Origin of the sequence: Cereibacter azotoformans (assembly GCF_021391315.1) — a bacterium.
GTDB classification, from domain to species: Bacteria; Pseudomonadota; Alphaproteobacteria; order Rhodobacterales; family Rhodobacteraceae; genus Cereibacter_A; species Cereibacter_A azotoformans.
On the sequence record NZ_CP090022.1, the window covers coordinates 382,501 to 437,966 of the forward strand.

Annotated in this window: 54 protein-coding genes, 1 tRNA gene and 10 pseudogenes (2 of these 65 only partly in view); 30 read left to right on the forward strand and 35 right to left on the reverse strand. The window is 66.5% G+C overall.

The genetic code is table 11. The features are described from left to right. Positions 1-172 carry the 5' end (the start) of an amidohydrolase gene (locus LV780_RS16900; RefSeq protein ID WP_108222620.1) on the reverse strand. It extends 1,481 nt beyond the left edge of the window, so the window shows 172 of its 1,653 coding nt (coding positions 1-172); its start codon is at positions 170-172; its stop codon lies beyond the left edge, outside the window. A gap of 255 nt (positions 173-427) precedes the next feature. Between LV780_RS16900 and LV780_RS16905 the strand changes: the two genes are divergently transcribed. Beyond that, complete coding sequence (locus tag LV780_RS16905) at positions 428-787, forward strand: bactofilin family protein (RefSeq protein WP_011910705.1); 360 nt, start codon at positions 428-430, stop codon at positions 785-787. A gap of 21 nt (positions 788-808) precedes the next feature. Here LV780_RS16905 and LV780_RS16910 read toward each other — a convergent pair whose 3' ends face one another. Then, positions 809-1,234 (reverse strand): PaaI family thioesterase, encoded by a 426-nt coding sequence (locus LV780_RS16910; protein ID WP_101341991.1) that lies wholly within the window; start codon positions 1,232-1,234, stop codon positions 809-811. A 56-nt stretch (positions 1,235-1,290) separates the two neighbouring features. Here LV780_RS16910 and LV780_RS16915 point away from each other — a divergent pair, with 56 nt between their 5' ends. Then, the gene (locus LV780_RS16915) at positions 1,291-2,076 is read left to right on the forward strand and encodes an enoyl-CoA hydratase (RefSeq protein ID WP_108222619.1); all 786 of its coding nucleotides are present in this window, start codon (positions 1,291-1,293) and stop codon (positions 2,074-2,076) included. 77 nt (positions 2,077-2,153) lie between these two features. Here the strand turns inward: LV780_RS16915 and LV780_RS16920 are convergent, their stop codons facing one another. From LV780_RS16920 to LV780_RS16945, 6 genes are all read right to left on the reverse strand, one after another. Next, positions 2,154-2,303: a hypothetical protein gene (locus LV780_RS16920; protein WP_108222621.1), complete on the reverse strand. Its 150-nt coding sequence runs from the start codon at positions 2,301-2,303 to the stop codon at positions 2,154-2,156. Positions 2,304-2,487: 184 nt separating this feature from the next. Then, positions 2,488-2,739 carry a hypothetical protein gene (locus tag LV780_RS16925; protein WP_108222618.1) on the reverse strand — a complete coding sequence of 84 codons (252 nt, stop codon included), beginning with the start codon at positions 2,737-2,739 and terminating at the stop codon, positions 2,488-2,490. 8 nt (positions 2,740-2,747) lie between these two features. Beyond that, a complete protein-coding gene (locus LV780_RS16930) occupies positions 2,748-4,229 on the reverse strand; it encodes a carboxypeptidase M32 (protein ID WP_108222617.1) in 1,482 nt (493 codons plus the stop codon). Next, positions 4,226-5,401 carry a heme A synthase gene (gene ctaA / locus LV780_RS16935; protein WP_108222616.1) on the reverse strand — a complete coding sequence of 392 codons (1,176 nt, stop codon included), beginning with the start codon at positions 5,399-5,401 and terminating at the stop codon, positions 4,226-4,228. The genes LV780_RS16930 and ctaA overlap by 4 nt, the downstream gene beginning before the upstream one ends. Positions 5,402-5,485: 84 nt before the next feature. Continuing rightward, on the reverse strand, positions 5,486-5,800 hold the full coding sequence (locus LV780_RS16940; protein WP_044249363.1) for an EthD family reductase: 315 nt from the start codon (positions 5,798-5,800) through the stop codon (positions 5,486-5,488). A gap of 73 nt (positions 5,801-5,873) precedes the next feature. Further along, complete coding sequence (locus LV780_RS16945) at positions 5,874-6,605, reverse strand: RNA methyltransferase (RefSeq protein WP_011910697.1); 732 nt, start codon at positions 6,603-6,605, stop codon at positions 5,874-5,876. Between the two features lie 111 nt (positions 6,606-6,716). Here LV780_RS16945 and LV780_RS16950 point away from each other — a divergent pair, with 111 nt between their 5' ends. After that, a complete protein-coding gene (locus LV780_RS16950) occupies positions 6,717-7,337 on the forward strand; it encodes a thiamine phosphate synthase (protein ID WP_101341996.1) in 621 nt (206 codons plus the stop codon). Here LV780_RS16950 and LV780_RS16955 read toward each other — a convergent pair. From LV780_RS16955 to LV780_RS16965, 3 genes are all read right to left on the reverse strand, one after another. Next, positions 7,321-8,184 carry a lysophospholipid acyltransferase family protein gene (locus LV780_RS16955; RefSeq protein WP_108222615.1) on the reverse strand — a complete coding sequence of 288 codons (864 nt, stop codon included), beginning with the start codon at positions 8,182-8,184 and terminating at the stop codon, positions 7,321-7,323. The two genes, LV780_RS16950 and LV780_RS16955, sit on opposite strands and share 17 nt — an antisense overlap. Beyond that, on the reverse strand, positions 8,181-8,966 hold the full coding sequence (locus LV780_RS16960; RefSeq protein ID WP_108222614.1) for a GNAT family N-acetyltransferase: 786 nt from the start codon (positions 8,964-8,966) through the stop codon (positions 8,181-8,183). Before LV780_RS16960 ends, LV780_RS16955 begins: the two co-directional genes overlap by 4 nt. A 147-nt stretch (positions 8,967-9,113) precedes the next feature. Continuing rightward, the gene (locus LV780_RS16965) at positions 9,114-9,293 is read right to left on the reverse strand and encodes a DUF3553 domain-containing protein (RefSeq protein WP_011910693.1); all 180 of its coding nucleotides are present in this window, start codon (positions 9,291-9,293) and stop codon (positions 9,114-9,116) included. 32 nt (positions 9,294-9,325) lie between these two features. Here LV780_RS16965 and LV780_RS16970 point away from each other — a divergent pair, with 32 nt between their 5' ends. Continuing rightward, a complete protein-coding gene (locus LV780_RS16970; RefSeq protein ID WP_011910692.1) occupies positions 9,326-9,922 on the forward strand; it encodes a histidine phosphotransferase family protein in 597 nt (198 codons plus the stop codon). 3 nt (positions 9,923-9,925) lie between these two features. Here the strand turns inward: LV780_RS16970 and LV780_RS16975 are convergent, their stop codons facing one another. The 7 genes from LV780_RS16975 to LV780_RS17005 all read right to left on the reverse strand — a co-directional run bounded on the left by LV780_RS16975 (position 9,926) and on the right by LV780_RS17005 (position 15,939). After that, on the reverse strand, positions 9,926-11,188 hold the full coding sequence (locus LV780_RS16975) for a glutamate-5-semialdehyde dehydrogenase (RefSeq protein WP_108222613.1): 1,263 nt from the start codon (positions 11,186-11,188) through the stop codon (positions 9,926-9,928). A 34-nt stretch (positions 11,189-11,222) separates the two neighbouring features. Continuing rightward, on the reverse strand, positions 11,223-12,335 hold the full coding sequence (proB, locus tag LV780_RS16980; protein WP_101342001.1) for a glutamate 5-kinase: 1,113 nt from the start codon (positions 12,333-12,335) through the stop codon (positions 11,223-11,225). Continuing rightward, positions 12,335-13,363: a GTPase ObgE gene (gene obgE / locus LV780_RS16985; RefSeq protein ID WP_101342002.1), complete on the reverse strand. Its 1,029-nt coding sequence runs from the start codon at positions 13,361-13,363 to the stop codon at positions 12,335-12,337. The genes proB and obgE overlap by 1 nt, the downstream gene beginning before the upstream one ends. Positions 13,364-13,462: 99 nt before the next feature. Further along, entirely contained in the window at positions 13,463-14,014 is a 552-nt protein-coding gene (locus LV780_RS16990) for a GNAT family N-acetyltransferase (protein ID WP_011910688.1), read from the reverse strand. 144 nt (positions 14,015-14,158) lie between these two features. Further along, positions 14,159-14,428: a 50S ribosomal protein L27 gene (gene rpmA, locus LV780_RS16995; RefSeq protein ID WP_011910687.1), complete on the reverse strand. Its 270-nt coding sequence runs from the start codon at positions 14,426-14,428 to the stop codon at positions 14,159-14,161. A 6-nt stretch (positions 14,429-14,434) separates the two neighbouring features. Continuing rightward, positions 14,435-14,830, reverse strand: a complete 396-nt coding sequence (gene rplU / locus LV780_RS17000; RefSeq protein ID WP_044249353.1) for a 50S ribosomal protein L21 — start codon at positions 14,828-14,830, stop codon at positions 14,435-14,437. Between the two features lie 221 nt (positions 14,831-15,051). After that, entirely contained in the window at positions 15,052-15,939 is an 888-nt protein-coding gene (locus LV780_RS17005; protein ID WP_101342004.1) for a DUF2059 domain-containing protein, read from the reverse strand. A 165-nt stretch (positions 15,940-16,104) separates the two neighbouring features. Between LV780_RS17005 and LV780_RS17010 the strand changes: the two genes are divergently transcribed. After that, positions 16,105-16,194, forward strand: a tRNA-Ser gene (locus LV780_RS17010). An 80-nt stretch (positions 16,195-16,274) separates the two neighbouring features. On the opposite strand, the gene LV780_RS17015 is transcribed toward LV780_RS17010, so the two are convergent. The 8 genes from LV780_RS17015 to LV780_RS17050 are packed head-to-tail and all read right to left on the reverse strand — an operon-like array spanning position 16,275 to position 21,994. Further along, positions 16,275-17,309, reverse strand: a complete 1,035-nt coding sequence (locus LV780_RS17015; RefSeq protein ID WP_146172341.1) for a tyrosine-type recombinase/integrase — start codon at positions 17,307-17,309, stop codon at positions 16,275-16,277. Next, positions 17,306-17,557 (reverse strand): helix-turn-helix transcriptional regulator, encoded by a 252-nt coding sequence (locus tag LV780_RS17020; protein WP_108222611.1) that lies wholly within the window; start codon positions 17,555-17,557, stop codon positions 17,306-17,308. Before LV780_RS17020 ends, LV780_RS17015 begins: the two co-directional genes overlap by 4 nt. A 4-nt stretch (positions 17,558-17,561) precedes the next feature. After that, complete coding sequence (locus LV780_RS17025) at positions 17,562-17,753, reverse strand: hypothetical protein (RefSeq protein ID WP_108222610.1); 192 nt, start codon at positions 17,751-17,753, stop codon at positions 17,562-17,564. Between the two features lie 14 nt (positions 17,754-17,767). Beyond that, a complete protein-coding gene (locus LV780_RS17030) occupies positions 17,768-18,094 on the reverse strand; it encodes a DUF2190 family protein (RefSeq protein ID WP_108222609.1) in 327 nt (108 codons plus the stop codon). Between the two features lie 2 nt (positions 18,095-18,096). Next, on the reverse strand, positions 18,097-18,312 hold the full coding sequence (locus tag LV780_RS17035; RefSeq protein ID WP_108222608.1) for a phage head-tail joining protein: 216 nt from the start codon (positions 18,310-18,312) through the stop codon (positions 18,097-18,099). 2 nt (positions 18,313-18,314) lie between these two features. After that, positions 18,315-20,114, reverse strand: coding sequence for a phage major capsid protein (locus tag LV780_RS17040; protein WP_108222607.1), 1,800 nt, complete (start codon positions 20,112-20,114; stop codon positions 18,315-18,317). Beyond that, positions 20,111-21,472 (reverse strand): phage portal protein, encoded by a 1,362-nt coding sequence (locus LV780_RS17045; RefSeq protein WP_108222606.1) that lies wholly within the window; start codon positions 21,470-21,472, stop codon positions 20,111-20,113. The genes LV780_RS17040 and LV780_RS17045 overlap by 4 nt, the downstream gene beginning before the upstream one ends. Positions 21,473-21,475: 3 nt before the next feature. Next, positions 21,476-21,994: a hypothetical protein gene (locus LV780_RS17050; RefSeq protein ID WP_146172340.1), complete on the reverse strand. Its 519-nt coding sequence runs from the start codon at positions 21,992-21,994 to the stop codon at positions 21,476-21,478. A gap of 537 nt (positions 21,995-22,531) precedes the next feature. On the opposite strand from LV780_RS17050, the gene LV780_RS17055 reads away from it, so the two are divergent. Next, entirely contained in the window at positions 22,532-22,705 is a 174-nt protein-coding gene (locus tag LV780_RS17055) for a hypothetical protein (RefSeq protein ID WP_181318583.1), read from the forward strand. Positions 22,706-23,077: 372 nt separating this feature from the next. On the opposite strand, the gene LV780_RS17060 is transcribed toward LV780_RS17055, so the two are convergent. Next, positions 23,078-24,601: a terminase gpA endonuclease subunit gene (locus LV780_RS17060; protein WP_181969643.1), complete on the reverse strand. Its 1,524-nt coding sequence runs from the start codon at positions 24,599-24,601 to the stop codon at positions 23,078-23,080. On the opposite strand from LV780_RS17060, the pseudogene LV780_RS17065 reads away from it, so the two are divergent. From LV780_RS17065 to LV780_RS17090, 7 genes and pseudogenes are all read left to right on the forward strand, one after another. After that, a pseudogene (locus LV780_RS17065) lies at positions 24,582-24,889 on the forward strand (transposase); the annotation flags it as partial. The gene LV780_RS17060 and the pseudogene LV780_RS17065 overlap by 20 nt on opposite strands. Positions 24,890-25,076: 187 nt before the next feature. Continuing rightward, positions 25,077-26,614, forward strand: a pseudogene (istA, locus tag LV780_RS17070) (IS21 family transposase). After that, positions 26,611-27,474 (forward strand): IS21-like element helper ATPase IstB, encoded by an 864-nt coding sequence (istB, locus tag LV780_RS17075; protein WP_101339570.1) that lies wholly within the window; start codon positions 26,611-26,613, stop codon positions 27,472-27,474. The pseudogene istA and the gene istB overlap by 4 nt, the downstream one beginning before the upstream one ends. A 73-nt stretch (positions 27,475-27,547) precedes the next feature. After that, positions 27,548-28,336: pseudogene (locus LV780_RS17080) on the forward strand (IS3 family transposase); the annotation flags it as partial. Positions 28,337-28,380: 44 nt separating this feature from the next. Continuing rightward, positions 28,381-28,587: pseudogene (locus tag LV780_RS22175) on the forward strand (IS481 family transposase); the annotation flags it as partial. 93 nt (positions 28,588-28,680) lie between these two features. Then, positions 28,681-29,766 (forward strand): annotated as a pseudogene (locus tag LV780_RS17085) (IS110 family RNA-guided transposase). 255 nt (positions 29,767-30,021) lie between these two features. Then, a pseudogene (locus tag LV780_RS17090) lies at positions 30,022-30,462 on the forward strand (integrase core domain-containing protein); the annotation flags it as partial. Here LV780_RS17090 and LV780_RS17095 read toward each other — a convergent pair. Next, complete coding sequence (locus LV780_RS17095; protein ID WP_181318599.1) at positions 30,459-31,367, reverse strand: PhnA-like protein; 909 nt, start codon at positions 31,365-31,367, stop codon at positions 30,459-30,461. The pseudogene LV780_RS17090 and the gene LV780_RS17095 sit on opposite strands and share 4 nt — an antisense overlap. A gap of 453 nt (positions 31,368-31,820) precedes the next feature. On the opposite strand from LV780_RS17095, the gene LV780_RS17100 reads away from it, so the two are divergent. Continuing rightward, complete coding sequence (locus tag LV780_RS17100; RefSeq protein WP_205025773.1) at positions 31,821-31,985, forward strand: hypothetical protein; 165 nt, start codon at positions 31,821-31,823, stop codon at positions 31,983-31,985. Positions 31,986-32,050: 65 nt separating this feature from the next. On the opposite strand, the gene LV780_RS17105 is transcribed toward LV780_RS17100, so the two are convergent. After that, a complete protein-coding gene (locus LV780_RS17105; RefSeq protein ID WP_011910666.1) occupies positions 32,051-32,392 on the reverse strand; it encodes a zinc ribbon domain-containing protein YjdM in 342 nt (113 codons plus the stop codon). A 44-nt stretch (positions 32,393-32,436) separates the two neighbouring features. Here LV780_RS17105 and LV780_RS17110 point away from each other — a divergent pair, with 44 nt between their 5' ends. Next, positions 32,437-32,667: a type I-E CRISPR-associated endoribonuclease Cas2 gene (locus tag LV780_RS17110; protein ID WP_108222781.1), complete on the forward strand. Its 231-nt coding sequence runs from the start codon at positions 32,437-32,439 to the stop codon at positions 32,665-32,667. Between the two features lie 86 nt (positions 32,668-32,753). Here the strand turns inward: LV780_RS17110 and LV780_RS17115 are convergent, their stop codons facing one another. Further along, positions 32,754-33,122: a DUF305 domain-containing protein gene (locus LV780_RS17115; RefSeq protein ID WP_108222780.1), complete on the reverse strand. Its 369-nt coding sequence runs from the start codon at positions 33,120-33,122 to the stop codon at positions 32,754-32,756. 353 nt (positions 33,123-33,475) lie between these two features. Here LV780_RS17115 and LV780_RS17120 point away from each other — a divergent pair. Then, positions 33,476-34,563, forward strand: a pseudogene (locus LV780_RS17120) (IS110 family RNA-guided transposase). Between the two features lie 156 nt (positions 34,564-34,719). Here LV780_RS17120 and LV780_RS17125 read toward each other — a convergent pair. Next, on the reverse strand, positions 34,720-35,154 hold the full coding sequence (locus LV780_RS17125) for a hypothetical protein (protein ID WP_205029387.1): 435 nt from the start codon (positions 35,152-35,154) through the stop codon (positions 34,720-34,722). Between the two features lie 202 nt (positions 35,155-35,356). Here LV780_RS17125 and LV780_RS17130 point away from each other — a divergent pair, with 202 nt between their 5' ends. Further along, a complete protein-coding gene (locus tag LV780_RS17130; RefSeq protein WP_205029386.1) occupies positions 35,357-35,731 on the forward strand; it encodes a hypothetical protein in 375 nt (124 codons plus the stop codon). Between the two features lie 39 nt (positions 35,732-35,770). Here the strand turns inward: LV780_RS17130 and LV780_RS22180 are convergent. Further along, positions 35,771-35,917, reverse strand: a pseudogene (locus LV780_RS22180) (IS5/IS1182 family transposase); the annotation flags it as partial. A gap of 7 nt (positions 35,918-35,924) precedes the next feature. Then, positions 35,925-36,269: pseudogene (locus LV780_RS22185) on the reverse strand (hypothetical protein); the annotation flags it as partial. A 445-nt stretch (positions 36,270-36,714) separates the two neighbouring features. Here LV780_RS22185 and LV780_RS17140 point away from each other — a divergent pair. Further along, positions 36,715-36,909 (forward strand): hypothetical protein, encoded by a 195-nt coding sequence (locus LV780_RS17140; protein ID WP_146172366.1) that lies wholly within the window; start codon positions 36,715-36,717, stop codon positions 36,907-36,909. Next, entirely contained in the window at positions 36,899-38,971 is a 2,073-nt protein-coding gene (locus LV780_RS17145) for a recombinase family protein (protein ID WP_108222794.1), read from the forward strand. Before LV780_RS17140 ends, LV780_RS17145 begins: the two co-directional genes overlap by 11 nt. A gap of 11 nt (positions 38,972-38,982) precedes the next feature. On the opposite strand, the gene LV780_RS17150 is transcribed toward LV780_RS17145, so the two are convergent. After that, entirely contained in the window at positions 38,983-39,105 is a 123-nt protein-coding gene (locus LV780_RS17150; RefSeq protein ID WP_205025765.1) for an integrase core domain-containing protein, read from the reverse strand. Positions 39,106-39,145: 40 nt separating this feature from the next. Continuing rightward, on the reverse strand, positions 39,146-39,751 hold the full coding sequence (locus tag LV780_RS17155) for a DDE-type integrase/transposase/recombinase (protein WP_233864191.1): 606 nt from the start codon (positions 39,749-39,751) through the stop codon (positions 39,146-39,148). Between the two features lie 249 nt (positions 39,752-40,000). On the opposite strand from LV780_RS17155, the pseudogene LV780_RS17160 reads away from it, so the two are divergent. The 11 genes and pseudogenes from LV780_RS17160 to LV780_RS17210 all read left to right on the forward strand — a co-directional run. After that, a pseudogene (locus LV780_RS17160) lies at positions 40,001-40,303 on the forward strand (transposase); the annotation flags it as partial. A 368-nt stretch (positions 40,304-40,671) separates the two neighbouring features. Then, positions 40,672-41,823 carry an efflux RND transporter periplasmic adaptor subunit gene (locus tag LV780_RS17165; protein WP_108222677.1) on the forward strand — a complete coding sequence of 384 codons (1,152 nt, stop codon included), beginning with the start codon at positions 40,672-40,674 and terminating at the stop codon, positions 41,821-41,823. 16 nt (positions 41,824-41,839) lie between these two features. Further along, entirely contained in the window at positions 41,840-44,965 is a 3,126-nt protein-coding gene (locus LV780_RS17170; protein WP_108222676.1) for a multidrug efflux RND transporter permease subunit, read from the forward strand. Next, positions 44,962-45,660 (forward strand): response regulator, encoded by a 699-nt coding sequence (locus LV780_RS17175; RefSeq protein WP_108222675.1) that lies wholly within the window; start codon positions 44,962-44,964, stop codon positions 45,658-45,660. The genes LV780_RS17170 and LV780_RS17175 overlap by 4 nt, the downstream gene beginning before the upstream one ends. Continuing rightward, the gene (locus LV780_RS17180) at positions 45,650-46,732 is read left to right on the forward strand and encodes an ATP-binding protein (protein ID WP_108222674.1); all 1,083 of its coding nucleotides are present in this window, start codon (positions 45,650-45,652) and stop codon (positions 46,730-46,732) included. The genes LV780_RS17175 and LV780_RS17180 overlap by 11 nt, the downstream gene beginning before the upstream one ends. A gap of 7 nt (positions 46,733-46,739) precedes the next feature. Then, positions 46,740-48,521, forward strand: a complete 1,782-nt coding sequence (locus tag LV780_RS17185) for an ABC transporter ATP-binding protein (protein ID WP_101342088.1) — start codon at positions 46,740-46,742, stop codon at positions 48,519-48,521. 183 nt (positions 48,522-48,704) lie between these two features. Continuing rightward, entirely contained in the window at positions 48,705-48,794 is a 90-nt protein-coding gene (gene kdpF / locus LV780_RS17190; protein ID WP_080517485.1) for a K(+)-transporting ATPase subunit F, read from the forward strand. A 9-nt stretch (positions 48,795-48,803) separates the two neighbouring features. Beyond that, a complete protein-coding gene (gene kdpB, locus LV780_RS17195; RefSeq protein WP_108222673.1) occupies positions 48,804-50,816 on the forward strand; it encodes a potassium-transporting ATPase subunit KdpB in 2,013 nt (670 codons plus the stop codon). Between the two features lie 97 nt (positions 50,817-50,913). Then, the gene (kdpA, locus tag LV780_RS17200) at positions 50,914-52,575 is read left to right on the forward strand and encodes a potassium-transporting ATPase subunit KdpA (RefSeq protein WP_117345100.1); all 1,662 of its coding nucleotides are present in this window, start codon (positions 50,914-50,916) and stop codon (positions 52,573-52,575) included. A gap of 24 nt (positions 52,576-52,599) precedes the next feature. Beyond that, positions 52,600-53,172, forward strand: coding sequence for a potassium-transporting ATPase subunit C (locus LV780_RS17205; RefSeq protein ID WP_117345099.1), 573 nt, complete (start codon positions 52,600-52,602; stop codon positions 53,170-53,172). A 9-nt stretch (positions 53,173-53,181) separates the two neighbouring features. Continuing rightward, positions 53,182-55,466 carry the 5' portion of a sensor histidine kinase gene (locus LV780_RS17210; protein ID WP_117345098.1) on the forward strand. Its footprint extends 370 nt past the window's final position, so 2,285 of the gene's 2,655 nt are visible here — the first part of the coding sequence; the start codon lies at positions 53,182-53,184; its stop codon lies beyond the right edge, outside the window.

The window sequence follows — 55,466 nt, forward strand, 5'->3', positions numbered from 1 at the left end:
CCGTTCCCCCGCCGGCATCGACAATCTCGGTCCCGGCGTGGGCGAGGGGCTCGATCTCGGACCGTGCGCCCACCGCCCTGATGCGGCCATCGAGAACCGCAACGGCCTCGGCCTCGGGGCGGGCGGGATCCATGGTCAGGACGGCGGCATTGGTCAGGATCAGGTCGGTCATGCGAAGGCTCCGGCGACGGACTGGATCGGCAGGCGCAAGATCAGGCGGCTCCGTCGGCCGCGGCAACGCTGCCACCTCTTGCGGGCCGCCGGCATCCGGGCCATCTGAACAGCCGCTTCCGCTTTTGTCCACGACCGGCGGAAAATGGCCCTGCCGCTCTTGACCGTGGACCGGGCTTGACCCTTTATCGGGCAAACGCGCGGGCGCTCGCCCGGCACCGTGGCCCGCCGGGCCCGTGCGAGAGAGGGAATCACGATGCAGAACAGACCGGCCGAGCCTGCGCCGCAGCGCAATGGCTCCAATGCCTCCAAATCCACGCTGGGCTCGGATCTCAGGATCGTCGGCGACATCACCTCGTCGGGAAGCATCGAGGTGATGGGCGAGGTCGAGGGCACGATCACCGCGCGCGGACTGATGGTCGGGCCCGAAGGCCGCGCCAGCGGCACCTTCAGCGCGGAAAATGTCGAGGTGCGCGGGCAACTCGACGGCCGGCTGTCCTGCTCGTCGCTGGTGGTGCGGGCGGCGGCGCAGCTGACCTCGGACGTGACCTACCGCAGCGTCGTGATCGAGAGCGGCGCGACCGTGGACGGCCGCTTCAAGATCACCAAGGACTGACCCTTCGGGCCGGCGCCGACTTCAGGCGGCGCGGCCGGGCGGAATCGAATAGGTCAGCCCTGCCCGCGCCACCACGCCCTCGGAGCCCGCCGAGCGGATCAGCACATCCCCCACCGCCAGCACCCGCCCCAGCTTGAGGATCCGCGCCGTCCCGATCAGGTCGCGCCCGGCCTCGGGCTTGCGCATGAAATCCATCGAGATGTTCGTGGTGACGGCGAGCTTCACCGGCCCGATCCGCGACAGGATGGCCAGATACATGGCCACATCGGCCAGCGCGAACATCGAGGGGCCCGACACGGTGCCGCCCGGCCGCAGATGCTGCGGCCCGACCTTCAGGCGCATGGCCAGCTCATCCCCGGCCGAGAGCACCTCGAAATCGTCCGCCACCTCGGGAAACTCCCGCGTCAGGAACGCGGACAGGTCCGCGGCCTCCAGTCTCAGCCCCATGCTTTCCTCCCTGCTTCCGGCCCGCTAGGCTGACCGCAAAGGGGAGGAGAGACAAGATGACCGAGATCCTGCTGCGCGAGGACAGCGGCGCCGTGGCGACGCTGACACTGAACCGGCCCGAGGCGCTGAACGCGCTGTCGGATGCGATGCTGGCCGCCTTGAAAGAGCAGTTCCGTGCGCTGGCCGAAGACCCGAGCATCCGCGTCGTCGTGCTGCGGGGCGCGGGCAAGGCCTTCTGCGCCGGCCACGACCTCCGCGAGATGCAGGCGGCACGACAGTCCGAAGACCGGGGCGCGGCCTACTTTTCCGACCTCTTCGCCCGCTGCGCCGCGGTGATGCAGTCCATCCCGGCCCTGCCGCAGCCGGTGATCGCCGAAGTGCATGGCATCGCCACCGCGGCGGGCTGCCAGCTGGTGGCCTCGTGCGACATGGCGGTGGCGGCGCATGGCACGCGGTTTGGGGTCAACGGGGTCAACATTGGCCTCTTCTGCTCGACCCCCATGGTTGCCCTGACCCGCGCCGTGCCGCGCAAGGTCGCCTTCGAGATGCTGACGACCGGCGAGTTCATCGACGCCGAGCGTGCGCGCGATGTCGGGCTGGTCAACCGCATAGCCCCGGCCGAGGATCTGTCGGCGGACGTGCGCAAGCTGGCAGAGGTGGTGGCGGGAAAGCTGGGTGCGGCTGTGCGGACCGGCAAGCGCGCCTTCTACGATCAGGCGGGCATGGGGCTGGCGGCCGCCTACACCTTCGCGGGAGCGGTCATGGCCGACAACATGATGTGGCGGGATACCGAGGAGGGGGTGAAGGCCTTCCTGGAAAAGCGCAGGCCCGACTGGGCCTGACGAGCCGGGCGCTCACATGCGGTCTGCACCTTCACGGCAGACACCGGCCGGGCAATCCCTCGCCCGGCCCGACTTCATCATTCGGCGGCGGGAACCGCCTGGGACTGACGGCGCTTGCGCGTTTCTTCCAGCTGCTTCTCCGTCTGGCGGATGTTGATGTAGGCGAGCACGAGGACGAAACCGATGGTCCCGAAGGTCAGAACATATTCCATGATCAGGTAGTTCATCATATCAGTTCCCTTTCCTGTCTGGGTTGTCGTGACTGGAATACGGGAGCATGGACGCAGCGGATCACGCCGCCCGCGCGATTTTGCCGCATCCATCCGGCCATCCGCGCCCGGCCGCAGGCAACATGTTGAAGAAGAAGCCGCTTTGACCCGCCTCGGGCAGCGATCAACTGAACGTGATCGCCTATTTGACCACGATCACCGCCAGAAGCAGGAAGGTGAGGAAGCCCACGACCCCCGCCTGTGCGAACAGCGTGCTGATCAGGAACAGGGCGGCCAGCACGCCTCCGACGATCACGGCCTGATCGCGTGGGGGGCGCCGTGCGATCCGGGACTCCACCTCTTCGCTCGAGAGGCCGCGCCAAAGGCTCGCGACGAGCGTGGCGGCGCTGCGCCGCGCCGCACGCCAGACCGCCTGGGCAAAGCCGTCCCCCATGGCTGCCGTCAGAGCCGGTAGATGCCGCGGAACTTGGCTTCGAGATAGTCGAGCAGGGGCTCTTCCGAAGGCTCGAAGCCGCAGGCGCGGGTGACGGTCTCGTGCGGCCTGTAGAGGCCACCATGCCGTTGCAGGTTCTCGCGCAGCCAGCCGGTCGCGCCCGAGGTATCGCCGCGCGCAAGCTGCTCGTCGAGATCCGGCACCGCCTCGCGGATCGCCTTCATCAGGCAGCCGGCATAGACGTTCCCCAGCGCGTAGGTCGGGAAATAGCCGAAGAGGCCGACCGACCAGTGCACGTCCTGCAGCATCCCGTGCGAAGGCCGGTCCACCGCCACCCCGAAATCCTCGAGGAAGCGCGCGTTCCAGGCCTCTTCCAGATCCTCGGGCTCGAGCGTGCCGCGGATCAGCCCGCGCTCGAGGTCGAAGCGCATCATGATGTGGAGGTTGTAGTGAACCTCGTCGGCCTCGGTGCGGATGTAGCCGGATTGCACGCGGTTCGCAGTGGCATAGAAGGCCTCGGCATCGGCAATGCCGAAATCGCCGAACCGCTCGGACATGCGGCCGAAGAGCCAGCCGGTGAAGGCCCGCGAGCGGCCGAGCTGGTTCTCGTAGATGCGGCTCTGGCTCTCGTGGACGCCCATCGAGACACCCGCCCCGATCGGGGTGAGCGCGTAGTCGGGGTCGATCCCAAGCTCGTAGGCGGCGTGACCGACCTCGTGGATGGTGGAGTAGAAGCAGTTGAACGGATCGGCCTCGACCACCCGCATGGTGATGCGCACGTCGCTGCCCGAGCCCGACGAGAAGGGATGCACCGCCATGTCCATCCGCCCGCGCGTCCAGTCATAGCCGAAGGTCGCGGCGAGATCGCGGGCCATGCGCACCTGCGCCTCAAGGCCGAAATGGCCCGACAGCGGCTTCGGCTGGTATTCGGCGCCCAGCACCGCCTCGCGCAGCGCGACAAGGCGCGGGCGCATCCGGTCGAAGATCGCCGAGATCGAAGCCGCCGTGGCCGAGGGCTCGTAATCGTCGACCAACGCGTCGTAGCGGTCGCGGCCCACCGCCAGCGCCGCCGCCTCCTCGCGCTTGAGGCGGATCACCTCGGTCAGCGTCGGCAGGAACATCGCCACATCGTCCGCGGCCCGCGCCTCGGCCCAGATGCCCTGCGCGGCCGAGGTCACGCGCGCGATCTCCTGCGCGAGCCGGCCCGGCACCTTGGTCGCCCGCTCGTGGCTGCGGCGGATCAGGCGAAGCTGCGCCTCGTCCTCCTCATCCTCGGGCTCGGCCAGCTCCAGCCATTCGGCGATGCGCGGATCGGTGCGGCGGGCGTGCAGCACCCCTTCGAGCGCGGCCATCTCTTCGGCCCGCTGCTCTGCGGCGCCGCGCGGCATCACCGTCTCCTGGTCCCACGACAGCCGGCCCATGACCTGCGCCAGCGCCTCGGTCTGGCGCTGATAGTCCATCAGCTCGGCAAAGGCGACATCGGCACTCATAGCGTTCCTTTCCGGATCGAGCCCACGCGGGGATAGTGCGCGAGGTGGCGCGCATGAAGGATCAGCACCCAGATCACCACCGCGCCGACCTGATGGGCGATGGCCACCTGCCATTCGGCGGCCGACAGCACGGTGCCCACGCCAAGCGCGACCTGCGCCAGAAGCGCAAGCGCAAGCAGGTCAAAGGCCCCGCGCGTCGCCCGGTGTTTCGAGCGCCGGCCGAAGATCCAGAACACCAGCCCCAGCGCCACCAGCGCATAGCCGGCCATGCGGTGCAGGAACTGGACGAAACCGGGGTTCTGCAGCAGCCCCAGCCACCAGGCGGGGTTGCGCCAGTCGGTCTCGACCCCCGGCACATAGAGCATGTCGGCCGGCAGGAAGGTCCCGTTCATGTCGGGCCAGGTCGGAAAGCCGCGGCCCGCATCAATGCCCGCCACGAGCGCCCCCAGCACCACCTGCAGGAAGGTCACCACGATCAGCACCGTGGTCATGCCATAGAGGCGCCCTTCACGCTGGCGCCGGGCCTGGAAGAGTTCGGCCTCGGTTCGCCCGAGGAGGAGCGCCTGCCAGGCGATCATGCCGAGGATGATGAAGGCAAGGCTGAGGTGAACCGCAAGGCGCGTGCTCGCGACCGCGACCCGGTCGCCCTCGAGGCCCGAGGCCACCATCCACCAGCCAATGCCGCCCTGGATGCCGCCCAAGACCCCCAGCGCCAGCAGCCGAGGCCACCAGCCCCGCGGCATCTTGCGGGCAACCAGGAAGCCGAGGAACCCCAGCGCCCAGACGAGGCCGATCACGCGGCCCAGTTGCCGGTGCCCCCATTCCCACCAGTAGATGCGCTGGAACTCGGCCATCGACATGCCGGCGTTCATCAGCCGGTATTGCGGGCTCTGGCGGTATTTCTCGAACTCGGCCGTCCATTCCGCCTCGTTCAGCGGCGGCACAGCGCCGGTGACGGGCCGCCATTCCGTGATCGAAAGGCCGGAATCGGTCAGCCGCGTGAGGCCGCCCACCACGATCATCGCCATGACCAGAACGAACAGCGCCATCAGCCACAGCCGGATGCCGCGCCGCGCGCCACCTTGGCCGCGATCGATGCTGCCGCCTTGCGGGACCGGAGCCTTCGCCCCCTGCCCCACTTCCTCGAAGATGCTGCGTTTCTTGACTGCCATCCGGCTCTCCCGTTCCGCGGGCGAGACTAGGCCCCCCGCCTGCCCGCTTCAAGGGCCCGCGGGGAGTGGCGCGAGGACGCGGAGCTACCCGCCGGCGACCCGGTCGTCGAACATGTAGATGTCCACGCCGCCGGTGGCGAAACGGCCCACATCCTCGACCGCGGCCTGCCCCTCCGGGCTGGCAAGCGCGGCCTTCAGGCTCGCGATTTCGTCAAACCGCAGCATCGCCACAAGATGATAGGACGAGGCGCCGTCGGGCGTCATCACCGGCCCGTGGCTGATCTCGTAGCTGCGCAGGCCCGGCATCTTCGACGCAAGCCCGATATGTGTCCCGGAATAGTGCCTGTCGAACGCCGCCACATCCTCGGGCGTGCGATACATCACGATCAGTCTGGCCATGTCTGTCCTCCGTTCCGCCGTGCCACTCTGACATGTTTCCGGCGCCGGAGGCTTCATCCAATGGTCGGTCCCGCTACTGCTTCAGCTTCCACGCGATCTGGCGCAGCATCCCGTGCAGCGTCTGCACATCCGCACGCGTCAAGGCCAGCCGGGCCCACATGTTGCGCAGGTTCAGCTTCATCCCCGGCGCCTTCTCGGGCGGGAAGAAGAAGCCCGCGGCCTCGAGCTTCTCCTCGAAATGGTCGCCCAGCTTCTCGACCTCGAGGCCGCTCGCGAAATCGACCCGCGCCATGTCGATCACCTCGGGCGGGGTCTCGTCGTGCTGGCGCCGCCATTCGTAGGCCAGAAGCAGCACGCATTGCGCAAGGTTCAGGGAGAAGAACTCGGGGTTCACCGGCACGGTGACGATGGCGCTGGCGAGCGCCACATCCTCGTTCTCGAGACCCGTCCGCTCGGGCCCGAAGAGGATGCCCACGCGCCGCCCCTCGCCCGTCAACGCGCGGGCATGGGTCATGGCGCGCTCGGGCGTCATCACGGGCTTGGTCAGTTCGCGCCCCCGCGCGGTCGTCGCGAAGACATAGTCGCAGTCGCGGATCGCCTCGGCCACCGAGGGAAAGAGCCCCGCATGATCGAGCAGCCGTCCCGCGCCCGATGCCATGGCCACGGCCTTGGGATTGGGCCAGCCGTCGCGCGGATCGACGATCCGCAGCCGGGCGAGACCGAAGTTCAGCATGGCGCGCGCGGCCGCGCCGATGTTCTCGCCCATCTGCGGGCGGACGAGGATGAAGACGGGTTCGATGCTCATGGCGCTCCCTCGGGTCCGGCGCTTCCTAGGGGAGAAGGCCCACGCGGCGCAATGGCATTTCCAAGCCGGCGCCCCTCGGCTATAGGCTTCGCCGACCGAAGGAGACCCATCATGGCCGAAGCCGAACGTCCGCAGATCTATCTGATCACGCCGCCCGAGATCGACCTCGGGATCTTTCCCGACCGGCTGGCGCGGGTGCTGGATTCGACCGGGATCGCCTGCCTGCGGCTGGCGCTGGCCGGCAAGGACGAGGATCGGATCGCCCGCGCGGCGGATGCCTTGCGCGAGGTGGCCCATGCGCGCGACGTGGCGATCGTCATCGAGAACCATGTGCTGATGGTCGAGCGGCTGGGCCTCGACGGGGTGCATCTGACCGATGGCGCGCGACTGGTGCGCAAGCTGCGCAAGGACCTCGGGCCGGACGCGATCGTCGGCGCCTTCTGCGGCCGGTCGCGGCACGAGGGGATCAACGCGGCCGAGGCCGGCACGGATTATGTGTCCTTCGGCCCTGTGGGCGCGACCGCGCTTGGCGACGGCAGCCTTGCCGAGACGGACCTCTTCGCCTGGTGGTCCGAGATGATCGAGGTTCCGGTGGTGGCCGAAGGCGCGCTGACGCGCGAGAAGGTGGCCGAACTCGCACCCGTGACCGACTTCTTTGCCGTCGGCGAGGAGATCTGGCGCGAAGAGGATGCGGCCGAAGCGCTGCGGAGCCTCCTCAGCCCTCTGGGCTGAGGGTCCAGCCTTCGGCCGGGGCCACCTCGCGCCCCTCCGCCGGGAAGCCCTGCCGCACCAGCGCCTCGCAACGGGCCGCCAGCCCCTTGCGCCCGTCGAAGCCGTCGGCGGGCACCGGCTCGTGGAAGGTGATCTCGACCCTCCCGTGCCCGGGCGCTGCCAGAAGCCGGGCGAGGTGGCTGCCGAAGTCCATGTCGCCCCACCAGCCGTAAAAGCGCGGATCCTCGCCCTCGGGCGCGATGTAGTGCACCGTCACCGGCTGGATGTGCAGGGCATGTTCCAGCCCGTGCGTGAAGAACGCCGCAAAGAGCGTTGACTTGAAGGGCAGGATGCGCAGCGTGTCGGTGCTGGTGCCTTCGGGGAAGAAAAGAAGCCGGTGCCCGAACCGGAGCCGCTCCTCGAACAGCCGCTGCTGCGCCCGCGCCTCGGAGCCCTTGCGGTTGATGAAGACCGTGCCCGTCGCGCGCGCCAGCCAGCCGATGCCGGGCCAGCCCGCCACCTCGGACTTCGAGACGAAGTAGATCCGTTGCACGGCGTTGAGCACGAAGATGTCGAGCCAGGAGCCGTGGTTGGCCACCACCGCTCCGGGCACCGTCATGGGCCTGCCACGGACGCGGATCCCCAGCCCCATGATGGCCAGCGCGCCGCGACAGACGCCCTGGGTGATCCAGGGCGTGACCGGCCGCGCCATGCCGCAGAACGGTCGCTCGATCTGGCGCAACAGCAGCAAAAGCAGCAAGCCGCCATAGACAAGGAGGGCCATCGCGCTGCCCTTCACCGCCAGGCGCAGCCATCCCCCCGCACCGATCGGCCGCGGAGCCGGCCGGGCCGCCTTCCAGTCGCTCATTCCACGGTCACCGCGCGACGGGCGTAGAAATCCCGGTGCCGCGTGGACATTCGCGCCGTGTCCAGCAGAAGGCAGACGTCGGTCGTGTTGAAGGCATGGTCCACCCATGCCCCCTCGCCCACGAAGCCGCCGAGGCGCAGATAGGCCTTGATCAGCGGCGGCATGGTCAGCATCGCCGCCCGCCGGTCCACCGAACCGGCCGGGACAAGGTCCATCCGCTGCGCATGACAGGGCCTTGCGCGCACGCGCAGATCCTCGGGCGCCAGATGGAACGCATGAAGATAGGACAGGGGCTGGGCCAGCGCCTCCACATCGGTGCCGTGGAAGCTTGCGACCCCGAACAGCAGCTCGATCCCCTGGGCCAGCACATAGTCGGCAAGCCCGCTCCAGAGCAGGAAGACCGCCGAGCCGCCCCGGAAGTCGGGATGAACGCAGGAGCGCCCAAGCTCGAGCAACCGCCTCCCGCTCGACCGGAGGGGGCCGAGATCATATTCGCTGTCGCAATAGAAGCGACCCGCGTGCGCCGCGCGATCTCCCGGAAGCAGGCGATAGACGCCGACCACATCCTCGAGCGCCCCGGCATCGCGGCGCCGGTCGATGAGCAGAAGATGATCGCAGATCGTGTCGAACTCGTCCCGCTCGAGGCGCGCCGGATGATCGACCATGTCGCCGTCGCCACCGAGTTCTTCGACGAAAACGCGGTAGCGCAGGCGCTGCGCCGCCCGCAGATCGCGCTCGGACGAGGCCAGCCGCAGCTCCAGATGCGGATCGTCGGCAATCATTCCCCGATCTTGCCCCCCTCGCCGGCCGTCAGGGCTTCATAGGAAATGCCCTCGCCGGATGCAACTGCCGCCCGCGGCAGCCGGACACAACCCTGCGCCGAAATGCCCTCAATTGATGATTGAAATACGCCTTCGGGCTTCGTTACATCATTTGGGTAGATCAGGAAGAAGCTGAAGCTGAACCCTGCTCCCATCGATCAAGACCTTGCCTGCATGCTCGAAATTCACGGTGATCCGTCCCTTTACGTTCGATTGAACCTGGCCCGTCCCCCAGTCGGGTTGCCCCGGATGGCGGACCAGCATCCCCGGCTCGAGCAGCGTGTTCATTTCCGTTCCTTTCGCCTTTCTTGGAGACGCCCATGACCGAAAAGACCGATCTGGCCGCCCTTCTGGGCTCGCGCATCTGTCACGATCTTATCAGCCCGATCGGTGCGATCGGCAATGGCGTCGAGCTTCTGATGATGGACGGGTCGATCCGGGGGCCGGAAATGACGCTGATCTCGGAGAGCGTGGCCAATGCCAATGCGCGCATCCGCTTCTTCCGGGTGGCCTTTGGCGCGACGGGCGCCGAGCAGCGGATCGGCCGTCCCGAGATCCTGTCGATCCTCCAGGACCTGACGCGCGGCGGCCGGCTGCAGATCGACTGGCAGGGCCCGACCGATCTGCAGCGCCGCGAGGTGAAGCTCGCCTTCCTGCTCATCCTCTGCCTCGAGACGGCGATGGCCTATGGCGGCCGCATCCGGGTCGAGCGCAACGATGCGCGGTGGGTGCTGGTGGGCCAGGCGCACAAGATCAGGATCGACGCGGACCTGTGGGAAATGCTCTCGAACCCGATGGCGCAGGTGGAAATGTCCGCCGCCCGCGTGCATTTCGCGCTTGTCCCCGACGAGATGTCCCGTCAGGGCCGCCGTCTGACCTCCGAGATCCGCGAGACCGAGATCCGCCTGTCGTTCTGAGCCTCAGGGACGGATCGTTCCGTCGCCCTCAACCAGATACTTGAAGCTGGTGAGTTGCTCGGCGCCCACCGGGCCGCGGGCGTGCATCTTGCCGGTGGCGATTCCGATCTCGGCGCCCATGCCGAACTCGCCGCCGTCGGCGAACTGGGTCGAGGCGTTGCGCATCAGGATCGCGCTGTCGAGCCGCTGGAAGAAGCGTCCCGCCGTCGCGTCGTTCTCGGTCAGGATCGACTCGGTGTGGCTGGAGCCGTAGCGACGGATATGGGCGATCGCCCCGTCCACCCCGTCCACCACCGTCGCCGCGATGATCATGTCGAGAAACTCGCGCCCGAAATCGTCGGGTTGCGCGGGCACGGTGCCCGGCACCTGCGCCAGCTCGCCCTCGGCGCGGACCTCGACGCCCGCCTTCAGCAGATCCTCGATCAGGACCGGCCCGTGCTTGGCGAGGAAGGCGCGGTCGATCAGCAGGCATTCAGCCGCGCCGCAGATGCCGGTGCGGCGGGTCTTGGCGTTCAGCACCACCCGGCGCGCCTTCTCGAGATCGGCGTCGCCGTCGGCATAGACATGGCAGATGCCTTCCAGATGGGCGAAGACCGGCACCCGCGCCTCGGCTTGCACGAGGCCGACAAGACCCTTGCCCCCGCGAGGCACGATCACGTCGATGAATTCGACCATGCGCAGCATCTCGGCCACGGCGGCGCGGTCGCGGGTGGGCACGAGCTGGATCGCATCCTCGGGCAGACCCGCCGAGCGCAGCCCGTCCTGAAGGCAGGCGTGGATCGCCGTCGAGGTATGGAAACTCTCCGATCCGCCGCGCAGGATCACCGCATTGCCGGACTTGAGGCAGAGCGCGCCTGCATCGGCCGTCACGTTGGGCCGGCTTTCGTAGATCACGCCGACGACGCCGAGCGGCGTGCGGACGCGGCGGATGTGCAGGCCCGAGGGCCGGTCCCATTCCGCAATCACCTCGCCCACCGGGTCCTTCTGGGCGGCCACCGCGCGCAGCCCCTCGACCACGCCGCCGATCCGCCCGGCATCGAGTTTCAGCCGGTCCATCATCGCGGGCGACAGACCCTTTGCGGTGCCAAAAGCCAGATCCTCGGCATTGGCGGCAAGGATCTCTTCCTGCCGGACCAACACGGCATCGGCGGCCGCAAGCAGCGCCTGCCGCTTCGCCTCCGGCTCGGCAAAGGCCAGTTCGGCGGCCGCCGCGCGCGCCCGCGCGCCGATCTGCTGCATGAGCCCCGTGACGTCCTGTCCGTCCATCGTCCTGCCCTTCCCGATGCCCGCGCCCGGCGGGTCAGATCACCATGTCGTCGCGATGCACCAGCGCCGCGCGACCCGAATAGCCGAGGATGCCCTCGATCTCGGCCGAACGGTGGCCCGCGATCTGCACCGCCTCGACCGCCGTGTAGCGCGTCAGGCCCTTGCCCAGTACCTCGCCCGCGGGCCCCGCAATGTCCACCGGATCGCCGCGGCCGAAGTTGCCCTCCACCGCCGTCACGCCGGCGGGAAGCAGCGACTTGCCTGCGCGCAGCGCATGCACCGCGCCCGCATCGACCTTCAGCGTGCCGCGCGGCTTCATCGCGTTGATCCAGCGCTTGCGCGCCACCTGAGGATCGCCCTGCGCGACGAACCAGGTTCGCGCCGCGCCCGTTTCCAGCGCCTTCAGCGGGCGCATCACCGAGCCTTCGGTAATCGCCATCGCGCAACCACCCGCGACGGCGGTCTTCGCCGCCATGATCTTGGTCTTCATGCCGCCCTTCGAGACGCCCGAGATCGGATCGCCCGCCATCGCCTCGAGGTCGGGCGTGATCGCCTCGACCAGATCGAAGCGCTCGGCCGCCGGGTCTTCCTTCGGGTTGGCCGAATAGAAGCCGTCCACGTCCGACAGCAGCACCAGCTGGTCCGCCCCCACCGTCACGGCGATCTGCGCGGCCAGCCGGTCGTTGTCGCCATATCGGATCTCGTCCGTCGCCACGGTGTCGTTCTCGTTCACGATCGGCACGGTGCCGAGCGCGAGCAGCGTCTCCATCGTGGCGCGGGAATTCAGGTAGCGGCGGCGGTCCTCGGTATCCTCCAGCGTCACCAGCACCTGCGCGGTGGTGATGCCGTGCGGGGCCAGCACCTCCTCATAGGCGCGGGCAAGCCGGATCTGGCCCACGGCGGCGGCGGCCTGACTCTGTTCGAGCGCGAGCGGCCCCGGCGGCAGATGCAGCACCCGCCGCCCCAGCGCGATCGAGCCCGAGGAGACGAGGATCACCTGCGTCCCCCGCGTCCGCGCCTCGGCCACATCCAGTGCCAGCGCCGAGAGCCACTGGCGGCGCAGACCCTCGCCGTCCACCAGAAGCGCCGAGCCGATCTTGACGACCAGCCGCTTCGCGTTGCGGATATCGGGGGCCTGAAGGGGCATCAGGGTTGCCACGGCACATGCTCCTCCACCGCATCGCCGCGCGCCCCGTCGATCTCGGCCCAGAGCGCGCGCAGCACCTCCATCAGGCCGGTGCCCGCGACACCCGAGATGGTGAAGACCTTGCCCCCCGTCGCCTTCTCGAGCGCGCGGCGGCGGTCGGAGATCTGCCTGGGATCCATCGCGTCGATCTTGTTCATCGCGGTGACGCGCGGCTTCCCGGCCAGATCGCCGCCATAGGCCTCAAGCTCGCCGATGATGGTGCGGTAATCCTTGACGATGGTCGAGGAGGTGCCGTCCACCAGATGCAGAAGCACCGAGCAGCGCTCGACATGCGCGAGGAACTGGTCGCCGAGACCCCGCCCCTCGGAGGCGCCCTCGATCAGGCCCGGAATGTCGGCGATCACGAATTCCTTGCCGTCCACCCCCACGACGCCGAGGTTCGGCACCAGCGTGGTGAAGGGATAGTCCGCGATCTTCGGCCGGGCGTTCGAGGTGGCCGAAAGGAAGGTCGACTTGCCCGCGTTGGGCAGGCCCAGCAGACCCGCGTCCGCAATGAGCTTCAGCCGGAGCCAGATGGTCCGGTCGATGCCGGGCTGGCCGGGGTTCGCCCGCGCCGGCGCACGGTTGGTCGAGGACTTGAAGCGCAGGTTGCCCCAGCCGCCGTTGCCGCCCTGCGCAAGGAGGATCCGCTGGCCCACCTCGGTCAGGTCGGCGATCACGGTTTCCTCGTCCTCGTCGATGATCTCGGTGCCGACCGGCACCTTCAGCACGATATCCTCGCCCGACTTGCCGGTGCGCTGGCTGCCCATGCCGGGCTGGCCCGACTTGGCGAAGAAATGCTGCTGGTAGCGGAAGTCGATCAGCGTGTTCAGACCCTCGACCGCCTCGGCCCAGACCGAGCCGCCGTTGCCGCCGTCGCCCCCGTCGGGGCCGCCGAACTCGATGAACTTCTCGCGCCGGAAGCTGACGCAGCCGCCCCCGCCCCCGCCCGAGCGGATGTAGACTTTGCAGAGGTCGAGGAACTTCATGGGCGCGGACTTTCCGGTTGGTCGCTTCTGGCGATAGAGAGAAACGGGCAAAGGCTCAAGCCTCCGCCCGCCGTTTGGCGCCTGCGACCGATCGGGCGGTCAGAGCCGGCGCAGATAGGTCCAGGTCGGCACGCGGGCGTTGCGCGCCACCGAGAACGCCTCGGCATCCCCGATATATTCGAAGCCGCAGTTCGTGAGCACCCGCGCCGATTGCGGATTGTCCTGGAAGACCTCGGCGAAGATGGTGCGCGAGCCCTGCGGATTGGCCTCGATCAGCGCCCGCACCGCCTCGGAGGCGAAGCCCGCGTTCCAGAAGGCCGGCGCCACCCAATAGGCGATCTCGGACTGGTCGCGGTCCATCCGCTTGAGCGAGATCACGCCCAACACTTCCGACAAGCCCGAAGCGGAGCCGTCCATGACCCACACATCCTCGGACCGGCCCTCGGCCGTCGAGCGGGTGACAAAGGCCTCGGCCGCGCCCGGCGGCAGCGGGTGCGGGATGCCGCGCGTGCCCTCGGCCACGCGCCGGTCGCCCGCATACATTGCAAAGAGGCCCGCATCGGACTTGCGCACCGGGCGCAGCACGAGGCGGCCGCCGGCCGGATGGGCCTCCGTCGCCGGAAGCGTGGTCGAGATCATGTCAAGCGTCACGGGCTTCCTCCTCTGAAGCACTGGCACCTGGGACGGGAGCGGGCTGCTCCCGGCACGGGCTCCGCTCGCCGACCGAAGCCGGAAAAGCGGAAGGGGACCGGCTAGTGCCGATCCCCCCGTTACAGACGAACTGTGAAGGTCGGCTTACTCCGCAGCCTCCGCGGCCGGGAGCACGGAAATGAACGTGCGGCCCTTGAGGCCCTTCTTGAACTGGACGCGGCCTTCCACGGTGGCGAAGATCGTGTGGTCGCGGCCCATGCCGACGCCGGCGCCCGGGAACCAGGTGGTGCCGCGCTGACGCACGATGATGTTGCCCGGGATGGCTTCCTGGCCACCGTAGAGCTTCACGCCGAGACGACGACCCGCCGAGTCGCGGCCGTTGCGGGACGAACCGCCTGCCTTCTTGTGTGCCATGGATTGTTACTCCTTCGCGCTGGCGTTGTGAGCGGCGCGGCGCGCATCGGCGGTGCCGGTCGCGGCGGCCACGCCCGAGGCTTCGGCGCCCGAGGCGAGCACGTCGGTCACGCGCAGCAGGGTGAGCTGCTGGCGGTGGCCCTTGGTGCGCTGCGACGAATGCTTCCGGCGGCGCTTGACGTAGTGGATGACCTTCTCGCCCTTGATCTGGGCGATGACTTCCGCCTGAACCGCGGCGCCGGCCACGAAGGGCGCGCCCACGGTCACGGACTCGCCGCCGACCATCAGGATGTCGTTGAACTGGATCTTGTCGCCGGCTTCACACGCCAGCTTCTCGACGCGCAGCACATCGCCCGCCTGGACCTTGTACTGCTTGCCGCCTGTCTTGAGGACCGCGAACATGGGTCTTTCCTTCATTGCTCCGCGTCCTGCGGCCCCGGTGCGACCCGGCGTTCAGTGCCTTCGGACAGCGCACCCCGAGAGGTGTCATGGTGATTTGCCGGAGGCCGTCCCCAAGGGGCGATTCGCCAACGGATGCAGTGACCTGCCGGAGCACCCCGGCCAGGATGCGCGCTTATCTTAGAAAGTCCCTCTCGAGTCAAGCACTCCGGCCCGGTCGCGCCTCAGATGTCCTCGCCCTGCATCTGGCGCGCGGCGGCCCGGCCCAGGTCCCGGGAAATCGAAGAAAAGACCACGTCGAACGCGCGGAATGTCGCTCCGTTCAGCTTGCGCCCTGCCGGCGACTGCGAGAAGTCGATGTAGGCCCGCAGATCCTCGTCCGAAAGCGGACCGTAGGCCAGCGTCAGATAGGGAAACAGCCACTCCTCGGTCTCGCGCCGCACCTCCGCCTCCTGCGACCAGACGTCGGCCAGCATGTCTCCCTCGCCCATCGGCTGATCGAAGGCCGCGCCCTCGACGAGGCCGCGATAGAAGGCGAGGTTCGAATTGAGCGCACCGGCGACGTTCAACTCGATCAGGTCATTCGCTTCCGCGAACTCGCGCAGAAGCTCGAGCCTCGGGTCGTTCTTCGCGCTCATGTTCTCCACGGCCACCTTCGCGGCTTCCTCGGCCGCCTCGTCGAGCAGCGCACGCCGTGCCTCGATCTCGAGCCGCAGGATGTGCTGGCCCTTCTCGCTGCCGAAGAAGTCGAGCATCTGCCCGATGGCCTCGGTATCCGCGCCGATTTCTTCCTCGAAGGCCGTGTCGAACCGTTTGCGCATCGTGGCCGTATCGTAGATCAGGCCGACCACGGCCCGCCACCGTGCCCCGCCTCGCTCGGGGAAGAGCTCCGACTCGAGGCTCGTGCCATACTCGAGCCCTTCCTCGCGCATGATGGCGATGACGTCCCCGATCCGCAGGGCCTCTTCCAGCGCCGCCACCTGCACCGCGGGGGCGACCACGGCCTCTCCCTGCGGGCCCGGAACCGGCGCGGTCTGGGCAATGAGCGGCACGGGGGCGACAGCCACGCCGAGAAGGAGCACGAGGCGAATCAGCGACGAAGGGAGGACCATGGCAAGCCTCTGGGGGTGATTTCGCCCAGAGCTAGTGGCTCACCCGGCCCTTGCCAAGGGAAGAGCCACGCCCCCGTGGCGGCGCGGCGCGATACCGCCGTCGTTTTGACCCTTGCAAGCGTCCGCGAGCTTCGCTAAACGCCCCTCCACGACGACCCCTGACGCGGAGAGGTGGCAGAGTGGTCGAATGCGGCGGTCTCGAAAACCGTTGTCGGTGTGAGCCGACCCAGGGTTCGAATCCCTGTCTCTCCGCCATATCCTTACAATTTCGCTTATTTGCCAGTGACTTGCGGGGCAGTTTGTCAAACTGTCCTAAGAGGTTTGACAGTTGATATTCATCCTTCTTTCCTTTCGAGCGCAAGCATTCCCTGCGCTGCGAGTTCTTTTCGGCCTGCTGCGACCGTGTAGCGGGTCACTTCGGCAAGCGATCTATGGCCCGAGATAGCCATGATTTGATGAGGCGTGCATCCAGCCTCTGCCAAGCGGCGACAGGTAGCTTTCCGCAGCCCGTGCGGGGACAGCCCGTCAGGAAGCCCGGCTTCGCGCACCATGTCCCGGAACCAGTTCGTGAAACCGGGCGGCGTGAAGGGCCTTCCCTGCGCCGTCACGAGGAAGGCGAGGTTGTCCAAAGGCAGAGCGGCAAGGACCGTCTGCAACTCGCTGTGCAGAGGAATATGCACGTCCTGTCCCGTCTTCTGCTGCGTGATGGACAGAACATCTTTGCGGACGTGCTGCCGCCCCATGCGCGCAACGTCACTGCGCCGCTGTCCGGTATATAGCAGCAGCATCAGTGCCAAATGCGCCCGTGTGCCGGGCTTGTGATGTTCGAGAAAAGCCCCGATGTGCTCTTCTTCCCACGTTAGGAAGCCCACAGTCTTGTTGCGCACCTTCCTCACGCCTTTAGTCGGATCGTCATTGCGCCAGCCTAATTCTACGGCATGACGCATTAGAATATGAATCATCCGCAGCATGTTATTGGCCGCTGCCGGTGTCTCCGCTTTCTTTGAAACTAGCTTCTGGACGTGCTGCCGCTCCATCTCCTTAACGATCCGGTGCCCATGCTCAGAGCGGAAGCGTTCAATGATTCCGCGATAGGTCGCTTTTGTAGAATTGCTCAGGCCGGTGAAGTCCGAGGTTTTATAGTAGCTGCCAATCAGGGCTGAAAAGCTGCCGGGTGCGGCCTTGTTCTTTCCGATTTCCAGCTTTTCGCCTTTCTGTGCTGCTTCATAAGCGGCCATGAACTCAGGCGTCCAAGGCAGGCCGGGCAGCGGCGTGCTGGGAAAGCCGGGACGGCGGTAGTAGGCCCGCACCTTTCCATGCCGGTCTTCGAAGATTTTGCAGTATTTTGGCGGTTTTCTCAGCGTTTTCACAGATCGCTCCAACTGTTGTTGTCGGTAGCGGAATCCTCACCCGGAAGAGAGTCAAACGCCAAGTCCAAAGCGCGCACGTCCCAAATTTTGCGGGTGCCGACGCGCTTTGGGCCGGGCATTTCGCCAGCAATCACCATCTTGTCGAAGGTGGTGGGGCTTACGCCGATGTAGCCCGCCGCTTCCACGCGCGACAGCCCACGCCGAGTCGGCGGTGCAATCGGTGAAGAAGGGCGGGCTTCGGTTAGCATCGTGTCAGACCGCCGTGCCGTTCTTGATCGCGTCAGCCTCGGCAGCCGCCTTGACTTCCTCAGCAGTCGCAGCATGGGCGGCGTTGAGGTGGTCGAACTGGCGCGCCTGAGCGGGGTTGGCATCGAAGACCGCCCCCTTCGGCACGATCACGTCACCGGGAAGGATGATCTGAGTTTTCGCATACATCTTAGCCATTGGTCGTCATCCTCTCAGAAGCCCGACAGACGGACGCGGACGGTTGCGGTCGAGGCGGCGGCGGCAGCGACAGCCACGCCCAGTTTGATGTTGTCGGTCTCAGTGGTGGTCGCCAGTTCGGCTTCCGCGTCCCAGTAGATCGGCGCGCCCAGCGTCACGGCATCAGCGGCCACCTTCGGCAGTTCGAAGACGCCCGAGGTTGCAACATCAACTGCCGCGCCGCTGGCAGCGTCACCAGAGGCGATGCCCACGATTTCCCCGGCGATGACGGGTTGCCCCGACAGCACGGACGCGGGGGCGGGAATGGTGAGAGTGTCACCGGGTTGAACGAAGTTCTTCATGGTCAAAGTCCTTTCGAGGTCTGAAGGCGCACCAGCGCCATGCGCCCGCGTTGAAGCTGGGCAATTTCGGAGTCGAGCGCGGCAATCGCCCGCTCAATCTCAGCTTGCGACCGATACTGAACGGACTCGCCGTTCTGGTCGGTAAAGCTGCGGACGCCCGAGAACCGGGCATCCTGAAGTTGGTCGCGATATTCCCGAAGGCGGGTGACGCTGGTCATGATCAGATGCCCGTTGCGCGGTAAGCGCCGCGCCAGTCCAGCCAGCCGCAGCCGAAGTCCAGCCACGCCCGGAACTTCAGCCCCAGCGTATCCCAAGCCTCTTGCCGCTGGATTTGGACGCCCTGAGCGGCGGCAAGGTAGCCATATTGCAGCGACGGGACGCGGGCGGGATCGGCCAACAGGAACCAGTCTTGAGCCGACAAGCGCGGCTCCACGACCAGTTGCAGCTTGCCAGCGAAGACCGGCGCATCTTCGATGCTGGCCGCGTAGATCTTCGACAGAAGCTTTTCTGCCAAGGTTTCCATCACCGGCCCGACAACCAGATGCTTCGGCTTCGCGTCGATGATCGTCTTGCCGTCAAGGCCCTTGACCGTCCGCATGTGCTGCCGCGCGACGGACAGCCCTTCCTCGGTCAGTTCGGCTTCCGGGCCAGAGGCAAGGTTGCCCCGGCTGGCGTGGAAGACCGCCTTACCGTCCGACAGCTTGGGGTTGCCGGTCAGCAGCGCAACCAGTTCTTCCGCTTCGGTCTGAGCGGCGGCTTGCCCCATCGCGGCGGTCATGTCGCCCAGAAGGCCCAGATCATCGTCAATCAGCAGCTTGCGGCTGACATTGATCGCGCGACCAAAGGTCTTCAGGCTCATGACCTCGCCAGCTTCGGCGCGGCTGGTGTGCTTGAACTCGCCGTGTTCCGTCATCTCTTCGAGCCGCCCCATTTCGCCCAGGCGGATACTGGTCGAGGTCTTGAAGTTCGGAAGGGTGCGCTGACGTGCCAGAGCCTTCAGCGGGCTTTCAGCCGCCTGATAGGCTTGGGCCGCGACCTTGCCTATCGCGTTCGAGACCAGCAGGGGGAAGTCGCTGGTGCCATGCGAGGCACGGGTGAAGATGTCGTCAGCCGACAGGCCACGGGTCGAGACACCCGACCGTTGAAGCGAGTCAGCCGCCAGTTCACGCAGGGACATGCCCACGAACTCACGCGAGGCGTCGGGCAGATCGCCGCCAGCCATGCGGAACGCCAGAGCACCGGCAGCCCGCGTCTGGATTTGCGCGGGGTCGGTATGATCCTGACGGACGCGGATGCGGGGGGCCTGCCGGGTCAGCATGGCTTCCCGCGCCGCCTCGCGGACCTCTTCGTCAGTCACAGCTTCTTCCGAGAGGTCTTCGCCCCATGTGTCGGGCAGGTTGCAGGCAGAGCGCAGCGTTTCAATCAGCGCAGCGCGGGTTTCAAGATCAAAGGGCATTTCTGCGCTCCTATGAATGATTGCGTTTCGGTCGGCAGGCACCGGCACAAGGCTGACCTCCGAGAGCCGCCAGCGAATGGCGGTCTTGATCCTTGTGCCGTCAGGGTTTCGGGACTCGCTCCACGCGAGAACTTGATAACCGGCAGAGACGTGGCGGACGGTGCCGTCCTTCACGCGCTGGAAAATCGGTTCGATGTCATCAGCCATTCCGATGCGAAGCGTTGCGCTCACACTGGGGCCGTCGATGGTCAGGCCCGAGACGCGCCCGACAGTTTCACGGGCGGATTGCTTGTGATCGGTCAGCAAGGGCAGATCGTCGCTCGGATCGAAGATCAGCCCCGCAGGGTCGAGAACTTCAAGGAACGCCCCCTTGGCATCCTGACGCTTGACCGGAGTCGCGGTTGCGACAACAGCCCGGAAGGTGCGGGATTCTTCGTCCAGATCGCCAACGCGCGGCATTGCGCGGGTGAATTGATCGCCCGATTCAACATCAAGGCGCGTGGCTTTCGGTGCGCTGATAAGGCGTCCCGCCTTTGCGGGGTTTGCTGTGAGCCTTACGTTCATGATTGGATTCCTGTTTGTTCTGGCTTTATAACGCCAAAAGACAGGCCCAGTTCGGCTTCTCTGGTGCGGTCAGCGGCGATTTCTGCGTCCACTTGCGCAACGTCATAGCCAAGCTGGGCTACAGCCATACGGCGACTGATAAGGCCCATGTCCAGCATCTCGCGCGTAGCCTTGGCGTCGGACTCAGGGTCCACCCACTGAGGTTTGGGGAAGTGCCATTCAGCGGGTGCGGCAGGATCGGCGCTATTCGTGCCGCGCAGGCTTTCCAAAAGCTGCCATCGGGACCAAATGCGATTTAGCGCGGGAACGAGAACGGTGTGTTGAATCGCCTCAATATGAGACCGGAACTGGATCAAGGCAGTTCTGGCACTTGAGTAATTCACGCCGCGCATGTCGCCGGACAGAAGGAACTCGGGCACCTGCAATCCCGCCGCGATCTGGCGCAGCGATACGGCCACCAGATCAACCGCTTGGGCCATCTGTTGTGGCTGACTGAAGCGCACATCCCATCCAGCAGGAAGAACGCGCATCGCACCCGGCTCAATTGAAAGGTCCAGATCGGCGTTTTCGCTGTCAAATGGGTTAGGGCCAGTGCCGTTCTGGTCGATGATGAATCCGCACATCATCGCTTGAATCTTGGCATTGACCTGAAGGGCGTCCTGCAACTGGCTCAGTTCGTTCAGCGGCAGAATGACGGGCGCAAACCAGCTAAGGCCGCGAGTCTGCCCCGCGCCGAGCTTGCGGAATATGTGGATCACGTCCGCTACATCGACTCGGACGGGGGCGCGGAACGTCTGATATTGATCTGTCGGACGCGCAGGGCGGAAGTGATAGGCAATCGGCTGGTCATCGGCATCATATTCAATGCCCGCAGCGATGTAGCGCCCTTCGCCCAGTTCGAGGCTGTAGGACTCGTCCAGTTGCTCGGCAGGAACGTGCTGCAAGCGCAGCGCCCCTATATCGTCAGTCCGCAGGATCAGCAGGCTTTCGCCGTCCGTCACCAGCGCATCGGCAACTTCCGACAGCAGCGCGCCGAACTGATTAGCCTCGGCCCATTTGTTGAAGGCCGCGTCCTGTTCGTCTCGGTCAACAGGCGACAGGCTGGCAGCGGTGACGCCATAGCCGACAAGCGCAGTTTTCAGTATCTCGGCACCATTGCCTGCCGTGGGATCGTTGAAGCGCAGGTGCCGCGCCCGTCCACGCACTTGGGCCGCACCCGCCAGCACTTCCGACCCAGTAGCGCCAAACGCAGGTGTTGAAGGCCAGCGTTTGCCCGATGCGCCCTCCAGCATCCTGACCGCAGTCGGATGCTGTGCAGGTTGAGCGGTGCGGTTCAAGAGGCGCGACAGCAGGCCCATTGTTCAGCCCTCGGTCAGCAGCGGCAGGAGCGGTGCAACCAGCCGATGGGCTGGGATAACGAGAACGCCCAGTTCAGTTTCGTGGTCGAGTCCACGCTGTGCCGCATGGGCGCGCTCGGATACCTTGTCCGTCAGTTCCGCTTCCGGCCCGATGGTGACATAAGCTTGACGCTCTCCGGCCATGTCTTCGTTGAACCGAACTCGGACGATCCATTCTTCGCCCGCCGCCAGTGCTTCAAGATGCGTCGGAACCCGCCCGCCTTCCTTGGGGGGAATCGCCTTGTTGAGCGCGACGTTCACGCGCGCCAGTTCGGCAACGGACAGGCCACAACCTTGACCTGCCAGCAGCAGCCGTGCCCGCAGTAGTTCGAGAGGGGCATAATCACCGGGGCTTTTCGGGGTCGGGCCGGGGCTTACACGCAGTAGCGGTTTCATCGCAGGAGCGCGAAGAACGGCGTGAATTTTGGCGTCATCCCGCCCGGTTAGTTCGGAAAGACGGGCGGCGATCTCAGCAAGGCGCATGTCAGGGTCTCCTATGTGATGATGCCGATATACAAGTCTTGCATTTCCTGTGCAAGTGGTCTTGCATTAACCGTGTAAGACTGATAGGTAGAACTTGTTTGGAGTCCAGGGGTGAGGTGGGCGACTTCGGTCGCCCACCTTAGAAGCCGGTTGCTGAGGGTGTTTTCCTCCTTCTCCGCCTGCCGCAACCGGATTTTCCCGCCCGGTGATCTTGTTGGAGTCATCGGGCGGGTTTATTAAGAGGCGAAAGGATGAAGCCAAGCCCGCCAGAATGGCTATCAGAGACAGAGCGCCATGAATGGTTGCGCCTGTGGCGGCAATCATTCAATATCCTCAAGCGCCTGCCACCCGAAGAGCGCGCAAGAGGCATCACCTCCGCCTTCACGGGTCAGTTGGATGATGTTATCTAGGGCGATCCAATCAACCTAATGTGGTCTAGTCAGCCAAAAGTTCTTTTTAAAACAGCAATTTACACGTTGGAGAATCGCGCCCTTGGCGCTATCCCTCTTTTGCGAACTGCAGTCCAAAGGAGGGAACATGCAAACTCAGGGTCAATTCGCCCAAGTTGCTGCTAAGTGCATCTCAAGCGACAGCATTGAGCCGGACGCGCTCATTGCTGCGATTGTCGAAGCGGTCGAGCGCGGCGACACTGTCTTCCTAGCCGAAGCTGCCAGCGCAGCAATCGCTCATGTGGACAGCCTGCTTAACTGACCGTAAGACACTTAGAACGAATCACGCGAGGCGGCGCTTTCGGTGCCGCCTTGCTCGATAACTCATCCGCCTACTATCTTGGTCTCGCTTGGATTCATTCCAAGCCGAAAATAAGATCAGGAGCGCAAGCGCTCCTGATTGATTATTCTCTCGGGGCAGAGGAATCTGCGGCCCACTTTATGGTTTCCAAAAGTTCCGCGGGATAGGACGATTCATCTCGCCACCTATAATAGTGACCTTTCAGAATGGCTCTGAAATTCTCGCCCACGCCGGGGTTACTCTTGTCAATTGCTTCAACAAGAGCGCCGAACAATGTTGCGATAGACAGTCGCACCAATTGGTCGTCTTCCCATTTGGCTTCGCTCACTTTATTTAGCCCCCTAGCCATTTGCTTTTAATCACGACAGGCGGACGCTTCGGGGCAGCTTGACTCGCAAGTTCCTCAGCCCGCCTGTCCACACTCTGCCCGATCAGTTGCCGCACGGCCAGCGCATATACGCTGGCGTCCAGCGTCTCGGCCCTCTTGCCCTTGATCCGCTCGAACCGGGCTTCCGGCTTGCCGCGCACATAGCGCACCACGCGCCGCTCAGAGGCCAGTTGCTCAAAGAAGATCGGCAGCAGCGCGTCACCGAAGCGGATGCCCTGATTGCGGCCGACACGCGCGAACAACGCGGATTTCGCGGCATCGACGCCCACAATCCAGAGGTGCTGTCCCTTGGTGCCGGATCGCTGGAAGATCGGACGCGAGAACCCCGCAACGCCCTTGATCGGCACGACACGGCGGCCGAAACGGGGACGGCAGAAGCCCATGACGGTTTCGAGGTGCCCGCCGTCCGACGAGTCCACCGCGCAGGCGTCAATCCTGATCGTGCCGCCGTTCGGGTGCTGCCACGCCTCTTTCAGCAGGGAATCGAGTTCCTGCCAGATCGTTTCGCCGTCGATTGGCCCCCAGAAAACGCGATGATCGAGGATCAGCCAATCCGTTTCAGTGTGGCCCATCAGCACGATTTCTAGGCGGTCGTCTTGGCAGTCGACTCCTGCCGTGATCCAGAGGGTTTCCGGGGGCAGATTGTCTAGGTTGAAGGCTTCCCGCCGCGCGAAAAGTTCGTGTTCGTCGAAATCCTCGCCTTCGGTCTTCCACGGTTGGCCCAGGATCGTGTTTTGAAAAACCTGTAGCGTTTCGGGGGCACGCTTTGCCAGAAGGAATTCCGCCGCCAATTTGCCCCAACGGGCGTTGTGGTGCGGGCTGACAAGGCAATTGACCGCGAAACCTGCGTGACCCTTCACCTCGGGCGCGGTGGCCCGCCAGCGGCCTTGAGCGACCATGTGCGGCTTGAACCTCTCTTCCACGACACAGCCGTTGCGAGGGCAAACCCAATGCGCAGAATCCGGGTCATCCTCTTTCCACTGGATCGAAGCCCATGTGATTTCGCTATACTCGGCGCAGGAGGGACAAAGGCATTCAAAAACGCGCTTGTCCGACTGATCATAGAGGCGAGTAATCGGGCCAAAATCGAACACAGGAGTCGAACCTGCCAAAATCTTGCGGTCGCGGAAGGTGAGCGTGCGCATTTCCGCCAGCTTGATCGGGTCGCCTTCCTGCGTAATTTCGTATCCGTCTATTTCGTCCATCGCCAGAAAGCGCGTTGTGTGACGCCGCAGATTACGGGGGGATTTGGCGGCAAGGAATTTCAGGCTGCCGCCCGGAAAACGCCGCGCTAGCATTGTGCTGGAAGGGCCAAAGCTGCATTCTGCCGGGCAGCGCGGATGCGCTGGCCGGAATGTAAACGCTGGACTCGATCCAGTGGTAATCCTCCCCAAGGTTAGAGGGATGCGGAAGTAGAATTTTCTCGGCAGGATGGACGAGGAGATTCCGATGAAGAAGAGCCGTTTCACCGAAGCCCAGATCATGGGCGTGCTGCGTCAGGCGGAGGGCGGTTTGGCCGTGGCCGAACTGTGCCGCGAGCATGGGATCAGCACTGCGACGTTCTACAAGTGGCGGGCGAAGTATGGCGGCATGGACGCGTCCATGATGAGCCAGATGAAGGCCCTCGAGGACGAGAACCGGCGGCTGAAGCGCATGTTCGCCGACCTGAGTATGCAGGCCGACCTGCTTCGCGAGGCCCTTGGAAAAAAGTGACGCGGCCAGCTCAGCGCCGCGAGCTGGCCGAGAAGGCGGTGGCTGATGAGCGACAACCAAGTTGGCCGAAACCGTCAGGCAAGTTGGCCGCTGGGTTCAGCCGGAGGACGGGCGTAGCCCGTCCCGGAGGCTGAACCCAGCGGCTGGCCCTCGTTTCGGGGGAGAAGGGTAGGTGCTGGCCGCTGCGGGCCGGTAGGGTCGAGGTCTCTGCTACCAAACGGAGATCCGACCGTGCCGGGCAAACCCGTCACCGACCAGCAAGTGAGAGTCTACATGACCGACCGTCTCCAGCACAGCCAGCGTGTCGCCGCCGCCCGCGCCGGCTTCAGCGAACGCACCGCCCGCCGCATCGATGCCGATCCGCGCCTTCCATCGCAACGTCCGGCCCCCCGGGGCCGCACCGTGCCCGACCCGCTCGAGGCGGTGTGGGAACCGGTGCTGCTGCCGATCCTCGCGCGTGATCCAGCCGTTCAGGCCGTCACCCTGTTGCGGCACCTTCAGACGAGCGATCCGGAGGCCTTCCCCGACGACCGCGTGCGCCGGACGCTCGAGCGGCGCGTCCGCGACTGGCGTGCCCTGAACGGACCCGAGCGCGACGTGATCTTCCGCCAGACGCCGGAACCCGGCCGGATGGCGCTGTCGGACTTCACCGATGCGAACGAACTCTGCGTGACGATCGCGGGGCAGCCGCTTGAGCAGCGCCTCTACCACTTCGTCCTGGCCTACAGCGGCTGGGAACATGCCGCCGTGGTGCTGGGCGGCGAGAGCTTCCCGGCGCTGGCCGAGAACCTCCAGAACGCGCTCTGGACCCTTGGCGGAGTGCCTGGCGAGCATCGCACCGACAGCCTGTCCGCAGCTTATCGGAACCTCGATGCCGAGGCCGCGGCGGACGTCACCAAGCGCTATGACGCCTTCTGCGCCCACTACGGCATGCTCGCCAGCCGCAACAATCCGGGCGAGGCGCACGAGAATGGATCTGTCGAGGCCCACAACAACCACCTGAAGGTCGCCCTTGATCAGGCCCTGATCCTGCGCGGCTCCCGCGACTTCGCCGATCTCGCCAGCTGGCGCCGCTTCGTCGATGAACTGGTTGCTCGACGCAACCGCCGGCGCGAGTCCGCGGTGCGCATTGAGATGGCGGCGCTCAGGCCGCTGCCGGCCCGGCGCACCACCGACTTCACCGAGGTGGTCGCGCGGGTCACGAAGACCGGGGGGCTTCCTGGTCCACCAGGTCTTCTACTCGGCGCCCTCCCAACTGATCGGCAAGCGGTCGAACCGGAGGTTCGCCTCCGGCGAAACGGGTCCATGTCTACGACGACCGGATCGAGGCCTTTCTCGGAGCGACCCCTGTCGTCACGCACCCCCGCCGTCGTCGCGGCCGCGATGACGGCACCCGCGTCCACTGCGTCAACTATCGCCATGTCATCCACGCCCTGCGCCGCAAGCCGCAGGCGCTGGCCGGTTCCGTTTACCGCGACGGCCTGTTCCCGCGATCGGAATACGCCGAGGCCTGGGTCGCGTTGTCCGCCGCCTTGCCGCGTCGCGACGCCTGCCGTCGCATGGTCGATCTGCTGTGGCTCGCCCATGAGGAGGGCTGTGAGGCTGAACTGGCCGCGCTGATTGCCCAGACCCTCGGTCATGGCGAATTGCCCGAAGCCCATGCGCTAAGGAGTAAGCTGGAGCCGCGCCGGCGCGAGCTGCCCGACGACACGCCCGTCAACCTCACCGATCTCGCCCGCTTCGACGAACTGCTGGAGGCGCGCGCATGACCGCCGCTGCCCCGCGCCCCGTCGATGTGCATGCGTTGCCCGCCATGCTCACGGCTCTCCGCCTGCCCAGCATCCAGCGCCACTGGACGATGCTCGCAGACCGCGCCGACGCCGAGGGCTGGCCCGCGTCGCGCTTCCTCGCAGCTTTGGCCGAGGTCGAGCTCGCCGATCGCGATGCCCGCCGCATCCAGCGCCATCTGCAGCAGTCCGAACTCCCCGGCGGCAAGACGCTGGCAACGCTCGACTTCAAGGCACTGCCCGGCGTGACCCGGGCCCGCATCGAGGCGCTGGCCGCCGGGGATTGGGTTGAGACCGGCGCCAATCTCATCGCCATCGGCAACTCGGGCGCCGGCAAGAGCCACGTTCTCTGTGCCATCGGCCATGCTCTCGTCGAGGCCGGCAAGCGCGTCCTCTACACCCCCACCACCGACATCGTGCAGAGGCTGCAGGCCGCCCGCCGCGATCTGGTCCTCGAGGCCGCACTCGCGAAGCTCGACAAGTTCGACCTGATCATTCTCGACGACATCACCTACGCCCAGAAGGACCAGGCCGAGAGCTCGGTGCTCTTCGAGCTCATCGCCCGGCGCTACGAGACGCGAAGCCTCGCCATCGCCGCCAACCAGCCGTTCAGCGCCTGGAACCGCGTCTTCCCCGATCAGGCCATGACCGTCGCCGCCATCGACCGGCTGGTTCACCACGCCACCATCCTCGAGATGAACGGCGAGAGCTTCCGCCGCCGCGCCGCCGCACGACGCCGATCCTCCGAGCCTGTCGCTGCGCCGACAGCCTCCAGCGACAACATCGGCGTCGAAGCCACCGACAACATCAACGACAAGCTTAGGGAGATCAGCGCCGAGTAACACCAACGACCGCAGCGGTCAAAACCGGCCATCCTGGTTGTCGGTCACGGCCAAGAAGGTTGACGCTCTACAGGTGGCGACGAAGGGTGTGAGCATCGCGCTGGCCTGCCGGGCGTTTGGCGTCAGCGAGACCTGTTTCCGCTACAGCCCGAAGCGCGACGAAGAGAACGAGATGATCGCAGACCTGCTGGTCGGGCTGACCAATGTCCACAAGACCTGGGGGTTCGGGCTGTGTTTCCTGCACCTGCGGAACGTCAAAGGGCACGTCTGGAACCACAAGCGGGTCCATCGGATCTACTGCGAACTGGAACTGAACCTGCGCATCAAGCCGCGGCGACGGCTGAAGCGGGAGAAGCCCGAGGAACTGGCCGTGCCCGAGGCGCCGAACCTGGTCTGGTCGATGGATTTCATGGCCGATCGGCTGGCGGATGGGCGGCAGTTCCGGCTGTTGAACGTGCTGGACGACTTCAACCGCGAAGGTCTGGGTATCGAGGTCGACTTCTCGCTGCCCGCCGAGCGGGTCGTCGTCCGGTCGCTGAACCAGATCATCGAGTGGCGCGGCAAGCCCTTGGCGATCAGGGTGGACAACGGCCCGGAATACGTCAGTTCCACGCTGATGACCTGGGCTTCGAAGCAGGGCATCGCCCTGACCTACATCCAGCCCGGCAAGCCGCAGCAGAACGCTTACGTCGAGCGCTACAACCGGACGGTCCGGCATGAATGGCTGGACCTCTACATCTTTGAAACCATCGAGGAAGTGCAGCAGATCGCCACCGAATGGCTCTGGAACTACAACAATGAACGCCCCAACATGGGCATCGGCGGGGTCACACCTACCATGAAGCTGAAGATGGCCGCGTGAATTCTACGGCCGGATCCCGCTAAAACCGGGAGGATTACCCATCCCCCATCGGCTTCTTTCACATCGATATCGCGGAGGTGCAGACCGGCGAAGGGAAGCTCTACCTGTTCGTCGGCATCGACCGGACGTCCAAGTTCGCCGTTGCTCAACCCGTTGCAACAGCTGACAGAAAGACTGCCTGGGAGTTCCTCCAGCACATGCTCGAGGTCGTGCCCTACCAGGTCCACACGGTTCTGACCGATCGAGCCATTGGAACGCCATTGATGGAGTGGATGGCTCCCGCTCCCGGCATCGCAATGTGCCACATTGGGTGCTGTCACACGAACCCAGCAAGGGAGCCATCCATGAAGGAGATTACCACGGTCGGGCTGGACCTGGCCAAGAACGTCTTTCAGATTCACGGCGTCGATGCGGAGGGCGTGGTGGTGGTACGGCGCCAGGTGAAGCGGGCGCAGGTGTTGCTGTTCTTCTCGCGGCTGCGGCCCTGCCTGATCGGCATGGAGGCCTGCGCCGGAGCGCATCATTGGGCGCGCGAACTAGCCAAGTTCGGTCACGACGTCCGGCTGATCCCGCCGTCCTATGTCAAGCCCTTCGTCCGGCGCGGCAAGACGGATGGTGAGGAGGACCGTGGCGCCAGTGGCGCCGCGTAAGCCGACGAACGATGCCGAGGCCATCTGCACGGCCGTGACCCAGCCACCATGCGTTTCGTTTCGGTCAAGACCGCGGCGCAACAGGCGGTGCTGATGAGCCATCGGGCGCGGGACTTCCTAGTCCGCCAGTTGACCCAGCTTGCAAATGCGATCCGCGCCCATCTCGGCGAATTCGGCCTGGTCGTGCCGAAGGGCGTCCACAGTGAGGCGGGCCAGAAAACGATCCGGGGGATCGTTTTCCCGACGAACGAACCGCCTTGTCACCGAAGCCGAGGCCGCCGATCTGCCGGCTGAAGCCCGCGTGCCGCTTGACCTGCTTGCGCAGCAGTTCCGCGATACCAAGACGCGCATCGATGCCATCACCGCCGATCTCCGCCGCACGGCGGAGGCGGACGAGACCGCGCGGCGGCTGCAGGCAATGCCGGGCATTGGCCCCATCACGGCCAGCGTTCTGGCGGCCACACTGCCGGACGTGTCGGCCTTCCGCTCGGCCCGCGATCTGCCTGCCTGGCTCGGGCTGACGCCGAAACCGCATTCGAGCGGCGGCAAGGAACGGCTGGGGGCGATCTCGAAGATGGGCAATCGATATATCCGACGGCTGCTCTCCCTCGGGGCCATGGGGTGATCTCAACCCGCAAACGCACCGATCCCGGCGAGGATTGGCTGGGGCGCATGCTGGCGAAGAAGCCGCTGAAGGTCGTGGCCATCGCATTGGCCAACCGCATGGCGCGACAGGTCTGGGCAATGCTGAGAACGGGCGAGAGCTGGTGCGTTGCATGACGAGACTGAACGCAGGACCGACACGGCCCTGAACGGAACGACGAGGGCAAGGTGAGATGATGGCACACTGACGGAAACGAGGAAGGGACACCCCGTTCGGACCGGAGCGCATCAAGCGCGTGCCATTGATAGGGACCCGACCTCACGCGGACGTTCATCAGGGCGCGCGGGCAAACCGCAATCGAGACGCCGAATACATGGCCGCACCCGACCAATTGCCGAAGATCGCCGACCCCCTTGTCACGCGGGAGCCATCCATACATGGTCCGAGAGACAATGGCGAGGGGCATCCAGTTCGCCGAGCAGCCCCGCAACCGGAACACCATCTACTCCCGGCCAATGCGCGTCGACATGATCTGCGAGGCGAACGGGATCGAGCACAGACTAACCAAACCCAACCACCCGTGGAGTGAGGCGGGGCAGAAAACGATCCAGTCGATCGTTTTCCCGCCGAACGGCCAGGTCGAGCGGATAACCGCACGCCTCAAGGACGCCACCGTCAAGCGCTTCCACTACGAGAACCACGACCAGCTGCGAACACACCTCGCCGACTTCCTGGCAGCCTACAACTTCGCCCGCCGACTGAAGACACTCGGCGGCCTCACGCCCTACGAATACATCTGCAAAATCCGGACATCAGACCCGGACCGATTCATCCTTGATCCGATCCACCAGATGCCGGGACTGAACAGCTAGACGCGGCGCCTGCTGGGCATGAGACGGTCGGCATAAACCGGATGGACCACGCCGGAACGACCGCCGAGCCAGCCCGCAGCCGCGCCCAGCAGAAGCGCCAGGAACCCCGAGAGCGCGCCGGTCGCCACCGCCGATGATGCGGTGTCGGCCGCTTCAGTCAACCTCTGCTGCGCCTGATCGACCGTCTGCTGATACTGCTGCTCGAGCTGCGCAACCTGCTGTTCCGCCTCCGGCAGGGGAATCCCCCGCGCCTCGGACAGGGCCTGCGCCGCCTGCTGCCGCGCCTCGGCCGCGCCGGACCCGTCGGAGGTCACGACGCGCCGCATGGCATTCACCGCGCGCGCATCGAGCGCCTCGGGATCGGTGCCGCTGGCGCGGACGCCGCGCTCCAATTCCTCCAGCGGATTGGCGTCCTGCAACATGGGGCCGGCCATCTCGCTCGCGGCCTGCCCGATGCCGCCGACGGCGCTGGAAATGCCGCGGAAGGTGCCCCCGACGACGCTGCCGATCGAGGTGGACACGAGGTAGAGCACCAGCAGCGTCGTCAGCGCCCAGGTCGTGAGGCCATGCAGCGCCCCGGTCGTCGCCACGGTCTTTCCCGACATGCGGGCCGCGATGTAGCCGCCGACGAATGCGGCGATGATCCCCGAGAGGGCATACCAGATCGCCGAGACGATGGAGAAGGTGGAGGCCTGCGGGTTGTCGCCTGTACCCGGGTCAAGCGTCGCGGCACCGATGCCGACGCCGAGCATGGTCAGCATCACCTGCACGACCAGCGCGAGCACCACGCCCGCGAAGATGGCGCCCCAGGAGACGCGGTTGATCATGATCGTATGCGCGTCCTCGCTGGCGCTGGGACGGTCTGCCTCGTGAAGGGAGGGCCGGGACGTGGTCGCGTCACTCATCTCGCACTTTCCGTTCATTATTTTGGCCCTCTTGGGGCCGCCAATGGGAAAGCGGCTCCGGGAAGCCGCCGCTGGCTTATCCGGCCCAATGTCCGGGAGGCCGAGTGTTCTCCGATGTCTGGCCCTTCGGGCCGCAGGCGCCGACGGGGAAGATCCTCCCGCACCGCGTACCTGACATGGTAAACACGCTGTCCCCGATGGAATGTTCCCGGCGAGGGACGTTCATTCTCGAGACTGGTTCCGGCTGCAGGGGACGCATACCAGCGCCGCGATGGCGAGAGGTGCGATCATCGCCGACGCATCGTTGATCGCCAGTGTCAGCCGAGGGCGCCAACTCCGCCGAGCGGCTTCGTCGTCGGTAGAGTTTTGCAGTGCAATGCCGCACCACCGTCAGGCGGCTCACCGCCCTCCTCGCTGACGCGGGTGCTGTCGTGGTTCGAGCAGAAGGCGATCGTGATCCTGCTCACGCGGCTGGCGCTGGCGGGCAATGACATCCGCGCGGGACCGACGGCGCCGGGCTTCCTGACCCCCGGCCTGATCGCCACACTCGACGCCAAGTTCGGTCTGCGCCTGATCTCGACGCCCGATCAGACGCTGGCGGAAACGCTCGGGGCCTGAGACCAGCCTGTCCCCGTCGCGCGCTCCGGCCGCGCGGCGGGTCCGCGCCGCAGACCGCGATGCCGTCAGTCGGTGACCTTCTTCACGAACTGCGACTTGAGGCCGATCTGCCCCACGCCCGGTAACCTGCAGTCGATGTCGTGGTCGCCGTCGACCAGCCGGATCCCGCGCACCTTCGTGCCGACCTTGATCACCTGCGACGAGCCCTTGAGCTTCAGGTCCTTGATGACGGTGACCGTGTCGCCATCCACAAGGAGGTTCCCGACGCTGTCGCGGACCTCCGCACCCGACTCCGGTGCGGCGTCCGCCGACCACTCGTGCCCGCACTCCGGGCAGGTCAGCAGGGAACCCGCCTCATAGGCGTAGGGGGAGCGGCATTCGGGGCAAGGTGGCAGAGCACTGGTCATGGCCGGGGCCTATAGCGGGGCGGGCCGATGAAGGACAGGGCAAAGTGGGTTTCGCGCGCGGCGAGCCGCCGTCGTGGAGCGTGCCGGGGTCGCAGGCGGGGAACTGGGCGGGCGCGCAGGTGGTGAACCACACCGAGGAGGGTGATGCGGCCATGGTCTGGAAGGCACCGACGGACCAGAGGTTTGACTGCGCCACCACCGGCCGGAACCGCCGGATGCCCGTTGACGTCGACGGGCTGAAGTTCGTGAGCTTCTTCCCGCCAATGAAGGACTGATGGGGTCCTTGAGATCGGTGCGCTCTTTGACATTGTGAGTTGGTTTCCGCGCAGCACTCTGTGTGCTCCGGCTGCCCCGGCTTCCGTCACCTCTGCCCGTGTTGCCCGATCCAGTCCGTCAGTTCCTTGATCTCCTGGGTCTGGTCATCGATCATCTTCTGCGCCATCGCCTTGATCGTCTGGTCCTTGCCGTGCTGCTGCACGGTGCGCACGATCGAGATGGCGCCCTGATGATGCGGGATCATTCCGCAGGCGAAGGCAAGGTCGGGGTCCCCGATGGCCATGGCCATCATCATCGCTCCCTGCATCCTCTGCATGACCGCGCCGAAGCCCTCCGAGGCGGCCCCGCCGCCGTGGCGCATCTGCATCATCCCGCCATGATCCATCATGCCGCCCCGCGATGTCTGGCAGGCCGCGGGAAGCGCCGCCGCGTCACCGGCCGAGGGCGCGGGCACATCCTGTGCCAGCGCAAAAAGCTCTCATGCGCGGGTTGGCTACCGCATGACCGTGGTTTTGTCTCGGGGCTGCCTCGCTCCAAGTGTCGAGCCTCGACATGGTCGGCTCGTAACAGGGCACGAGGGTTCCCCACCGCGTTCCGCCCCCAACCCTGCGCATCGGAAGGGTCGAAGTGTCCTTTCTCCGTCCTGCGCGTCAGACCCGCACGGGCGCCGACCTCGGCCACCACCGTCACCGCCACGATGAACGGTTCGGCATGGTGCCGCCACTGATGGAGTGGATGGCTCCCGCTCCCGGCATCGCAATGTGCCACATTGGGTGCTGTCACACGAACCCAGCAAGGGAGCCATCCATGAAGGAGATTACCACGGTCGGGCTGGACCTGGCCAAGAACGTCTTTCAGATTCACGGCGTCGATGCGGAGGGCGTGGTGGTGGTACGGCGCCAGGTGAAGCGGGCGCAGGTGTTGCTGTTCTTCTCGCGGCTGCGGCCCTGCCTGATCGGCATGGAGGCCTGCGCCGGAGCGCATCATTGGGCGCGCGAACTGGCCAAGTTCGGTCATGATGTCCGGCTGATCCCGCCGTCCTACGTCAAGCCCTTCGTCCGGCGCGGCAAGACGGATGGTGAGGAGGACCGTGGCGCCAGTGGCGCCGCGTAAGCCGACGAACGATGCCGAGGCCATCTGCACGGCCGTGACCCAGCCCACCATGCGTTTCGTTTCGGTCAAGACCGAGGCGCAACAGGCGGTGCTGATGAGCCATCGGACGCGAGACTTCCTTGTCCGCCAGTTGACCCAGCTTGCGAATGCGATCCGCGCCCATGTCGGCGAATTCGGCCTGGTCGTGCCGAAGGGCGTCCACAGTGAGGCGGGCCAGAAAACGATCCGGGGGATCGTTTTCCCGACGAACGAACCGCCTCGTCACCGAAGCCGAGGCCGCCGATCTGCCCGCTGAAGCCCGCATGCCGCTCGATCTGCTGGCGCAGCAGTTCCGCGATACCAAGACGCGCATCGATGCCATCACCGCCGATCTGCGCCGCTCGGCGGAGGCGGACGAAACCGCGCGGCGCCTGCAGGCAATGCCTGGGATCGGTCCGATCACGGCCAGCGTTCTGGCGGCCACACTGCCGGACGTGTCGGCCTTCCGCTCGGCCCGCGATCTGCCTGCCTGGCTTGGGCTGACGCCGAAACCGCATTCGAGCGGTGGCAAGGAACGGCTTGGGTCCATCTCGAAGATGGGCAACCGATACATCCGACGGCTGCTTTATCTCGGGGCCATGGGGGTGATCTCCACCCGCAAACGCGCCGATCCCGGCGAGGATTGGCTGGGACGCATGCTGGCGAAGAAGCCGCTGAAGGTCGTGGCCATCGCATTGGCCAACCGCATGGCGCGACAGGTCTGGGCAATGCTGAGAACGGGCGAGAGCTGGTGCGTTGCATGACGAGACTGAACGCAGGACCGACACGGCCTGAACGGAACGACGAGGGCAAGGTGAGATGATGGCACACTGACGGAAACGAGGAAGGGACACCCCGTTCGGACCGGAGCGCATCAAGCGCGTGCCATTGATAGGGACCCGACCTCACGCGGACGTTCATCAGGGCGCGCGGGCAAACCGCAATCGAGACGCCGAATACATGGCCGCACCCGACCAATTGCCGAAGATCGCCGACCCCCTTGTCACGCGGGAGCCATCCATACACGGTCCGAGGCCCATGCCGAACCCCCTCATCGCCTGCACGGCCTCGACCACCGGCGCCAGGCTCCAGCCCGGCATCAGGTCGGCGATCTGCCTGGTGAGCCGCTCGATGCGGGCCTCGGCATCGGTCACGGCATGGATATGATCCTGCAGCACAACCTGCTGCGCCGGGTGCGCGAACCGCACCGTCGTCAGCCAGCGGCGATAGGCCTTCGTCCAGCCCTTCTTCCCGGGATAGATCCGGCCGTGCCGCAGGAGGAAGCCCTGCAAGTGCTGGCGCGCCTTGCCTGCGACCCGCACCGCCGTCGCACGTGTCCGGACCAGATCGCGCATCGCCTCGTGCGCCGCGTCGGGGCTCCGCCCGTTCGGGGCTGAATTGATCCACGGGATCAATTCCGGGACGCCCCTCACCCCAAACGGCCGTCAACTCGCCCGCCCGATGCAGCTTCGCCAGCATGGTCGCGTCGCGCCGGTCGGTCTTCACCCGGTCGCCCGCCTTCACCGGAATGAGCGAGGGCGCGACGACCATGCAGTCATGCCCGAGTTCGGTCAGCTGGCGATGGAGGCCATGGCCGCAAGGCCCCGCCTCGTAGCAGAAATGGAGCCCCCGTCCGTCGCAGCCCAGCTTCTCGGCAGGCCTGCGGACGTGATCGGGCCGGTTCTGGATCGTGCCCCAGTGCCGGACCTCGCCCCCGCGTTCTCCTTGCGCTACAGCCACCGAGATCGTCGCCTTGTGGACATCCAGCCCGATGAACGTGCTGTCCTGCATGCGGTCTCTCCCTCGTTCTCGAGGCTCGGCACCAGACCAGCCCGTCTGGCGCAACCCTCGAAGGAGAACGCCGCGGAAGAGGCCACCGATCCGGTCAGGTCACACCGCGATCATGGGGTCTATGCCGCCGTCGCCAATTAGTTCAGCCTGAACAACGCGATCAGGCGGCCGCGAGGCTGTGCCGCTGAGTCTTGCCTGCCGGAGCACCGCCAGGATGAGGGGGATGACGGCGGCAAGAAGAGCCCTCAGATGGGCGAGGATCTTGCGGATGTTGTGGCCGCAGCCGCAGAGGACGGCGAAGAGCGCGTCACCTAGTGTCCCTTTTAGTGGTGACCACGCTGACCTTGGTGCCGAACTCGTAGCGCACCCGAGCGTTCGGGCTTCGCAACGCTCCACTGGAGCGTTGCGCGGGCAAGCCCGACAGCCCTCACCCCTTCGAGATGCAGTCGACCTCCGGCTCATGCAGCCCGCAGGTCTTGCCGGGGTCCTTCGGCCGCTGGTGGAGCAGCCGCGAGACCAGCACGAGCTTGTCGAGCACCCGCTCGCGCAGCGGCCCCTCGGGGATCTCGTCGAGCTGCCGCCGGATGCCCCGCATCACGCGGCCGGTGTAGCCTTTCAGCGTTCTCAACGCCTTGCGCATGCGCCGGAACTGCTTCGCATGCGCACATGTATCGACCCGGCGGAATCTGCACAGGTTAAGTCGTTAATGCGAATGCCATGGCGGGTGTTTTCATGTCCAGCGCCTGATGTGGGCGGCGGTGATTGTACAACTCGATCACACAACACCCACGGGACGGAGGAGCGGACGCTTCTCTATCCCTGGCATCCATGGGCAGGCTGTCGGGTCTATGTTCACGAGGCCGTCGAGAAGGCGGGCGAGGCGAGATTTCGCTGCAGTCTGACGGGTGTTGCCTCCGCTCGCGCTCTTGAGGTTCCGGCCTGGATGTTCGACCGGGCAGCCAGTCACCACTGGGTGCTGAAGACGGCCCCGATCGCATCGATCGGGGCTTTGGCGAGCTTGGCAGCTCTGCTGAACGATACGGCGGACGCGGGCGGCGGGCCATCTGGATCGCGGGATTCGGGCGCAGGATCGACCTCCTTGAATGCGATTCCGGGAGATGCCCATGCCGCGCCGAACGATACCGCAGCAACTCGACCTCTTCGATCCGCCCTGCGCCGCCGGATCGCTTCCATTGCCGGACTGGAGGAGCCTGCCCGACGAGACGCAGGCGACGCTGACCGGGCTGATGGTCCGCCTGATCCTCGACCATGCCGACGGCGCGGACGGGCAGCGGAAGGAGGCGGGACATGATGCATGAGAAGATCGGGCCGCATCACCTGGAGCGCAAGGCCATCCTCTATGTGCGGCAGTCCTCGGCCCATCAGGTTCTGCACAACCGCGAGAGCAGCACCCTGCAATATGCGATGCGCGACCGGCTGGTGGCGTTCGGCTGGAGTTCCATCGAGACCATCGACGAGGATCTCGGCCGCTCGGCCGCGGGCGGTGTCGCGCGGGCCGGCTTCGACCGGATGGTGGCCGAGGTCTGCTTGGGCAAGGTCGGTGCGGTCGCGGCGCGCGAGGTGTCGCGCTTCGCCCGCAACAGCCGCGACTGGCAGCAGCTGATCGAGATGTGCCGCGTGGTCGACACCGTGCTCGTCGACCAGGAGACGGTCTATGCTCCGCGCCAGGGCAACGACCGCCTGCTTCTCGGCCTGAAGGGCAGCCTCAACGAGTACGAACTCGATCTGCTGCGACAGCGCTCGCTCTCGGCGCGGTACGAGAAGGCCCGCCGCGGCGAGCTGATCGTCGCCGCCCCGGTCGGCTTCGTGAAGGCCGGCGACCGGCTGGAGAAGGATCCCGATCGTCGCGTGCAGGAGGCCATCAGCCTCGTCTTCGACAAAGTGGCGGAACTCGGCAGCGCCCGGCAGGCTCTGCTCTGGTTTCTCGAACATAGTCTGGAGTTGCCGGCCAGGCGCGCCAACGGCGACGTCTTCTGGCGCAGGCCGACCTACGCCTCCATCCACCGGATGATAGCTAACCCGGCCTACGGCGGCGCCTACGCCTATGGCAAAACCCGCGTGGCGCCGAGGCACGGTGCCGCCATCGCGCGCTCCGGCAGCCGCCGCAAGCCGCGCGGCGACTGGCTTGCGCTGAAGCCCGGTGCGCATGAAGGTTATGTCGGTTGGGAGCGGGCAGAGGCGATCCGCACGATGGTCAGCGACAACATCCCCGCAAGCCGTCACCATGGCGCGCCCAAGCACGGCGATGCCCTCCTCGCGGGCCTGTTGCGCTGCCGGCGCTGCGGTCGCAAGCTGACGATCCGCTACACCGGAGCCAGGCACGACATCCCGCGCTATTCCTGCTGGCGCGGGCTGCTCGACAACGGCGAGCCACGCTGCATCGCCTTCGGCGGCCTGCGAGTCGACGATGCCATCGAGGAAGCCCTGCTGCAGGTAGTCGAACCCGGCGCCATCGCTGCCGCCGCCGAGGCAGAGGCGCAGGCTGCCGACCGATGCGACCAGGTTCGCGAAGCTCTTCTGCGCGATCTCGAAGCGGCCCGCTATCATGCCGATCGGGCGTTCCGGCAGTACGATGCCGCCGATCCAGCGAACCGGCTGGTGGCGGCGGAACTGGAGACGCGCTGGAACCGCGCCCTGAAGCAGGCGGCCGACGTCGAGGCCAGAATCGCGATGCATGATGACACAGCGCCCGGACCTTCCTCGCTGGCGGTGCTCGACGCCACCAGGCTGGCCGGGAACCTTCGAGCGATATGGGCCGCCCCCACAACGGATGCACGGCTGAAGAAGCGTATCGTCCGTGCCGTCATTCATGAAGTGGTTGCCGACGTTGATAACGGCGCGTCCGAGATCGTCCTGCTGATCCATTGGATCGGCGGCGCGCACACGGAGCTTCGATTGCCGAAGCGGCGGCGGGGACAGCGCAACAGCACCGCCCCCGAGATCATCGTCGCGGTGCGCCACCTAGCGCTCATCGCCTCCGATGATCTGATTGCCAGCATCCTCAATCGAAACGGTCTGCTGACCGGCCATGGCAATCGCTGGACGCGTGAGCGCGTCACCGCATTGCGCTCGCATCACAGGATCCCGGTGTTCCGCCTGGCCCCTGACGGCATCGAGCCGTGGCTCAACCTGACCGACGCAGCGCGCTTGCTCGGTGTATCGCCGAAGACCCTGAGGATTGCGGCCGAAGCCGGAGTGGTAGAGGGGAACCACCCCCTGTCCGACGGCCCGTGGCTCTTCCGGCGGTCCGAACTCGCCACACCACAGGCACAGCAAGTCGCGGAGCAAGCCAAGCGGAAGGCAAAACACCCCGCAGGACCGCATCATGACCAGAAAAACCTATTCCCCTCAACGACATAGAGAGATGGGTGTTATGCAACAGCGTTGTAGAAAGCGATCCAGTCGCCGATGGCGCGGGCCGCGTGCTGGAGGCTCTCGAAGCGCTGGCGGTGGACGCACTGCTCCTTCAGGGACCGGATCACGCGCTCGACCATGCCGTTCTGCTGGGGCAGTGCGGGGTGATGAACTCCTGCTTCAGGCCGTAGCTGCGCACCAGGGCCTTGTACTTGCGGCTGGTGAAGAGTGAGCCATGGTGCCGCCACTGGTCCGTGGCCCATGGCGAACGCCGTTGTCGGACCTCAGCAGGAACTCGCGGGTCACCCGGCCAAGCGTCCCGAACCGGTTGATGAGCGCGTGCTCCAGCGCGCTCGCGGCCGTGGAGGCCTTGCCCGAGCGCGACAGGTGCCAGCCGAGAAGCTCGCGGGTGTGGCAGTCGATCACCAGGGCGAGCGTGGCCCAGCCGTCGCGCCCGGCCCAGACCCGGCACATGTCGGTCGACCGGCGCTCGTTGGGAGCTGTCGCCACCGAGGGCACCGCCTCGATCCTGGGTCGCATTCCGACCAAGCGCTTGCGGACCTGCCAGCCCTTGATCTGGAAGACCCGCTGCACCGTGTTCTTGTTGAAGCCCAGAAGCCAGGCCACGGTGCGGCAGCCGAAGGAAGGCTCCTTCTCGATCAAGGCCTTGATCGGCTCGGCAAAGTGCGGATCCACCTTAGGCGCGGCCTTGGTCGGCTTGCAATCAGCTGCTTCTCGTATTGCTCGCGGGATGTCGAGCGGGTTGGCGCGGAGCGCATGTTCCATCCCCGCTTGGCATCCTCGACCCATCCCTCGATCTCGGACGGCGAGAGATCATAGGACCGGCTGGCCTCGGCCACCGTCGTCTTCCCCTGGATGATCTCCACCACGAGCGCATTTCCGGGGCTTACGCGGCGCCACTGGCGCCACGGCCCCCTTCAACTGCGCTTCGCCGTCCACCGCTTGATCGGGTCGTCCATCGTCACACTCATTGCCACCTTACTCCTTGTAGCATGAGCAGATTTTCCCTGGGTCAATACAATCGCGGCGAACGTGCCGGACGCGAGCCTCTTCCGCTCCGCCCGCCAGTTGTTCGCGGGGGCAAGCGTCCACCGGAAGCTTGCCTGATCCCGCTCACTCGGGCTGACACCGAGAGCGCATTGCAGCGGCGGCAAGGACCGCCAGACCGGGATCAGCAAGCAGGGCCACGGATACATCCGGCGTCTCCTCGTCTCCGGTGCCAGCGCCGTGCTGCGGTTCACGCGCCAGGGCGATCCGGGCAAGGCGTGGCTCTTGCAGCTCAAGGAGCGCAAGCGCCCGAAGGTCGTCACCGTCGCCCAGGGCCCGGCGCGCCATGTAGTAGTGCACGGCAGGGCAGAAGGCGGAGAGGCCGCTTCCTGCGCTGCGCCGCGATCAGATCGCGGCGCGGCGAAAGACCGCAGTCCGCCCTTCACCGTCGGTCATCCGGGGCGCAGCGCGAAGCTTGGCACCGTCGCAGAGGGCGGAAGCGGACTGCTGGCTCTGCGGCATCGCATCCACGGCATTCTGAAATACCGGCCGCTCGCGCCGATGAAGCGAACGAGCCCGAAACGGATCATTTGTGCCGCCAGTTCCCGCACCTCCACGAAACCTCCACGGAACCTCCGCGGTTCGTCGACGCCGGCATGTCATCGGGCGCAGCAGAACCGATCCGTGGATATTCCGACATGACATGCCTGCTTGTTCCAAGGCTGCTTCTGATCTGCTGCCTTGCTGCGGCGCCAACCCTCGCTTCCGCCGTCGAGGCCACGGCCGGGGCGGAGTTGGCTGGCGACCGGCCGGTCCAGCTGACGCTCGTCACGCTGGCGCCTGAACGGATCGTGCTGTCCGACACGTTCGCGGGGCGCGTCGCGGCGTGGCGAAGGGTGGAGATCCGGCCGCAGGTGGGCGGGATCATCCTGGAGCGGCCGGTGACCGAGGGGATGCGGGTCGCGGCCGGAGACGTGCTGTTCCGCATCGACCCCGCGCCGCTGAAGGCCGATCTAGCGACCGCCGGGGCGGGGCTTGCCCGCGCCAAGGCCGCGGAGGCCCATGCACGGCGCGGTCTGGAACGGTCGGACGCGCTCATGGCGAAGAGCGCAACCAGCGGCGAGAAGAACGACGCCGCCCGCAACGATCTGGCGCAGGCGCAGGCGAACCGCGCCGAAGCGCAGGCCATCGTCGATCGCCGGCGGCTGGATCTGGAGTTTGCCACCCTTCGCACCCCCATCGCGGGCCATGTCGCGAGCGGACTGGCCGATGTCGGGGGGCTGGCGGCGCCGGGCGCCGAGCGGGCGCTGGCGGTGGTGCAGGATCTTGACCGGGTGCATGTCGATCTCCGTCTGCCCGCGGCCTCGCTCGACGCCATCCGGACCGCCGCCGCGGCGGGGCTGGGCGAGGTCGAGATCCTGATGGACGGAGACCGGACCCATGGACGGCAGGGACAGCTGAAAGCCATGGACGTGAACGTCGATCCGGGCACCGGCACCGTTTCGGTCCGGGTCGAGGTCGAGAACCCCGGCCTTGTCTTGCTGCCCGGCATGTATGTCCGCGCCCGGCTGCCGCGCGGCGTGCTGCCCGAGGCGCTGCTTGTCCCCGAGGACGCGGTGCTGCGCGACGAGGCCGGCCAGGCGCAGGTCGTGGTCGTATCCGGCGATGGCCGGGCGGTGCGGCGCCCCGTGATGCTGGGCGACGCCATCGGCGGGCGCGTGGTGGTCGCCTCCGGGCTGCGGCCCGGCGAGACGATCGCCATCCGCGGGCAGGACCGCGTGGCCCATGGCGTGCCGGTTCCCGAGGCGACCATGGCCGCCGATGCAGCCCCCGCCTCTGTGAAAAACTGAAGCCCGAGCCGATCCCATGCCGCGTTTCTTCATCGACCGCCCGATCTTTGCCGTGGTCATTGCGATCTTCATCGCGCTGGCCGGGCTTGTCGCCATTCCGCAGCTTCCGGTGGCGCGCTTCCCCGACATCGCGCCCCCCAGCATCAGCATCTTCGCCACCTATGCCGGCGCGGATGCCCAGACCGTTGCCGACAGCGTCGTCCGCCCGATCGAGAAGGAAGTCTCGAGCGTCCGGAACGTGCTCTATGTCGAATCGACCGTGGATGCGACCGGTGGCGCGAATGTCTTTGTGACCTTCAAGCCCGGCACCGATCCCGAGATGGCGCAGGTCGATGTCCAGAACCGGCTGAAGAATGCCGAGGCCCTGCTGCCCGAGCCGGTGCGCCGCGCGGGTATCGGCGTCGAGGCGGCCGAGTCCGGTTTCCTGATGGTGATCACGCTGAAATCGCGCGAGGGCGCGACCGACGAATTGAGCCTTGGCGAATATCTGTCGCGCAACCTCGCCGAAGAGCTCAAGCGCATTCCCGGCGTGGGGCGGGTGCAGCCCTTCGGGTCCGATCGCGCGATGCGGGTCTGGGTCGATCCGGCGAAGCTCGCGGCCTACGGGCTCACCATGGCCGACGTGACCGAGGCGATCACGCGCGACAACGCGCCCACGACGCCGGGCCGTGTCGGCGACGAGCCGACGGTGCCCGGCACGCGCCTGTCGACGCCGCTGATCCTGCGCGGCCAGCTGACGACGCCCGAGGCCTTCGCCTCCATTCCGCTGCGCGCAGAGGCCGACGGGTCGCGGCTCGTGCTGGGCGACGTGGCGCGGGTGGAGTCGGGCGCGCAGACGCTGGCCTTCAGCGTCAGCAGCAACGGCAAGCCCGCCGCCGCCGCCGCGATCCAGATGTCGCCCGGCGCCAATGCCGTGCGCACCGCCGCCGCCATCGAGGCGCGGCTGGCCGAGCTGCGCCCCGCGCTGCCCGGCGACATGGAGCTCACGATCTCCTACAACACGGCGCCCTTCGTGAAGGTGTCGATCTCCAAGGTGATCAGCACCCTGATCGAGGCCATGGTGCTGGTCTTCCTCGTGATGCTGCTGTTCCTGCAGAACCTGCGCTGCACGCTGATCCCGACCCTGGTGGCGCCGATCGCGCTTCTCGGCACCTTCGCCATCATGGCCGTCGCGGGCTATTCGATCAACGTGCTGACCATGTTCGGCATGGTGCTCGCCATCGGCATCATCGTCGACGATGCCATCGTCGTGGTCGAGAATGTGGAGCGGATCATGACCCGGCAGGGCCTGTCGGCCCGCGCCGCCACCCGGCAGGCCATGCAGGAGATCTCGGGCGCCATCGTGGGCATCACGCTGGTGCTCGCGGCCGTCTTCATCCCGATGGGGCTGGCGGGCGGATCGGTGGGCGCGATCTACCGGCAGTTCACCCTGTCAATGGCGGTCTCGATCCTGCTGTCGGCCTTCCTCGCGCTGACGCTGACGCCCGCGCTCTGCGCCACACTCCTGAGGCCCGGAACGGGTCACGCCACGCGGGGCTTCTTCGGCGGGTTCAACCGTCGGTTCGAGGCGCTGAGCGCGCGTTACACCGGCTGGGTCGGCTGGGGGCTGCGCCGCGGCGGGCGGATGCTGGTATTCTATGCCGCCCTTCTGACGGTGCTGGTGGTGGGCTACCAGCGCCTGCCGACCGCCTTCGTGCCCGACGAGGATCAGGGCAACTTCATGGCCGCCATCGAACTCCCTGCCGGGGCCACGGCCGAGCGCACGCGCGCGATTGTCGCCGCCTACGAGGCCTATACCGCCACCCGGCCCGACATCGTCGAGAACACGGTGATCCTCGGCTTCGGCTTCTCGGGCTCGGGCCCCAACGCCGCGCAGGCCTTCACCAGCCTCAAGGACTGGAGCGAGCGCAGCTCGACCGTCAACGACGAGATCGCCGCGGCCGAGGCGGCGATGGCCGATGTCCCCGAAGGCACCGTCATGATCCTGAAGTCGCCCGCGATCGAGTCCCTCGGCACGACCTCGGGCTTCTCGCTGCGGCTGGAAGACCGCGCGAACGCCGGCCCCGCCGCATTGAAGGCGGCCGAGGACCGGCTGATCGCGCTGGCCGCGGAAAGCCCGTTGCTCAGCGACGTGATGTCGGAGGGGCTGCCCGACGGCCCCAGCATCGAATTGCAGCTCGACCGGCCGAAGGCGCAGGCGCTTGGCCTGTCCTTCGCCGCCATCAACGACACGATCTCGACCGCCGTCGGCTCGGGCTATGTGAACGACTTTCCAAATGGGGGGCGGCTGCAACAGGTCATCGTGCAGGCCGACGCACCCAACCGAATGCACGTCGAGGATGTGCTGCGCCTTGAAGTGCGCAACTCCGAGGGCGGCATGGTGCCGCTGTCCGAGGTGGTGACGCCGGTCTGGACCACCGCGCCCCTGCAGCTGGAGCGTTACAACGGCTATCCCGCCGCCCGCATCTCGGGTTCGGCCGCGCCGGGCGCGTCGAGCGGCGCCGCGATGGCCGAGATGGAGCGGCTGGCGCAGGCGTTGCCGCAGGGCTTCGCGCTGGAATGGACGGGACAGTCCCTGCAGGAGAAGCAGTCGGCAGGTCAGGCGCCGATGCTGCTCGCGGCCTCGATGCTGGTGGTGTTCCTCGTGCTGGCCGCACTTTACGAAAGCTGGTCGATCCCGCTCGCGGTCCTGCTGGTGGTGCCGCTGGGCGTGCTGGGCGCAGTGCTGGCGGTGCTGGCGCGCGGCGGCGAGAACGACGTGTTCTTCAAGGTGGGCCTCGTCACCATCATCGGGCTCTCGGCCAAGAATGCGATCCTGATGATCGAGTTCGCCCGCCACCTGCGCAGCCAGGGCGTAGGGCCGCACCGCGCGATCCTGCGCGCCGCGCGCCTGCGGTTGCGGCCGATCCTGATGACCTCGCTCGCCTTCATCCTCGGCGTGGTGCCGCTGATGCTGGCGCGCGGCGCCGGGTCCGAGATCCAGAACGCCATCGGCACCGGCGTCTTCGGCGGCATGGTCTCGGCCACCGTGCTGGCGATCTTCTTCATCCCCGTGCTCTATGTGACGGTCAGCCGGTTCGGCCGGGGCGCTTCCGCAATCCCCGGCCTGACTGCCAATCCCGTCCGGACCCTGAAGCCATGACCAACGCCCTGATCCTGATCGTCGAAGACGAACCCGAGATCGCCGAGATCCTCGAGACCTACTTCGCCCGCGAAGGGTTCCGCGTGATCTGCGCGGGCGACGGGCCCACGGGCCTTGCCCATCACCAGCGGCTGCGGCCCGATCTGGTGGTGCTCGATATCAAGCTTCCGGGCGTCGATGGCTACGAGGTGCTGGCGGCGATCCGGCGCCGGGGCGAGACGCCGGTGATCATGGTGACCGCGCTGGCCGAGGATCTGGACAAGCTGCAGGCGCTGCGCATCGGCGCGGACGATTATGTGGTCAAGCCCTTCAATCCGCTGGAGGTGGTGGCCCGCGCGCGGGCCGTGCTGCGCCGCACTCTCGGGCGGGGGCCCGAGACCCTGCTCCGCCTCGGGCCGCTTACGGTCGATCCGCAGGCCCACCGCGCGGTGATCGAGACGGGCCGGGGTCCGGTCACGCTGGATCTGACGCCGACCGAGTTCCGCATCCTGGCGCATATGGCCGCGGCGCCGGGGCGCGCGTTCGCGCGCGCGGATCTCGTCGACGCCTGCCTGCCCGAAGGCGAGGCGCTCGACCGCACCGTGGACAGTCACGTCAGCAACCTGCGCCGCAAGCTGGCCGCGGCAGGGGTCGAGGGGCTTTTGACCGGCGTGCGCGGCGTGGGCTACCGTCTGGAGGCGTGCGATGTCCGGTAAGCGCGGCGGCAACCTCAACTCCCGCATCACCCTCGCGATGGTCGGCCTGACGCTCACGGCCTTTGCGGTCGTCTACGTCGGGATGATGGCCTATTTCTTCGTCATCTATGAATGGCTCTATCCCGATGCCGCCACTGACGAAAGCTGGCGGCTGGGCGATACGGTGATGGTCGGGCTCGTGCTGGGCGTCGGGCTGCTCACGGCCTCGCTCATCGGCTGGCGGCTGGCGCGCCGGATCATCGCGCCGCTCAAGACGGTCGCCGCCGCGGCACGCCGGATCGCCACCGGCGACTTCTCGGCGCGGGCCGATCTGCCCCCCGGCAGCTTCGGCGAGGCGCGGGATCTGGTCACCGACTTCAACCGCATGGCCGAGCGCCTGCAACAGGCCGAGGCCGAGCTTGCCTATTCCAATTCGGCCATCGCGCATGAATTGCGCACGCCGCTGACCATCCTGCGCGGGCGGTTGCAGGGGCTGCTCGACGGCGTGTTCGAGCCCGGCCCACAGTTCTACCGGCGGCTGATCGCACATGTCGACGACCTGTCCGGCATCGTCGAGGAACTGCGCACGCTCGCGCTGAGCAACGCGGGCCAGCTGGATCTGGCCTTCACACCGGTCGATCTGGCTGACGAGGCCGCGGCCGCGCTGACCGCGCTGGAAGCCGAACTGGCCGCGGCGGGCATCGCGGTGACGCGCAACCTCGACCCCGCCGCCACCCTTGCCGACCGGGCGCGGCTGAGGCAGGCCTTCGTCGCGGTGCTGGAAAACGCCTGCCGCTACGCGCCGCGCACGCCGGTTCAGGTACAGACCGGCATCGACGGCACAGATGTGGTCTTTCGCTGCACCGACGGCGGTCCCGGCCTTTCCGAGGACGGCCGGGCCCGCGCCTTCGACCGGTTCTGGCGCGCCGACGAGTCGCGCGGGCGCAGCCTTGGCGGCTCGGGGCTGGGCCTGCCCATCGTGCGCGCCATCGCCCGCGCCCATGGCGGCGAGGCGCGGATCCTGACCTCCGACACGCCCGGCCTTGCGGTCGAGATCCGCCTGCCGCGCCACCGATCCCCCGTTTCCGGCTGAGACCCGCATGACCACTGTTCACGACGACCCCGAAGGCTACGACGACCTCGCGGCACGTCATGTATCGCTGCGCCGGGTGCTGGCGCTGTTCGCCCCCTATCGAATCCGGATAGCCGGGGTGGCCGCACTGATGATCCTGGCCTCGGCCATCGGGCTGGCCGGTCCCTTCCTGCTGCGCGCGATCATCGACGAGGCGCTGCCGCAGCACAACCTGACGCTGCTGCTCAGGCTGGTGGCGGGGATGGTTGCGGTGGCACTGGCCGCCGCCGCGGTGGGGGCGCTGCAGGTGGTGCTGACCTCGCGCATTGGGCAGGCGATCCTGCACGACCTGCGGGTCAGGCTCTACGCCCATCTGCAAAGCCTGTCGCTGGGCTTTTTCGCCGGCACCCGGACCGGCGAGGTGCAGTCGCGCATCGCAGGCGACATCTCGGGGTTGCAATCGCTGATGACCGAGACCGCCAGCGACCTCGGCCGCGCGCTGAGCGCCGTGGCGATGACCGCCGTCGCCATCGTGATCCTTGACTGGCGGCTGGCACTGTTCGTGTTGCTGATCGTTCCCGGGACGGTGCTGATCAGCCATCGCGTCGCCCACCTGCGCGAGACGCTGACCTGGCAGCGGCAGGCCCGGGCCGCCGACCTGTCGGCGGTGGTGCAGGAAACCCTGTCGGTCCCGGGTGTCATCCTGGCCCGCACCATGGGGCGCGGTCCGCACCTGACGCAGCGGTTCACCCGCATCTCGGGCGATCTGGCGCGGCTCGAGGTGCGCTCGCACACGGCCGGCGAGTGGCAGTGGATGCTGATCGGCTTCGCGCTGGCGGTTCTGCCCGCGCTGACGCTGCTTGCGGGCGGGTTGCTCATGCGCACCGACGATCCGGCCAGCATCGGCACGCTGGTCGCGATGATCGCCCTGCAGGAACAACTTCTGTGGCCATTCGAGCAACTGCTTGAGATCGGCCGCGACATGCGCAAGGCCCGTGCGCTTTTCGCCCGCATCTTCGAATATCTCGACAGGCCGGTCGAAATCACCGAGCGCGCGGATCCGGTCATCCTGCCGCGCGCCGGGATGCGGGGCGAGGTCCAGCTCGATCGCGTGCGCTTCGCCTATGCCCCAAGCGGCCGCCCCGCCGTCCATGACGTCAGCCTGACCATCCCTGCGGGCAGCCACATAGCCATCGTGGGGCCCACGGGCTCGGGCAAGACGACGCTCGGCTATCTTCTTGCGCGGCTCTATGACGTCGACGGCGGAGCGATCCGCTTCGACGGCGTGGACCTGCGCGACCTGAGCTTCGACACGCTGGCGCAGATGCTGGGGGTGGTGTCGCAGGAGCCGTATCTTCTCCATGCCTCGGTGGCCGAGAACCTGCGCTTTGCCAGGCCCGAGGCGTCCGAAGCCGACCTGATCGCCGCCGCACGGGTAGCCCAGATTCACGATCATGTGGTGGCGCTCCCCGATGGCTACGACACTCTGGTGGGCGAGGGCGGCCATCGTTTCTCGGGCGGCGAGAAGCAGCGGCTGGCGCTGGCCCGGACCATCCTGCGCGATCCGCCGATCCTGCTGCTCGACGAGGCGACGAGCGCCCTCGACACCCGCACCGAACGCGCCATGTCGCTGGCGCTGGACGAGTTGTCGAAGGGACGGACCACGATCACGATCGCGCATCGTCTCTCGACGATCCGGGGTGCCGACCGGATCATCGTGATGCAGGCCGGACACCTGGTCGAGCAAGGCACGCACGACGAACTGGTCGACCGGGCCGGGCTCTACGCGAGCCTTCAGCGCGCGGGGTGAACCACCTCGGGCGCGATACCCAACACAAGGTCGTTCGGGAAGTGCCGCGATCGAAGGTCCCAAGTCCATGCTTTCAAATCATTTTTACGCCCCTCTTATTCCCGCCCCCTGAACTTCACATGGCGGCTTTACGCCCATCAAGCGCAGATACCCAAAACGAAACGGTATCTGGAGGTTTGATACATGGGCTTCGATCTCGTGCTCGGCGGCATCGTTGCCGCAGCGCTCCTTGTCTACCTGCTGGCCGTGCTCCTGCGGCCGGAACGGTTCTGAGGGCGTGGCATGGCACAACGCCACAACACATCGATCTTTTCCGCCGAACTCGTCTGGCAAGCGATCCGGGACAGCGTCACCAAGCTCGACCCGCGCCAGCTGATCCGCAACCCGGTGATGTTCACCACGGCGAGTGTCGCACTGCTTGCGACGGTTCTGCTGGTGCGTTCGATCATCTCGGGCGGCGACATTGTATTCGAGGCGCAGATCGTCTTCTGGCTCTGGCTGACGGTGCTGTTCGGCAATTTCGCCGAAGCACTGGCCGAGGGCCGCGGCAAGGCGCAGGCGGCCTCGCTCCGGTCCACCAAGGCCGAACTGAAGGGCAAGCGGGTCAAGGGCGATACCGTCAAGATCGTTCCGGCCAGCGAGCTGCGCGCAGGCGACATCGTGCTGGTCGAGACAGGCGATCAGATCCCGGCTGATGGCGAGGTCGTGGAGGGCGTGGCATCCGTCAACGAAGCGGCGATCACCGGGGAATCCGCACCTGTCATCCGCGAGTCGGGCGGTGACCGTTCCGCCGTCACGGCAGGCACGCGGGTCATTTCCGACTGGATCAAGGTCAGGGTGACCGCGGAGCCTGGCGAGGGGTTCCTCGACCGGATGATCAGCCTTGTCGAGGGCGCGAGCCGCGCGAAGACGCCGAACGAGGTGGCGCTGACGGTGCTGCTGACCGGCCTGACGCTGATCTTCCTGATCGCGGTCGGCACGCTGCCCGCTTTCGCCGCATACGCGGGCGGGTCGATTTCGGTGCCGATCCTCGTGGCGCTGTTCGTGGCGCTGATCCCGACGACCATTTCGGCGCTGCTGTCTGCGATCGGCATCGCAGGCATGGACCGGCTGATCCGCTTCAACGTCCTGGCCAAGTCGGGCCGCGCGGTCGAGGCGGCTGGCGACATTGACACCCTGCTTCTGGACAAGACCGGAACGATTACGCTCGGCGACCGGCAGGCGACCGATTTCCTGCCGCTGTCGGGCGTGCGCGAAGGTGAACTGGTCGAGGCGGCGCGCCTGTCCTCGCTGGGGGATGAGACCCCTGAAGGCCGCTCCATCGTCGAGCTGGCGGGGGCTGGCGAAACTGCACCTGCGGGTGCGGAAATGGTGTTCTTCACCGCGCAGACGCGCGTCAGCGGAATCGACATCGGGGACCGGAAAATCCGCAAGGGCGCGGTCGACGCGATCCTGAAGCTGCATGATTTCGACCCCGGTGCCGTCAGACAAATCCGCACCCTCACCGAAAAGATCGCGCGCGCCGGGGGCACACCGCTGGCCGTGGCGGACGGCACCCGGCTTCTCGGGGCCATCGCGCTGAAGGACATCGTCAAGGCGGGCATCAAGGACCGCTTTGCCGAGTTGCGCCGGATGGGCATCCGGACGGTGATGATCACCGGGGACAACCCGCTGACGGCTGCGGCCATCGCGGCGGAATCCGGTGTCGACGACTTCCTCGCCGAGGCGACTCCGGAGGACAAGCTTGCCTTGATCCGCAAGGAGCAATCCGGCGGCAAGCTGGTCGCCATGTGCGGCGACGGGACGAACGACGCGCCCGCTCTGGCGCAATCCGATGTCGGCGTCGCCATGAACACCGGCACCCAGGCCGCACGCGAGGCCGGCAACATGGTCGACCTCGACAACAACCCCACCAAGCTCATCGAGATCGTGGGGATCGGCAAGCAGCTGCTGATGACACGGGGCGCGCTGACCACCTTCTCGATCTCGAACGACGTGGCCAAGTATTTCGCCATCCTGCCGGCGATCTTCGTGGCGCTCTATCCGGGCCTCGACGCGCTGAACGTCATGGGGCTGTCGAGCCCGCAAAGCGCGATCCTGTCGGCGATCATCTTCAACGCCGTCATCATCCCGCTGCTGGTCCCACTGGCTCTGCGCGGGGTGACCTACCGCCCGCAAAGTGCTGCGCGCCAGCTTGTCCGCAACCTCGGCATCTACGGCATCGGCGGCCTGATTGTCCCCTTCGTCGGCATCAAGCTGATCGACGTGGTCGTATCCGGCCTCGGCCTCGCGTGAAGGGAGACGCACATGATCATTCTTACCTATGCACTCGGGATTGCGATCTTCGCCGCGCTGATCGGCGTCGTGATCCGGCTTTTCGAGGACTGAGCAGATGGAACACGTCTTTATCGTTGCCCTGATCATCGGCGGAACGGCGCTCCTGTCGCTGCCGCTGGGGGCCTGGATGAAACTGGCCATGGACCCGGGCTCGGACCGGATGACACGCTGGACCAGCCTCTTCGGGCGGACCTGTGGCACCACCGAGGAGCAGGGCTGGAAGCGCTACCTGGTCACGATGCTGATCTTCAATGCCATCATGTTCACAGTGACCTTCGCGATCCTCGCGCTGCAGCAATACCTGCCGCTGAACCCGGACGGCATGGGACCACACGACCCGACGCTGGTTTTCAACACGGCAGCGTCCTTCACCACCAACACGAACCTGCAGCACTATTCGGGCGAAGCTTCGATGAGCTACCTCAGCCAGCTTGCAGGGCTGATGTGGTTGCAGTTCGTCTCGGCCGCCACGGGCATCGCGGCGCTGGCCGCACTGGCGCGAGGGATCGCGGGGCGCGAGAGCGTGGGCAACTTCATGATCGACGTGCAGCGGGCGAGCTTTCTTGTGCTGCTGCCGCTGGCACTGATCGTCGCGATGCTGATGGTGCTGATGGGCATGCCGATGACGCTGCAAGGCTCTGCGGTGGCCACGACGCTGGAAGGTGCCACGCAGACCATCGCGCGGGGCCCGGTCGCGGCGTTCCTGACCATCAAGCAGTTGGGCACCAATGGCGGCGGCTTCTTCGGCCCCAATGCCACGCATCCGCTGGAGAACCCCAGCTTCTGGACCAACGGGCTGGCGATGATCGCGATCCTGCTGATCCCGATGGCCTGCGTCTGGATGTTCGGCGGCATCCTTGGCCGGATGAAACACGCCACCGTCATCTTTGCCGTGATGGCGCTGTTCATCCTGGTCAAGATCACGGGTTCGGTGACCTTTGAATCCGCGCCGACCCCGGCCTTCGCCGAACTGCCCGTGGCCACGGACACCGGCAACCTCGAAGGCAAGGAGCTTCGCTTCGGCGCCACCGGCGGGCCGCTCTGGGCGGTGCTGACCACCTCCACCTCGAACGGGTCGGTGGGTGCGATGCACGACAGCCTCAACCCGCTGACCGGCCTGATGCCCATGGCGGGCATGTGGCTGAACGCGACCTTCGGCGGCGTCGGCGTGGGGATGATCAACATGTTCCTCTACATCATCGTCGCGGTTTTCGTCGCGGGCATGATGGTCGGGCGCACGCCGGAATACCTCGGCCACAGAGTCGAGGCCAAGGAGGTGCGGCTGGCCATTCTGGCGCTGTTCTCTCACGCGGTCCTGATCCTTGGGCCCACGGCACTGTTCGCCGCGACATCGCTGGGCCAGGCCACTGTTCAGGACCCGGGCGCGCACGGCTTTTCCGAGATCCTCTACGAGTTCACGTCGGCTGCGGCCAACAACGGCTCGGGCTTCGAAGGCCTGGGCGACGGAACCTGGGCCTGGAACATCGCCACCGGCATCGTGATGCTGCTGGGCCGTTACCTGCCGATCATCCTGCCGCTCGCCATCGTGGGCAGCCTGATGGCCAAGCGCCGAGCGGCGGAGAGTGCCGGCACCCTCGGGGTCGAGGATGCGACATTCGGCACGATGCTTGGCCTGACAGTCGTCATCTTCGGCGCACTCACCTTCCTTCCGGCGGCGGCCCTTGGCCCGCTTGCCGAACACTTCTCGCTGCCCTGACCGGCGCTGAAAGGAGACAGACCCATGAATGACATCATCTCGGGGCTTCGTGTCACGGCCGCCACCATTGCTATTTGCGTCGCAGGCTATACCACGGTCATCCTCGGCTTCGCGCAGGCGGTGACACCGGCCACCGCCAACGGGTCCTTGATCACGCAAGCCGATGGCAGCGTGATCGGCAGCCGCCTGATCGCACAGGGCTTCACCTCGCCGGAATACGTCTGGCCGCGCCCATCGGCGGTGGACTACGATGCCGCGGGTGCGGGCGGATCGAACCTGTCGCCCGCCAATCCCGAACTGGCGGAACGCGCGCTGGCGCTGATCGCGGCCCATGGTCGGGACGGCGCCCCGATCCCTGCCGATCTGGTGACCGCCTCGGGCGCGGGGCTTGACCCCCATATCTCGCTCGAGGGTGCGCTGTTTCAGGTGGATCGCGTGGCGGAGGCGCGCAGGGTCGAGCCTGCAGCCGTCCGGGCGATCATCGACCGGATGGCGCATCGGCCCGGGGGGGTCTTCACCCCAGCGCCCATCGTCAACGTCCTGGAACTGAACCTCGAACTCGATGCGGAATTGGTAAGTCCCGCCAGCACAGAGTAAACCAGCGCCATGACAGATGACGCCCGCCCCTCGCCCGATGCCCTGCTGCGCGAAGCGCAGCGCGAGGGGCGTGGCACCCTCAAGATCTTTCTCGGCGCCGCCCCCGGTGTCGGGAAAACCTACGAGATGCTTCTCGAAGGTGCGGAAAAGCTTCAGGCTGACGCGGATCTGGTCATCGGCATCGTCGAGACCCACGGCCGAAGAGAAACCGAGGCGCTGGTCTCGCCCCTGCCGGTGATCCCTCGCAAGTCCATTGATTACAAGGGCCAGACCCTGACCGAGATGGACCTCGACGCCGTTCTGGAGCGCCATCCGCAGATTGTCCTGGTCGACGAACTGGCCCACACCAACGCGCCCGGCAGCCGCCACCCCAAGCGCTGGCAGGATATCGAGGAGCTTTTGGCTGCGGGCATCGACGTGATGACCACGGTCAACATCCAGCACGTCGAGAGCCTGAACGACGTCGTCGGCAGCTTCACGCATGTCCGGGTGCGGGAGACCGTGCCCGACAAGGTGTTCGAGAACGCGGAGATCGAACTGATCGACCTGCCGCCCGAAGACCTGATCAAGCGTCTGGATGCCGGGAAGATCTATGTGCCCGATCAGGCCCGCCACGCGCTTGAACACTTCTTTTCCAAGGGCAACCTGTTGGCGCTGCGCGAACTCGCCCTGCGCCATGCCGCGCAATACGTCGATGCGCGCATTCAGCAACACAAGAGCGTCACCGGCAAGGAGAACGGCTACGCCGGTGGGCAGCGCATCCTTGTCGCGATCTCGGAAGCGGCCGGTGGCGGGCAGGTCGTGCGGGCCGCCAAAAGGCTCGCCGATGCCCTGAAGGCGCCGCTCATCGCGCTCTACGTCGAGACGCCGAGGGCCGAGCGGTTCAGCGACGCGGAGAAGACCCAGCTTGCCCGCAACCTGTCACTCGCGGCTTCTCTTGGCGCCACCTTGCAATCCGTACCGGCCACCTCGGTTCAGGAGGCCATGCTGGCCCAGTGCAAGGAGCTGCGCGCCACGCAGCTGGTCCTTGGCAGATCGCGGGGCAAGGGCGGCTGGTTCGGGCGGCGCGATGGCATCGTTCAGGACATCCTCGACGGGACGACCGGCATCGCCATCCATGTCATCCCCTTTCAGGACACACCACGCGGGCGAGACTGGCGGCGGCTGTGGCCCCGCGGCAGTTGGACCGGGGACGTGGTGGCAATCGGGGCGGTTGGGGCATTGACGCTTGCCGCATTTCTTGCACAGGGCTGGATCAGCCGCGGCCCGATCGATCTTCTCTACCTGCTGCCTGTCATCTTCAGCGCCAGCTTCTACGGCTTCCGTGCCGGATTGGTCGCTGCCATCGCAGCAGGCATCGCCTACAACTTCTTCTTCCTTCCCCCGTTCTACACGTTCATCATTTACGGCCCGGTGAACATCATCACGGCGGTGCTGCTCGTGGTGGTTGCGATCATTACCGGACAGCTGGCGGCGCGCGCACGGGCTGCCGCCGCCCTTGCCATGCGCAGCGCCCGCGAGAACGCCGGTCTCGCCCGTTTCGCCACGCGCCTCGGCGCCGCGAGCACCACCGAAGAGACGGCACAGCTCATAAGAGATGAGCTTCGGTCGTTGCTGGCGGTGCAGACCATCGTGCTCCATCGCTCCGGGGACAGCGTCGAGATCAGCGCGTTCGGGCAGACGAAACCGAAACTGAGCCCCATAGATCAAGCGGCGGCCGAGTGGGTGATGGAGCACGGTGAGGACGCCGGTTTGGGAACGAACACCCTCACGGCCAGCGAATGGCAGTTCCGTCCCCTCAAGACGTCCCTCGGAACGCTCGCTGTCCTCGGGTTTCGCGGTCCTCCCGGTCGCGACCCCATTCCAACCGAGCGCGCGGCTCTGGCCGAAAGTCTGATCGACCAGGCCGCACTGGCGCACGAGCGCCTGAAGCTGGAAACCGACATGCGCGACATGGAGGTGGTGCGCCAGCGCGATAGCTTGCGCGCGGCGCTGCTCGCCTCGCTCAGCCACGACCTGCGCACACCGCTCACGGCCGTGACCGCGGCGGCCGAGGCGCTCTCGGCGACAGGTGACGAGGCCGAGCTGGTCGAGACGGTCCGCAGCGAGGCGCGCAGGCTGAACCGGTTTCTGTCCGATCTGCTGGACCTGACGCGGATCGAGGAAGGCGCCGTCACGCCCGATCTTGTGCCTACCGATCTGACCGACGTGATCGCTTCTGCGGTCGGCGACCTGGCCAAGACGCTGGCGGGACGAAAGGTGCAGACATCGATCGACCCGAACCTGCCTCTCGT

Coding starts and splice junctions, on each gene's coding strand:
- LV780_RS16905 (WP_011910705.1), top strand. CDS start 428: ATGCAGAACAGACCGGCCGAGCCTGCGCCGCAGCGCAATGGCTCCAAT.
- LV780_RS16910 (WP_101341991.1), bottom strand. CDS start 1,234: ATGGGGCTGAGACTGGAGGCCGCGGACCTGTCCGCGTTCCTGACGCGG.
- LV780_RS16915 (WP_108222619.1), top strand. CDS start 1,291: ATGACCGAGATCCTGCTGCGCGAGGACAGCGGCGCCGTGGCGACGCTG.
- LV780_RS16920 (WP_108222621.1), bottom strand. CDS start 2,303: ATGAACTACCTGATCATGGAATATGTTCTGACCTTCGGGACCATCGGT.
- LV780_RS16925 (WP_108222618.1), bottom strand. CDS start 2,739: ATGGGGGACGGCTTTGCCCAGGCGGTCTGGCGTGCGGCGCGGCGCAGC.
- LV780_RS16930 (WP_108222617.1), bottom strand. CDS start 4,229: ATGAGTGCCGATGTCGCCTTTGCCGAGCTGATGGACTATCAGCGCCAG.
- ctaA (WP_108222616.1), bottom strand. CDS start 5,401: ATGGCAGTCAAGAAACGCAGCATCTTCGAGGAAGTGGGGCAGGGGGCG.
- LV780_RS16940 (WP_044249363.1), bottom strand. CDS start 5,800: ATGGCCAGACTGATCGTGATGTATCGCACGCCCGAGGATGTGGCGGCG.
- LV780_RS16945 (WP_011910697.1), bottom strand. CDS start 6,605: ATGAGCATCGAACCCGTCTTCATCCTCGTCCGCCCGCAGATGGGCGAG.
- LV780_RS16950 (WP_101341996.1), top strand. CDS start 6,717: ATGGCCGAAGCCGAACGTCCGCAGATCTATCTGATCACGCCGCCCGAG.
- LV780_RS16955 (WP_108222615.1), bottom strand. CDS start 8,184: ATGAGCGACTGGAAGGCGGCCCGGCCGGCTCCGCGGCCGATCGGTGCG.
- LV780_RS16960 (WP_108222614.1), bottom strand. CDS start 8,966: ATGATTGCCGACGATCCGCATCTGGAGCTGCGGCTGGCCTCGTCCGAG.
- LV780_RS16965 (WP_011910693.1), bottom strand. CDS start 9,293: ATGAACACGCTGCTCGAGCCGGGGATGCTGGTCCGCCATCCGGGGCAA.
- LV780_RS16970 (WP_011910692.1), top strand. CDS start 9,326: ATGACCGAAAAGACCGATCTGGCCGCCCTTCTGGGCTCGCGCATCTGT.
- LV780_RS16975 (WP_108222613.1), bottom strand. CDS start 11,188: ATGGACGGACAGGACGTCACGGGGCTCATGCAGCAGATCGGCGCGCGG.
- proB (WP_101342001.1), bottom strand. CDS start 12,335: ATGCCCCTTCAGGCCCCCGATATCCGCAACGCGAAGCGGCTGGTCGTC.
- obgE (WP_101342002.1), bottom strand. CDS start 13,363: ATGAAGTTCCTCGACCTCTGCAAAGTCTACATCCGCTCGGGCGGGGGC.
- rpmA (WP_011910687.1), bottom strand. CDS start 14,428: ATGGCACACAAGAAGGCAGGCGGTTCGTCCCGCAACGGCCGCGACTCG.
- rplU (WP_044249353.1), bottom strand. CDS start 14,830: ATGTTCGCGGTCCTCAAGACAGGCGGCAAGCAGTACAAGGTCCAGGCG.
- LV780_RS17005 (WP_101342004.1), bottom strand. CDS start 15,939: ATGGTCCTCCCTTCGTCGCTGATTCGCCTCGTGCTCCTTCTCGGCGTG.
- LV780_RS17020 (WP_108222611.1), bottom strand. CDS start 17,557: ATGCTAACCGAAGCCCGCCCTTCTTCACCGATTGCACCGCCGACTCGG.
- LV780_RS17025 (WP_108222610.1), bottom strand. CDS start 17,753: ATGGCTAAGATGTATGCGAAAACTCAGATCATCCTTCCCGGTGACGTG.
- LV780_RS17030 (WP_108222609.1), bottom strand. CDS start 18,094: ATGAAGAACTTCGTTCAACCCGGTGACACTCTCACCATTCCCGCCCCC.
- LV780_RS17035 (WP_108222608.1), bottom strand. CDS start 18,312: ATGACCAGCGTCACCCGCCTTCGGGAATATCGCGACCAACTTCAGGAT.
- LV780_RS17040 (WP_108222607.1), bottom strand. CDS start 20,114: ATGAACGTAAGGCTCACAGCAAACCCCGCAAAGGCGGGACGCCTTATC.
- LV780_RS17045 (WP_108222606.1), bottom strand. CDS start 21,472: ATGGGCCTGCTGTCGCGCCTCTTGAACCGCACCGCTCAACCTGCACAG.
- LV780_RS17050 (WP_146172340.1), bottom strand. CDS start 21,994: ATGCGCCTTGCTGAGATCGCCGCCCGTCTTTCCGAACTAACCGGGCGG.
- LV780_RS17055 (WP_181318583.1), top strand. CDS start 22,532: ATGCAAACTCAGGGTCAATTCGCCCAAGTTGCTGCTAAGTGCATCTCA.
- istB (WP_101339570.1), top strand. CDS start 26,611: ATGACCGCCGCTGCCCCGCGCCCCGTCGATGTGCATGCGTTGCCCGCC.
- LV780_RS17095 (WP_181318599.1), bottom strand. CDS start 31,367: ATGAGTGACGCGACCACGTCCCGGCCCTCCCTTCACGAGGCAGACCGT.
- LV780_RS17105 (WP_011910666.1), bottom strand. CDS start 32,392: ATGACCAGTGCTCTGCCACCTTGCCCCGAATGCCGCTCCCCCTACGCC.
- LV780_RS17125 (WP_205029387.1), bottom strand. CDS start 35,154: ATGCGCGATCTGGTCCGGACACGTGCGACGGCGGTGCGGGTCGCAGGC.
- LV780_RS17130 (WP_205029386.1), top strand. CDS start 35,357: ATGCCCGAGTTCGGTCAGCTGGCGATGGAGGCCATGGCCGCAAGGCCC.
- LV780_RS17140 (WP_146172366.1), top strand. CDS start 36,715: ATGCCGCGCCGAACGATACCGCAGCAACTCGACCTCTTCGATCCGCCC.
- LV780_RS17145 (WP_108222794.1), top strand. CDS start 36,899: ATGATGCATGAGAAGATCGGGCCGCATCACCTGGAGCGCAAGGCCATC.
- LV780_RS17150 (WP_205025765.1), bottom strand. CDS start 39,105: ATGGTCGAGCGCGTGATCCGGTCCCTGAAGGAGCAGTGCGTCCACCGC.
- LV780_RS17155 (WP_233864191.1), bottom strand. CDS start 39,751: ATGGAACATGCGCTCCGCGCCAACCCGCTCGACATCCCGCGAGCAATA.
- LV780_RS17165 (WP_108222677.1), top strand. CDS start 40,672: ATGACATGCCTGCTTGTTCCAAGGCTGCTTCTGATCTGCTGCCTTGCT.
- LV780_RS17170 (WP_108222676.1), top strand. CDS start 41,840: ATGCCGCGTTTCTTCATCGACCGCCCGATCTTTGCCGTGGTCATTGCG.
- LV780_RS17175 (WP_108222675.1), top strand. CDS start 44,962: ATGACCAACGCCCTGATCCTGATCGTCGAAGACGAACCCGAGATCGCC.
- LV780_RS17180 (WP_108222674.1), top strand. CDS start 45,650: ATGTCCGGTAAGCGCGGCGGCAACCTCAACTCCCGCATCACCCTCGCG.
- LV780_RS17185 (WP_101342088.1), top strand. CDS start 46,740: ATGACCACTGTTCACGACGACCCCGAAGGCTACGACGACCTCGCGGCA.
- kdpF (WP_080517485.1), top strand. CDS start 48,705: ATGGGCTTCGATCTCGTGCTCGGCGGCATCGTTGCCGCAGCGCTCCTT.
- kdpB (WP_108222673.1), top strand. CDS start 48,804: ATGGCACAACGCCACAACACATCGATCTTTTCCGCCGAACTCGTCTGG.
- kdpA (WP_117345100.1), top strand. CDS start 50,914: ATGGAACACGTCTTTATCGTTGCCCTGATCATCGGCGGAACGGCGCTC.
- LV780_RS17205 (WP_117345099.1), top strand. CDS start 52,600: ATGAATGACATCATCTCGGGGCTTCGTGTCACGGCCGCCACCATTGCT.